The organism is Pseudoalteromonas phenolica (genome assembly GCF_005886345.1).
Lineage (GTDB): Bacteria > Pseudomonadota > Gammaproteobacteria > Enterobacterales > Alteromonadaceae > Pseudoalteromonas > Pseudoalteromonas phenolica_A.
The window spans coordinates 1-46,760 of record NZ_PNEC01000018.1; the positions used below are offsets into that span (position 1 = coordinate 1).

The 46,760-nt window shown below is 41.0% G+C and carries 33 protein-coding genes, 3 tRNA genes, 1 rRNA gene and 1 pseudogene; 25 read left to right on the forward strand and 13 right to left on the reverse strand.

The annotated features are described in order from the left end of the window. From rrf to CWB72_RS09505, 14 genes are all read left to right on the forward strand, one after another. Positions 1-84, forward strand: a 5S ribosomal RNA gene (gene rrf / locus CWB72_RS21210); the annotation flags it as partial. A 413-nt stretch (positions 85-497) separates the two neighbouring features. After that, complete coding sequence (locus tag CWB72_RS09445; RefSeq protein ID WP_138630899.1) at positions 498-1,196, forward strand: DNA-3-methyladenine glycosylase I; 699 nt, start codon at positions 498-500, stop codon at positions 1,194-1,196. Then, positions 1,196-2,617 carry a protein adenylyltransferase SelO gene (locus CWB72_RS09450; protein WP_138630901.1) on the forward strand — a complete coding sequence of 474 codons (1,422 nt, stop codon included), beginning with the start codon at positions 1,196-1,198 and terminating at the stop codon, positions 2,615-2,617. Before CWB72_RS09445 ends, CWB72_RS09450 begins: the two co-directional genes overlap by 1 nt. Then, positions 2,617-4,407, forward strand: a complete 1,791-nt coding sequence (locus tag CWB72_RS09455; protein ID WP_138630903.1) for an ABC transporter ATP-binding protein — start codon at positions 2,617-2,619, stop codon at positions 4,405-4,407. Before CWB72_RS09450 ends, CWB72_RS09455 begins: the two co-directional genes overlap by 1 nt. A gap of 125 nt (positions 4,408-4,532) precedes the next feature. Then, positions 4,533-5,603, forward strand: coding sequence for an OmpA family protein (locus CWB72_RS09460; RefSeq protein WP_138630905.1), 1,071 nt, complete (start codon positions 4,533-4,535; stop codon positions 5,601-5,603). Positions 5,604-5,788: 185 nt separating this feature from the next. Further along, positions 5,789-6,718, forward strand: a complete 930-nt coding sequence (locus tag CWB72_RS09465; protein WP_138630907.1) for an autotransporter outer membrane beta-barrel domain-containing protein — start codon at positions 5,789-5,791, stop codon at positions 6,716-6,718. A 2-nt stretch (positions 6,719-6,720) separates the two neighbouring features. Continuing rightward, positions 6,721-7,710, forward strand: coding sequence for a hypothetical protein (locus CWB72_RS09470; RefSeq protein ID WP_138630909.1), 990 nt, complete (start codon positions 6,721-6,723; stop codon positions 7,708-7,710). A gap of 229 nt (positions 7,711-7,939) precedes the next feature. Continuing rightward, the gene (locus CWB72_RS09475) at positions 7,940-11,785 is read left to right on the forward strand and encodes a PKD domain-containing protein (protein ID WP_138630911.1); all 3,846 of its coding nucleotides are present in this window, start codon (positions 7,940-7,942) and stop codon (positions 11,783-11,785) included. Between the two features lie 217 nt (positions 11,786-12,002). Beyond that, positions 12,003-17,675: a PKD domain-containing protein gene (locus CWB72_RS09480; protein WP_138630913.1), complete on the forward strand. Its 5,673-nt coding sequence runs from the start codon at positions 12,003-12,005 to the stop codon at positions 17,673-17,675. Positions 17,676-17,795: 120 nt separating this feature from the next. Continuing rightward, positions 17,796-18,599 carry a VOC family protein gene (locus CWB72_RS09485; RefSeq protein WP_138630915.1) on the forward strand — a complete coding sequence of 268 codons (804 nt, stop codon included), beginning with the start codon at positions 17,796-17,798 and terminating at the stop codon, positions 18,597-18,599. 55 nt (positions 18,600-18,654) lie between these two features. Continuing rightward, a complete protein-coding gene (locus CWB72_RS09490; RefSeq protein ID WP_138630917.1) occupies positions 18,655-19,320 on the forward strand; it encodes an SDR family oxidoreductase in 666 nt (221 codons plus the stop codon). 111 nt (positions 19,321-19,431) lie between these two features. Further along, positions 19,432-19,797 (forward strand): hypothetical protein, encoded by a 366-nt coding sequence (locus CWB72_RS09495; protein ID WP_138630919.1) that lies wholly within the window; start codon positions 19,432-19,434, stop codon positions 19,795-19,797. Further along, on the forward strand, positions 19,797-22,139 hold the full coding sequence (locus CWB72_RS09500) for a fatty acid cis/trans isomerase (protein ID WP_138630921.1): 2,343 nt from the start codon (positions 19,797-19,799) through the stop codon (positions 22,137-22,139). Before CWB72_RS09495 ends, CWB72_RS09500 begins: the two co-directional genes overlap by 1 nt. 83 nt (positions 22,140-22,222) lie before the next feature. Further along, positions 22,223-22,843, forward strand: a complete 621-nt coding sequence (locus tag CWB72_RS09505; protein WP_138569167.1) for a dUTP diphosphatase — start codon at positions 22,223-22,225, stop codon at positions 22,841-22,843. A gap of 8 nt (positions 22,844-22,851) precedes the next feature. On the opposite strand, the gene yrfG is transcribed toward CWB72_RS09505, so the two are convergent. Continuing rightward, positions 22,852-23,508 (reverse strand): GMP/IMP nucleotidase, encoded by a 657-nt coding sequence (gene yrfG, locus CWB72_RS09510; RefSeq protein WP_138630923.1) that lies wholly within the window; start codon positions 23,506-23,508, stop codon positions 22,852-22,854. A gap of 61 nt (positions 23,509-23,569) precedes the next feature. Between yrfG and nudE the strand changes: the two genes are divergently transcribed. From nudE to CWB72_RS09545, 8 genes are all read left to right on the forward strand, one after another. Next, positions 23,570-24,133: an ADP compounds hydrolase NudE gene (gene nudE, locus CWB72_RS09515; protein ID WP_138569165.1), complete on the forward strand. Its 564-nt coding sequence runs from the start codon at positions 23,570-23,572 to the stop codon at positions 24,131-24,133. A 3-nt stretch (positions 24,134-24,136) separates the two neighbouring features. Continuing rightward, on the forward strand, positions 24,137-24,937 hold the full coding sequence (gene cysQ, locus CWB72_RS09520; protein ID WP_138569164.1) for a 3'(2'),5'-bisphosphate nucleotidase CysQ: 801 nt from the start codon (positions 24,137-24,139) through the stop codon (positions 24,935-24,937). Positions 24,938-24,994: 57 nt separating this feature from the next. Then, positions 24,995-25,132 (forward strand): hypothetical protein, encoded by a 138-nt coding sequence (locus CWB72_RS20540; protein ID WP_171037260.1) that lies wholly within the window; start codon positions 24,995-24,997, stop codon positions 25,130-25,132. A 193-nt stretch (positions 25,133-25,325) separates the two neighbouring features. Further along, positions 25,326-25,402, forward strand: a tRNA-Met gene (locus CWB72_RS09525). Positions 25,403-25,460: 58 nt separating this feature from the next. Further along, positions 25,461-25,537 (forward strand) — tRNA-Met (locus CWB72_RS09530). Positions 25,538-25,595: 58 nt separating this feature from the next. Continuing rightward, positions 25,596-25,672 (forward strand) — tRNA-Met (locus CWB72_RS09535). A 713-nt stretch (positions 25,673-26,385) separates the two neighbouring features. Further along, on the forward strand, positions 26,386-27,018 hold the full coding sequence (locus tag CWB72_RS09540; RefSeq protein ID WP_138630925.1) for a 2OG-Fe dioxygenase family protein: 633 nt from the start codon (positions 26,386-26,388) through the stop codon (positions 27,016-27,018). A gap of 8 nt (positions 27,019-27,026) precedes the next feature. Continuing rightward, positions 27,027-28,265 carry a cysteine desulfurase-like protein gene (locus CWB72_RS09545; protein ID WP_138630927.1) on the forward strand — a complete coding sequence of 413 codons (1,239 nt, stop codon included), beginning with the start codon at positions 27,027-27,029 and terminating at the stop codon, positions 28,263-28,265. 56 nt (positions 28,266-28,321) lie between these two features. Here CWB72_RS09545 and CWB72_RS20545 read toward each other — a convergent pair whose 3' ends face one another. From CWB72_RS20545 to glnA, 6 genes are all read right to left on the reverse strand, one after another. Then, positions 28,322-28,492, reverse strand: coding sequence for a hypothetical protein (locus CWB72_RS20545; RefSeq protein ID WP_171037261.1), 171 nt, complete (start codon positions 28,490-28,492; stop codon positions 28,322-28,324). A 98-nt stretch (positions 28,493-28,590) separates the two neighbouring features. After that, on the reverse strand, positions 28,591-29,049 hold the full coding sequence (locus CWB72_RS09550) for a cyclic nucleotide-binding domain-containing protein (RefSeq protein WP_138630929.1): 459 nt from the start codon (positions 29,047-29,049) through the stop codon (positions 28,591-28,593). A gap of 20 nt (positions 29,050-29,069) precedes the next feature. After that, positions 29,070-30,470, reverse strand: a complete 1,401-nt coding sequence (gene ntrC / locus CWB72_RS09555; RefSeq protein WP_138630931.1) for a nitrogen regulation protein NR(I) — start codon at positions 30,468-30,470, stop codon at positions 29,070-29,072. Positions 30,471-30,487: 17 nt separating this feature from the next. Continuing rightward, the gene (glnL, locus tag CWB72_RS09560; RefSeq protein ID WP_138569078.1) at positions 30,488-31,549 is read right to left on the reverse strand and encodes a nitrogen regulation protein NR(II); all 1,062 of its coding nucleotides are present in this window, start codon (positions 31,547-31,549) and stop codon (positions 30,488-30,490) included. A gap of 68 nt (positions 31,550-31,617) precedes the next feature. After that, the gene (locus CWB72_RS09565; protein ID WP_130256170.1) at positions 31,618-32,127 is read right to left on the reverse strand and encodes a DUF4124 domain-containing protein; all 510 of its coding nucleotides are present in this window, start codon (positions 32,125-32,127) and stop codon (positions 31,618-31,620) included. A 350-nt stretch (positions 32,128-32,477) separates the two neighbouring features. Beyond that, a complete protein-coding gene (gene glnA, locus CWB72_RS09570; protein ID WP_130257334.1) occupies positions 32,478-33,884 on the reverse strand; it encodes a glutamate--ammonia ligase in 1,407 nt (468 codons plus the stop codon). A gap of 557 nt (positions 33,885-34,441) precedes the next feature. Between glnA and typA the strand changes: the two genes are divergently transcribed. After that, the gene (gene typA, locus CWB72_RS09575; protein WP_138630933.1) at positions 34,442-36,265 is read left to right on the forward strand and encodes a translational GTPase TypA; all 1,824 of its coding nucleotides are present in this window, start codon (positions 34,442-34,444) and stop codon (positions 36,263-36,265) included. 102 nt (positions 36,266-36,367) lie between these two features. Here typA and CWB72_RS09580 read toward each other — a convergent pair whose 3' ends face one another. The 5 genes and pseudogenes from CWB72_RS09580 to CWB72_RS09605 all read right to left on the reverse strand — a co-directional run bounded on the left by CWB72_RS09580 (position 36,368) and on the right by CWB72_RS09605 (position 43,645). Beyond that, positions 36,368-37,216, reverse strand: a complete 849-nt coding sequence (locus tag CWB72_RS09580; RefSeq protein WP_138630935.1) for a chemotaxis protein — start codon at positions 37,214-37,216, stop codon at positions 36,368-36,370. Between the two features lie 44 nt (positions 37,217-37,260). Continuing rightward, positions 37,261-38,361: pseudogene (locus CWB72_RS09585) on the reverse strand (ABC transporter substrate-binding protein). After that, the gene (locus tag CWB72_RS09595; protein WP_171037263.1) at positions 38,348-40,408 is read right to left on the reverse strand and encodes a GNAT family N-acetyltransferase; all 2,061 of its coding nucleotides are present in this window, start codon (positions 40,406-40,408) and stop codon (positions 38,348-38,350) included. Before CWB72_RS09595 ends, CWB72_RS09585 begins: the two are co-directional and overlap by 14 nt. After that, entirely contained in the window at positions 40,386-42,551 is a 2,166-nt protein-coding gene (gene uvrD, locus CWB72_RS09600) for a DNA helicase II (protein WP_138630943.1), read from the reverse strand. Before uvrD ends, CWB72_RS09595 begins: the two co-directional genes overlap by 23 nt. A gap of 149 nt (positions 42,552-42,700) precedes the next feature. Continuing rightward, positions 42,701-43,645 (reverse strand): chemotaxis protein CheV, encoded by a 945-nt coding sequence (locus CWB72_RS09605; protein WP_138630945.1) that lies wholly within the window; start codon positions 43,643-43,645, stop codon positions 42,701-42,703. A 174-nt stretch (positions 43,646-43,819) separates the two neighbouring features. Between CWB72_RS09605 and CWB72_RS09610 the strand changes: the two genes are divergently transcribed. Continuing rightward, complete coding sequence (locus CWB72_RS09610) at positions 43,820-44,884, forward strand: potassium channel family protein (RefSeq protein WP_138630947.1); 1,065 nt, start codon at positions 43,820-43,822, stop codon at positions 44,882-44,884. 57 nt (positions 44,885-44,941) lie between these two features. Here CWB72_RS09610 and CWB72_RS09615 read toward each other — a convergent pair whose 3' ends face one another. Beyond that, complete coding sequence (locus CWB72_RS09615; protein WP_138630949.1) at positions 44,942-45,406, reverse strand: EVE domain-containing protein; 465 nt, start codon at positions 45,404-45,406, stop codon at positions 44,942-44,944. A 124-nt stretch (positions 45,407-45,530) separates the two neighbouring features. Here CWB72_RS09615 and tesB point away from each other — a divergent pair, with 124 nt between their 5' ends. Beyond that, the gene (gene tesB, locus CWB72_RS09620; protein WP_138630951.1) at positions 45,531-46,394 is read left to right on the forward strand and encodes an acyl-CoA thioesterase II; all 864 of its coding nucleotides are present in this window, start codon (positions 45,531-45,533) and stop codon (positions 46,392-46,394) included. Positions 46,395-46,760: the final 366 nt, after the last annotated feature.

Here is a 46,760-nt window from a genome sequence, read left to right on the forward strand (position 1 = left end):
GACCCCATGCCGAACTCAGAAGTGAAACGAAACAGCGTCGATGATAGTGTGGGTTTCCCATGTGAAAGTAGAACATCGCCAGGGCCTAATTAAAGAAAGCCCGATTCGAAAGAGTCGGGCTTTTTTGCGTTTAAGGTGCTAAATCGTCCTGCACAGTGATGAGGTGATGCACTGTGATAAAAAGACGAATTAGAGCAAGGTGAAGAGAGTAGCCTTCACATTAGCCAGTCTGTTTATTTTGAAACTCTTTTCACGCTTGTTAGTAAACACACTCAAATTTACTTACCTAACGAACATTTATTTCTTCCTTCCTTTACTGAAAAGAGCATTACCTTAGCTACGGTTATAACTAGCTCACTTCACCTTGCGCAAAAGAAGCGTACTCACTGCGTTCGCAGTCGCTAATTTTGCACCTATTTGTACTTAATTCCTTTATCATTAAACACATTAGAGATCTTCAGCGTATTAAGCGTTTTAATTAATTGAAAGGTATTGGTTTGGAGTCCTTCAAAGAGATTTATCAAAGAGCATGTGAAAGAAAGTCAGGTGAGCAAAACTTGAGGTTGTTGATATCCTTACCTCTAACAAAACAAGCGTTGTTGGCACACTCAGATTCGCTTTGGCTCGAAGCGTTTACTAAGAAAGTATTTCAAAGTGGTTTTTATTGGTCAGTTATCAATGCAAAGTGGCCTGGCTTTAAAGAGGTGTTTTGGCAATTCGATATTGATGCGCTATTGATGATGTCGCCTGAGCAACTTGAAGAAAAGTCACAAGATGAGCGTATCATCCGTAACTTTAAAAAAGTACAGACGATCCCGCATAATTGCTACATGATCTATGAAATTGCACAAAAGCATAGCTCATTTGCTAAGTTTATCGCTGAATGGCCTGAAGATAACATCATTGGTCTTTGGGCTGAATTAAAGAAACAGGGGGCGCGATTAGGCGGTAACACAGGGCCTTACGCATTACGCGCTATGGGCAAAGATACTTTCATTTTGTCACGAGATGTAGAGTCTTATCTTAGAGCGCATAAAATTATCGATGGTGGTTTGCAAACAAAGAAATCTCTTACTGCAATTCAATCTTTTTTTAATAAGCTAGTAGAAGAAAGTGGGTGGTCTTTAACTTCGCTAAGTCAGCTTATTGCTTATAGTGTTGGTGATAACTACGTTAATGTAGAAGGGGGTGAGTAATGCAAAATGATTACACGGAAATTACAGAAGGCTTTGCTGTTGATTATCCAATGGCTCAACCAAGTTCAGCCAAACTCGTTTTATTTAACGAAGAGCTGTTTGAAAGATTAGAGTTAAATTGGACAGAAGAAGAAATACTTTCCTACCTTTCTGGTTCAAGTAGCGTTGAGGGGAACCCAGCATCTGCCTTAGCTTACTCAGGTCATCAATTCGGTCATTTCAATCCAACACTTGGAGATGGTAGAGCACATTACTTAGGCACTACTCAAGGCCATAATACCTCTGATTTACAGTTAAAAGGCTCTGGGGCTACACCATTTTCTCGGGGCGGTGATGGGCTTTGTGCACTTGGTCCAGCAGTACGAGAATTTGTCATGAGCCAAGCTATTCAGTCACTTGGGGTCAATACGACAGAATGTTTGTCTGTGATCACAACAGGTAACGATGTTTATAGGCAAGGTTATGTACCAGGTGCGGTAGTTTGCCGAGTGGCATCTAGCCATATACGGGTTGGTTCTTTTCAGTATTTAGCGTTTCAGGAAGATAAAACTGGTATGGAACGTTTATTAGACCTTGCGATTAAACGGCATTACCCACAGATCCAATCTGAAGGTGATGATAGAGTATGTGATTTCTTAAAGCATGTTTGTAACAACCAAATCTCATTGATTATTGATTGGTTAAGAGTGGGTTTTATCCACGGTGTTATGAATACCGATAATTGTTTGGTGTCTGGCGAGACCATCGATTTTGGGCCATGCGCTATACTTGAGGCTTTCGATTTCAATGCTGTATTCAGCTCTATAGATAAACAAGGTCGTTATGCATTTGGTCAGCAACCAAATATCGCCCATTGGAATTGCGCACGTTTAGCTGAATCTCTAATGTTAATTATGGAAGATGATGAAGAGCAAGCACTTGCCAAACTGACTGATGTGCTGAATGATTTTTCTAAGTCTTTTAACGAAGCTTATCATATTATGTGGTCCCAGAAATTGGGATTACCAGAGTGGCAAGATTCAGACAACACATTACTCTCGGAGTTGTTGGTGTTAATGAAGAATCACCAACTAGACTACACCAATACTTTTGCTGCCTTGACTTCACTGGCTATCAACAAAAAAGTGCTATTCACGGTTCCTGTAGAATTGAATGAATGGCTAGCTAAGTGGCAAACACGCATCTCAGAGTTTGATGCTGCTGAGGTGGCTACTTTGATGTCCAATGCAAACCCAGCAATTGTGCCACGTAATGAATTAGTTGAAAAAGTCATTGAGGAATTTTATGAAACAGGACACAGCCCTATACTTGAAAAGTGGCTACCCTTGTTAAGTAACCCATATGAATATAAAGAATATGACAAAGTATTTACTTCGCGTCATTCGAAACCTGACACCTATCAAACTTTTTGTGGTACATAATGCAAATACGTTCTGGCGAGCCACTAACTTGGCAAACAATTAAACAGAGTGTGCTTGCACATCGTAAGTCGCTTATTTATGCCCATATCATTGCACTGTTGGCTGCACTAGTTAGTGTACCTATTCCTTTAATGATGCCTTTATTAGTGGATGAGGTGCTACTTGAAAAGCCAGGAGCAGCTATTGAGTTTATGAATACGCTTCTTCCTGATTCTGCGCACAATGCAGTTAGCTATATTCTCTTTGTGTTATTGAGTGTTGTGCTGATGCGTTTATTTGCATTAGTGTTGGGTGTTTTGCAATCTCGACAATTTACGATTATTGGAAAAGACATCAGCTTTCAAGTTCGCAGCTTGTTGTTAAATCATTTGCCACTTGTGCAACTCAAGGAATATGAAACCCAAGGTGGTGGTGCGATCAGTTCTCGCTGTATTACTGACGTCGAAACTCTCGATAATTTTATTAGTCAAACCTTGTCACGGTTTCTAATTAGCTTATTAACTATCATTGGCACCGCGGTTATTCTGCTCTGGATAGACTTAACATTAGGGGCCATTATTCTACTGTTAAACCCTGCTGTTATTTATTTTTCTAGACAGTTTGGCAAACGCGTTAAAGATCTCAAGAAAAAAGAAAATGGTGCATTTGAGGCGTTTCAATCTTCACTAGTAGAGACTTTAGATGCGATTGCGCAGTTAAAAGCAATTCGCCGTGAAGGAAAATATTTCGAGCAAGTGAAAGCGACAGCAAAAGATCTAAAGCATTACTCAGTTCAATCTCAATGGAAGACCGATGCCGTTAGTCGTCTCAGTTTTACTATTTTTTTGCTAGGTTTTGAGGTGTTTAGAGCCATTGCGATGATCATGGTCGTGTTCGCTGATTTGACTGTTGGGCAAATCTTCGCGGTGTTTGGTTACCTTTGGTTTATGATGGGGCCAGTGCAAGAGCTATTAGGCATGCAATATGCCTACTATGGTGCATCCGCTGCATTACAGCGTTTGAATCAAGTATTTGCGTTTGAGACGGAGAAGCCTGCAACTACTCCAATTGTTCAAGCATTTGAAAATCCGCAAGTGGATATTCGTTTTGAAGAGGTTAACTTTGGTTATCATAGCGAGCAGCCGGTACTAAAAAATGTTTCTATGCATATTCCTGCTGGTAAAAAAGTGGCGGTTGTAGCTGTTTCTGGCGGTGGAAAATCAACGTTAGTGCAGCTGTTACTTGGCTTGTATGAAAAGCAATCAGGCAGTATTCTGGTTGATGATAACCATATTGAGCAGATTGGTTACCCGCAAGTGAGAGAGCATGTAGCAACAGTCTTACAACAGCCCGTTATGCTTAATGCGTCCGTAAGAGAAAACTTATCAATGGGCGGACAGTTTACTGATGAGCAACTATGGCAAGCTTTAGCTATTGCTGAGCTAACTGAAGCCATAGAAAAATTAGATGAGCAACTAGATGCTTTAATTGGTCGTAACGGAGTGCGTCTATCTGGTGGACAGAAACAGCGACTAGCAATAGCAAGAATGGTACTTGCAGATCCTAAAGTGGTTATTCTGGATGAAGCAACCTCAGCATTAGACATAGAAACTGAAGCTAAAATTCATCGTAATTTATCTCACTTTTTGGAAAATCGAACAACTCTAATTATTGCCCATAGGCTGAGTGCAATTTCTCAGGCTGACTTGATCTACGTATTAGATGATGGAGAAGTATCTGCTTTCGGTGAGCACAACTCACTGATAAGGCAAGAAGGTTTATATCAAACTCTATTTTCTCATCAGTTGTAATCTGAATATCTTATGAACAAATTAGTATTTAAGTATTAAGTAGAGATTAAGCTTAACACTTTTACTATAATGTCATGCAAGTGACGGATTACGTTACTAATCATAATGATAAACGGGGAAATACGATGAAATTTAAAATGCTAAGCCTAGCAGTTGCTGTTCTTGCTTCTACTACAGTTAATGCACATGAGCACAAGAATGAAGGTGTATACCTAGGTGTATTCGGTGATTATTACAAAGCTAAGTGGGAAGAAATCCGTGATGCTGCTGGTGTGAATGTTGATGACTCAACATCATGGGGTGCAGAGCTAGGTTATCGCTTTAGTGATTACTGGAGTGCGCGTTTAGAATATGCTGATATGGACTTTGACTTATCTGGCTCACAAACCGGTTCTTTAAGTGGTCATCGTGTGGGTGTTGATGGTCTTTACCACTTTAATGGTGGTCCTTTTTATGCATTATTTGGTCTTAAATCAATCGATGCTTATACATCAAATACATTTGCAAATGTTGGTGCAGGTTATCGTCATCACCTAACTGATAATTTATTTGTTAATGCGGAAACTGCTTTATATCAAGGTATTGACCGAGGTTATACTGATGTAGGTGCAAAGCTTGGTATTAACTATGCGTTTGGTGCTAGTACCTCTTCAAAGCCTGTTAAAGCTGCACCGGCTCCAGCGCCAATTGCAAAACCAGCTTCTAAACCTGCTGTGGTAGCAGTCCCACAAGATGCAGACAAAGACGGTATTGTTGATAATGAAGACAAGTGTGCAAACACACCAATGGTAGATGCTGTGGATGCTATGGGTTGCACACTTTACCGTGATGAAGAAGTGACGGTGAGCCTATTAGTGCGTTTCCCCAATAATAACTCTGCAGTTTCTCAACAGTATTTAAATGATATTGAGGCTGTTGTTAATTTCTTAAATGAATATCCTGATACTAAAGTGCGCTTAGAAGGCCATACTTCATCAGTAGGTAAAGCAGAATATAACAAATGGTTATCTCAGAAACGAGCAGATGCAGTGGCCAAGCAGTTAATTGCAGAAGGTATCGCAGCGAGTCGTGTAAGTGCCATCGGTTATGGTGAGGAACGCTTAAAAAATACAGCAAATACTGAAGCTGCGCATGCACAAAATAGACGTGTAGAAGCGAAGATAATTTCAGTAAAACGCGTAAAAGTTAAGCGTTAATACATAGTTCTACCTTTATAAAAACCAGCGACATGCTGGTTTTTTACTTTATTAAGCTTAAGTTAATAATCAACCTTGACTCCCTATGGGTGTGTATTAAAATTGTTCGAAAATGTAATAAGTTGTAATCAAGGAATGAGCTACAATTAACCTTGATTTACTCACTCTTTGTTCAAGGTCATATTATGAAAAAGGTTTTTCTTCTAACCAGTGCTTTTTTATCCACCACTGCACTGGCTGCGCCAAATCCATCTTTTAGTGAAATCAGACTTGGTTTCGAAACTATCGAGTATCAAGAAACTTTAGGCAATCTCGCTGGGATCACTAACTTAAAACAAGATGCTTCAGTGACTAACCCAACAATTCGCCAGCTGTCTTATACTGGAATTGATGATAATTGGGGCTTTTATATTGATAGTGCTGCGACAGTAGCAACAGAAATAGATACAGAAGTTTGGTCAACTAGTGATTTTGGCGCAATTCAGCAAAATGACTTCAAAACAAAAGCAAATGAAATAGGGTTTACTGCTGCATATAACTTTACCAAAGCATTGCAATTCACCTTTGGTGCGCAGATCAAAACAACGAGTTTTACGCGTTCAAACTTTAAAATTGTAAAGCCTGGTGCTGATGCCTTCGACAAAGCGTTAATTGATTTAGAGGCCAGATTTAATTTACCAGGACAAACAAAAGATTTAGATGATCCTCTTATCAACAACCCGCAAGAGTTATCTCTTGTAGTATCAGTAACTGAAGATCAAATGAACTTAAACGCTGCCCTAGGCGTTCGTTATGATAGCCGATTAGCAGATGCGTTTAATGACTTAAGTTGGTATGCCGAAGCAAAAATAAATACGCCGCTTTACTCTCGTACTCAAAGTACAAGTATTGAAGAGCTTACATTAACAGATAGTTTCAATGGTTGGGGGGTCATGGCAAGAGCTGGGATCAGGTATCAATTAAAAGAGCATATTGCTGTGATGATTGGTGTTGATGCTGATAAGCATGAACGAGATAAGATTGCATTTGAGCAAGTAGATGGTCGCCGTCGTACAGTACCAGATATTTCATATTCAAATGTATCTGTTTCAGCTGGATTACAATGGAGTTACTAAGCATGAAAAAGACGTTAATCGCTTTAGCGCTTGGGACGCTCTCTTTAACTGGCTGTAAAACACTAGATGCTGTTCCAGGTGGTTTAGGGGATTTAGTTGGCACAAAAGAAGTCGATCAAGCGCAAGTTCAGGCGGTTTATAATAAAGCACAAGAGGCTTATTTATCCGCAAAATCAGCAATGCGGAGCATTGCTACTGAGTCACTGGCAGACTTTGATCCTTCAAGGGTAAAAGATGCAAATAAAATCTGGAATGACCTACAAGAAGAGTTTGCGGAATTAGAGGCCAAGCCAGAGAGAGCTTTAGAAAAAGCCTCTTTATTTTCTTCGAATACCGTTGCTGATGAAGTAATGGAGCAATCTCAAGAAATCACCACACTTATTGCTTCGGCGCAAGCTGCAAAAGATGCCATTGTTGCAGTGCTTGAGCCTGTGAGGGCACACTTTGCAGTTCTTGATAAGATTGAAGCTCAAAAGAACTTTCCTAAGCAGTATGAGCAACTTGTTGAACGTCACGAAGAGCTAAAAGGCATGTTAATTGACGGAGAACAAGCTAAAGTCGAAGGTTATTTACCTGAGTTAAGTAATCGTTTGCATAAACTTGAACAAGATGCAGTTGAAAAGTTTTATTTAGGGGAAGTGCTGTCTGACCTTAAGGTATTAGCTAATTCTGATAAGTCTGAGGTTTTACCAGCAGTGTTTGTTGATGCGAAAAACAGTGCAGAGCTAGCTCAGGCTTTTGCTAGAAATAATGTGCGTCAATATCAGGATATTGAAGCAAAAACGTTACTTGCACAGCTACAAGTAAAACGCATTAATCGTTTATTTGAAGAGCATATTCGCCGCAAAGAGGCGCTTAAGAATGATAGTGTAGAGAGTCAACTCTTGGCATTAGAAAAGCAAATCTTTCAGTTAACACAAAAAGCCGGTTTAGGTGATCTGAGGCATTTAAGTTTTTCAGAGCAGTTAGCTGAGTTAAATAAAGTTAACTAATACAAACAAACGTTCAAATGACCATAGAAAAATGCGCTTTTTGGCGCATTTTTTGTCTCAAAAATGACCCCTTTTATAACAAAAAGTAATTGCCCTTTCTTTTTTAGAATTTTTTATTAATTAAGGTGAGATAATTTAGTTTTGCTGGAAAATTAACCTACGCTTATTTTGCCGTAATTTCTAATAAAGCGCTTTTATAGCACTTTTACAAAACAGCACAGGATGAGCCATGAAAATAGGAAAGCAAAAACTTTGGCGGATGATCGTCGCGCCAATGGTATTCAGTATAGCATTAACAGCTTGCGGTGGAGGGTCCGATGATCCTGCGCCTAGCCCTAGCCCTAGCCCAGATCCCACCCCTGAGAACCAAGCCCCCACAGTCAGTATTGCTGAGTTAGAGGAAGCCAAAGAGCAAGAGGCGTTCACGTTGACTGCGACTGCAACTGATAGTGATGGTGATATCGCAAAATATGAATGGTCAACGGATTCTTCTTTAGACTTCACACTAGCAGGTGTAGACACAAATGAATTAACGGTTACTAGCCCTGATATTTCTGCAGATACCCCTGTAACTTTTAAGCTGACGGTGACCGATAATGGTACGGCGGCTAAAACTGCCAGTGCAGAACAAACTGTGCTTATTAAGCGGAAAGTGTCATCAGTCACAATTACAGGGATTGTAACGGATGAACCTATTGCCAATGCCAATGTCACGGTGTCCGCGGGTGAATCATCCGTTCAGACGCAGTCAGGCTCTGATGGCAAATACACCGCAGAGTTAATTGTTGATGAATCTGAAGTAACAGATCTAGTTCAGATTAAAGCTCAAGGTACTGGTGAGCAAAACCAAGTGGAGTTTTGGTCATTACTTAACTCAGTTGAAACGGTGATAGAGCAAGCAGGTGATGATGGCATATTACAAAGAGAAGAGAATTTCTCAGTGAATGTCACAAATGTCACAACTGCGGAGTATGCACTTATTTCACGAGATGGTGAGATCCCAAATGATGATGAAGCATTAAAAACGGCATTATTAAATGTTGATGCAGATGAAAAACTTCAACTGGCAACACTCATTAAAGTTGTTGTTGATAACCCTGAGTTTTCTTTACCTGAAGGGGTTAACAATACCTTAGAGTTAGTCTCATCAGTTGAAACAGCGGAAGCTTTTGAAGCTGAGGTGAATGAAAAAGACCCAACCATTATTGAAGAAACTAAAAAAGAAATAAAAGAAGATACTGACTTAGTAACTGGCCCTTCAGGCTCATTAGTTGGTGAGTATATTCTTCAATCACCTCGTTACTACAATAACCTGGCTTATCATTTGAGTCTTAAAGAAGACAGCACAGGTGTAATTCATGGTATTGACCAGCAAGTTATCAGTAATTGGACGTTAGATGGTAACAAGTTATCGCTTGAATTTGCTAATGCCCTGAAAAAGTCTGTTTCAGAAACTACACTAGAAGACCAATCTACACAGCGTGTTGAGACATTCGTCAGCGGTATGAGTATGGTGGTCCTCGGTGAAAATGAAGTATTTAGATCCGTTGAAGTGACAGAAACGACCTATCAAATGATTGGAGAGGTTGAGCAAACACCTGAAACCGTCACTTACATTAGTAATTTAACAAGTAAGATGCAAACAGCAGAACCGACAGCAGAAATGCTTACTGCTGGTGATGCGACTTGGTATATAGATTTAGACGACAGAGATTTTACCCTTAACGATAAACCAGAAGATGAAGTCTCTAAACTTATATTTAACCTTGATGGCACAATTACTTCAGACAAAGCCAATGAAGAAATAACTTGGATTATTGAAGATCGAGCGCTTGTTATCAGTTACAAAGGTTTTGTTGATGAGACTAAGCAAGAGGTTGAGTTCCAAGGAGCAGTGTCTATTTGGCTAACCAAAGTCCTAGATGCAGGTTATCAGGTTGTTACTTTAGATCCGAGTGATGAAGAATGGCCGAATACTGAATATGGTCTATTTATCAAGTCAGCAGATGTTACTGTTAACGAGACAACTATGTCAGGTCGTTGGCATGGTTTCTATGGCTTAAATCAAAGTTACTATATGGACTTGTACCCTGACGGCTCTCTATATTTTGGTTTAGAGCGCAGTGACTACGTTTGGGATATTGACGGTACGACTATGGTGCGCAAGGTATACATGCAAAATGGCCATCGCGTTGAGAGTTGTTTTGAAGAGAGAGATGACTGCTCGCTTGTTGGCCTAACGAATCATGAAATATTAGCTATGGTCAATGATCGCTATTATATCAAGCGAACTTTCCTTTGGATGAACCAAGAAGGCATCATGGAAGTTTCACAAGTAGGGCTCTTTATTTTTGAGTATAACAGTGATCTGAGTATTACCTCATTTGATCAAGTGTTACCAAATTACGGAGACACTTATGTGTGGATGCAAGATGCATCAGGGAATTTGGTTTTAGTCCAAATTAACCGTGACAGTGAAGAATCTGATGGGGTGATCACCATAGCTAATCAAGAATATGCCTTTAACTTTGCTGATGGCACCATTGTGTACGAAGTAGAAGGGGTTAAGTATGTTCTTGAAATCACAGCAAGCTCTCAGGAATACCTTTCAGTATGCTTGTATGTTGAAAGTGTAGGGTGTACGGATGAAGGTAAAGCCAAGCTTTGGAAGCAAATGCCATTAATGGGTAATTCCATCATTAATAATTCAGATTTATATGTTGGAGAGGCAGTAGGCTTAAGTCTAGATCGTTGGGGTAATGGTAAGTTGAAAACAGCTATGACGGAGCACGATGTATATTGGTACGTTGCACCTGAAGGCATGATTGAAATTAACCTACAGTCTCCATCGACGATTTATAGTAATAATAATAATGGTGTGATGACAGAGCATAAACTCACAGGTTATCACGTTAAACTAGATGCCAGCGATGCCATGAAGGTCTCTGTTACAAAGCGGGTCGATGTTTACACCGATGGTAGTATGACCGGTGATATGCATCATGACTTTATGGCTAAACTCTATTATGAAAGAGATTTCTTAGACTTATCAGGAGTTGATTTCGTAGGAAAATGGGTTGCTTACGACCAAGCCGATGGAAACCAAATTAGTCGTGTAGAATTCAAGGCTGATGGTACTGGTACCGTGAAATCTACTTTTGATGAACCAGATGAAAACGGTGATTTTACTTGGTCTGTAATGGGCAATGCATTGCAATTACAGTTTGGTGATACAGAGTACGACAACCTCCACATGACCAAAGACTTAGCGGTTGGTTATCAATTTGTTGATAACTTTACTGACGTTGGCGATGTATACTCAAGCCAAATTGTGGCAGGTATCTTAATCAAAGATACCGCTCCTGCATTGAGCAAAGCAGATTACCAAGGTCGTTGGCTGTACTTTGATGGCACAGAGCAAACTAGTGGTCAAAATGGCACAGAGATCTACCCTGAAGCAGAAAATGACAGCTACCTGACTTTTGTGTTTGGTACAGTTATTAGTTCATATCAGGGCCGTTATGAAGATGGACAAGTGATAAGAGCTCGCTATGTGAACCCAAGTAATAACGAGCGGATGAGATATTGTGAGCCATCAGATACTTGTGTATTACAAGGTGAAATGCGCTATCAAATGGTTGCCGAGCATGAAGGTCGTTACTTCTGGGCGAGAGAGTTTAGTAGCTTTGACACTGATGGTAATGAATACCCTAATTCGGGTGTGATGTTTGTCGGGGAACGTAGCGAGTCTACAGATATTGCAACGCTTGAAGACTATCATGTTGACTTCTTCTACCTTCACCAAGCAGGCGATAACGGTTCGATAGCTTGGTATTCAACGAATAGCACAAATGAGATGGGTGAATCTATACATACATTGCAGATAGGTGATGCCGAAGCTGTACCATTTACTTTTGAAAATGGTCAGATGCATCTAATACTCGATGGTCAAGATACCATTATTGAGCTGGTACCAGGCAGTAATAACAAAGATGGACTAACATTGTGTAAATATCTCAAGGACAATGAGTGTACTGCACAAGACCATGTGCCTTTGTTTTTTAACGCTCCATGAATTAATAATATATCTGATGAAGGGCTCTTAGGAGCCCTTTTTATTGAGCATTAAATTGTGTGCTTAATAAAAGTTGGCCTAATAGTTTGTTGAGCGATTAGCAATAAAGACATATAATACACGCCTTTTTTTAACGTGATTACTTATTTTTTAACATTGTGGAGGAAATACTTTGTTAAATCACCGTCTCAGAAAGGGGCCAATCGCAGCGTTGTTAATGTCATTAATGTTAACAGCATGTGGTGGCGGAGAGGACTCTCCTTCGGAACAACCTAGCCCAACCCCTCAGCCAGCTGAAAATAAAGCACCTACTGTAAACATACAAGGTGTGGCAGAAGCCAAAGAACAAAAAGCATTTGAACTGATTGCCAATGCGTCTGATAGCGATGGCTCAATTGCCAGTTATACTTGGTCACATGATTCAGATTTAGAGATTGCATTTAGTAATAAAACAGCTGCAACGACTGAAATCACAGTCCCGGATATCTCTGAAGATAAAAGTATTACGTTCACTATGACAGTTGAAGATGACAAAGGGGCCAGTGCTTCTGAGTCTGTTACTGTTACAGTTAAAAGAAAAGTATCAAGTGTCACAATTACCGGTATTGTGACCGATAAACCAATCGCCAATGCCATTGTTGATGTATCAGCCGCACAGGCGTCTGAGCAAGTAACCGCAGATGCAAACGGTGGCTACTCAGCGACTTTAGTCGTAGATGAAAGCGAAGTTGATGCGCTTGTAAGAATCTCTGCAAAAGGGGTGGGCGCACAAGAAAAAGTGACATTTGTCTCTCAGCTTAACTCAGTAGCTAAACTGGTTGAGCAAGCGGGTGATGATGGTATTTTAAGTAAAGAAGAAAACTTTGCAGTTAACGTTACCAACGTGACGACCGCTGAATACGCGCTTTTAACTCGAAACAACACCAGTTTCACCAATGATGAAGAGCTTTCAGCTGCACTACTTAATGTCGATGCGAATGAAAAGATTGAGTTAGCGACGCTAATTAAAATCGTGGTCGACAATGATGACTTTGAGCTGCCAGAAGGCGTAGAGTCAACCTTAGACCTGATTGATGACGAGCAGACGGCGAATGAATTTACCGAGCAGGTCAATGAGACCAACCCAACGCTTTTAGAAGAAACCAAAGAAGAAATTAAAAAAGACACTGACCTTGTTGATGGCGCCAAAGGTGAACTGACAGGCAGTTATATTCTTCAATCAGTCAAATACTATGATGCCCCAGCGTATCACATTGACATCAATGACAATGGCGCAGCACAAATTACGGCGTATGATACCCAAGCAGCACAGTGGCAATATGAAGGTAATGTATTAACCATTACACCGACTGAGCCTTTAACCTTATTTAAAGGAAATTCAGCCGATAAAGGGGCAGTGACAATCACAGCCACAAGCCTAGCCCTTAACGTGTTAGGTGAAAATGACGTATTCAGAACAGTTGATATTGTTGAAGCAAGAACATCAACGTATGAAGACGGCACGGTAGAAAATACTGAGTACAAAGCCACATCAAACCTATTAGATAAAGCAAAAACCATCACGTTATCAGAAGCAGATTTACTCGGTGATTGGGTGTTAGAGCTCATTGACCGTGATAACAGCAATGGAGATGAGCCAGCTGAAAAGTTACGTTTCTCTGCAGGCGGTAAACTTGAATCACTAGAAGAAGGTGATAACAACGAAGAGCTATCATGGCGTCTTGCTGACAATGTACTAGTCGTAAACTACAAAGATACCAAAGAAGATGGCTCTATCGAAGAAGGTGAAGCATCATTTTGGTTCACTAAGTCACTGGCAAGTGGCTATCAGTTTGTTCTAAAAGACACCTCTGACCCGCGTTGGTCAGACACAGAATACGGTGTACTACTTAAAATTGATACTAACCTGCAAGTATCAGAAAGCGATTTAATTGGTCGCTGGACAGGCTTTATCGGCCTGCAACAAGACCTATACACCATGGACTTATTTGAGTCAGGTGAGCTATACCTTGACGCATATGACCTAGAGCATGCTTGGTTCTTAGATGGCAATGTGATGCACCGCCAACGCTTCATCCAGAATGACTACACCGTTGTGAGCAAGTGTGATGTGACTGAATCAAACTGCTACCTTTATGAAGATGTGAGACATGAAGTTCTCGCCATTGAAAACGGCTACATTGCACTAGAAAGAGAATATATTCGTTTCAATAACCTAGGTGAAATCACTTTTTCAGACAGCAGTGCGTTCGTTTATCAATACAGCGCTGAGATTGCACAAACAAAACTGCAAGCATCAATGCTGAGAACAAACATGGAGTTCTTCATTGAAGAGAGCGAAAAAGGAAATTGGACCCCAGTTCGAATTGAATACTTCAGACCAAATTGGTATCCAAGCTTCATTTACTTCGGTGACGAAAGCTACGAGGTGACATTAGTTGACGGCATGCTGAAATACAGCACAGCTGAAGGTAATAAAGTCCTAGAGCTAATTGAGTATGGTGTTTCTGGGTGGGTTGTTTGTATGCGTGATGAAAACGCACAATGTGATGAGTCAAACAAGCTAACACTGCACTTTGATGTGCCACAAGTCACTATTACAGTCGAATCAAATGAAGGTGGTAATTTGACACCTGAGAGCACTACAGTGCCCTTTGGTAGCTATGTGGAGTTATTTGCGAATCCAGCACCAAATTATGGCATTGCAAATGTTGAAGGGTGTAACGGTTACTTAAACGGCGATATCTTCGTAATCCCATCAGCAACAGAAAGCTGTAAGGTTACGGCCACGTTTGAGCCTTACTTAAACTTTACTGCAACAGCGTCAATAGGTGGCTCTGTAACGCCTTCTGATATTTGGGCACCAGCGGGTAGCTATGTAGAGTTTATGATTACTCTTGAATTGGGTTATATGATTGATTCAATTTCAGGTTGTGAAGAAGGTGAGCTATTAGAAGGTGGCATTTTCGCCATTAATAACCCGACGATGGCGTGTGAGCTAAACGTTCAGTTTAAAAATGTACTGAATAGTAGTTTTGTAGTTTACTCAGATGAGTTCGCTACTCGCCCAGCCTATCATTTTGAATTAAATGAAGCGGGTGATACGGGCTTTGTAAGCATGGTGAATCGTGTTGCTATCGCATCGGTAAACCCATTAAATGAGTTTGAAACCGAGTATGTTTTATCTGAGCCATTGATTATTTCTCAATCTCAGCGCCACAAGAGCGATGAAAATGGCGATTATGTCTACGACGACATGGGTAATCCTGTTTACGAGTCTTTAGAAACCTCTACAGAGGTTGTGTATGTATCCATCATATCTGATACGAGTGATTTAATTGATGCGAGCCTAAACTATTCTGCACGCGTATATGTTGATGGTGTAGAAGATTCTTCGTTGGCTTATCAAAATACCTTAGCGCAAAACCTAGTTCATAAGCAGACTGTTTCATTACCGAGTGAGTCTGAACTTATTGGTACTTGGGTGTTTGATTTCAATGACAATGCGCTAGCCCAAGATATTGACTTAGTGGAAACTTTCAGCCTGTCTGCGAGCGGTGTGATGACGCGAGAAGAAGATGAATATAACCAAGGTCAAAATATTACTTTTAGCTGGTCTTTCGATACTGAGCGCAATGCTTTAGCAATTAAGCGTGAGGGTGATATCAATGACACCACCTATCTGTGGCCTGTTAAAAATCTAGAGGCAGGCTATCAGTTTGTAGCGCAGGTCGAGAGTGTTGAGCCATCAACAGCCAAAGCAAAATGGGGCCGCATGTTCAAACAGCAAGCAGGTTTGAATGTAACTGAAGATCAAGTAATTGGTCGTTGGCTTGGCTTCATCGGTAATGAGCAAGATTTATATGATCTATGGGTCATTCCGAGCGAACAATGGGGGTTAGATGTTCGTTTTGGTTTAAGTGGTGACTCTAGTTATGATGGCCGTGTTGAAGACGGCGTGTTTTACAGAGAACGTTATTTCTCTGAGGGATACGGAAAAGTAAAATGGTGTGATGTTAGCCTTGATACTTGCTGGAAAGGTCTTCGCATGACTCATAAGTTTGTTGCTATTGTTGGTAATAAGTATTTCATTCATCGTCGAATAGAAGATGGAGATTGGAAAAATAACGAGTTAGCTGTCAGCTATGATTCTTTATTTATTTATGAGTATTATCCAGAGACAAGTTACAGTAGTTTTTCTGTTGGTATGTTCCACTCGGGTTTAGAGGAGTTCTTTATCAAGGACGAATATGGCAACCTATCTACTATTGCAATCCAGTATGAGACTGATTATGAACAAGAGGGCAACCCTTTTGTAAACCAAATCACCATTGATGGTTTGAGTTATGATTTAACTATCGCTGATGGTAAGTTATTCTATAATGACGGCAACCAAGATATGGTTGTTGAAATGTTAGATAACACAGGTGCTGAGTTTGTCGTGTGTATTTATGAGGCTAGTTTAAGCTGTGCCGAAGGAACACAAGTAACCTGGCATTTTGAACAACCAGCAATCGACAGCTTTTATCTAACTGATACTAGTTTATATACTTCAGATGTGTATCACTTTGAATTTAATGCAGGTGGTACTGCCAATGTTTTGATGACGCCGTATGAACAGGGTTCTCAAGCGATTGCTGCAACTTGGACAAGTAGCGATGTGCTAACACTGACTCCTCAGACACGTACGGTGACGAACTCATGGATGACAAGCGATGAGTCAGGTAACTCTGTTCAACGAGAAACAATTTTAGCTGGGTGGGAAGTTGCATCTGAAGGTGACTTTGCCACTGTAAAAGTAACCTATCATACAGAAGATGATGGTGTGTTTGTTTCTGAAGAGGTTTTTGAATCTCGTTTGAACAAACTAAAACTCGGTGAAATGTTGGTTGATACGAGTACACAGGATTGGACTGGCGATTGGGTTCTATCAAACTTTGACGGTGAAGATGGCAACAATTATGCCGGCCATTTGACTTTGAATGATAACTTCACCGGTACGGCTGAGGTGGCAGGCTCAAGCGAAGTAGAGCAGTTTAATTGGGCGGTTAGCAATGGTAGTTTGGAGCTAGATTTTGGCAGTGATATCAAAGTAGCTGTTGAGTTAAATCGCGATATCAACACAGGTTACCAATATACTCAGTTTGTTACTGAGGGCACAAATACTGTGAGTGTCAATGGCGGGTTGATGATCAAGAAGCAGTCTATCACTATGACTGAACAAGATTATTATGGTCGCTGGGGTTATTTTGATGGCGCAGAACACACTGATTACTCGTTCGCCATGGAAATTTATGATGATCTTAGTGTACGTTTTGGTCTAGTCGCGTCTACACTTCAAGGCCGCTTTGTCGATGGGCAATTTGTCCGTTCTGTGTATTACGATACAAGTACTCAAGAATACTTTAGATTTTGTACACCAGAACAAGTTGATTGTCAGCTTTATTACGAATTACGCTACACGCCAGTTACCACTGATGGCAGTAAAGTATTTTTCTTAAGAGATTCTTATAAAGGCGACGGTGCTCAAGGTGCAATTTATACATCAAGCTATATTCTTGTAAAAGAAAAAATGCCAAGCATGGAGATTGCTAAAATTGAAGACTTCCACTTAAACAGTTTTTCAATGAAAGATGAGAATGATATAAGCTGGTATTCATGGAGTACCGATGCTGATGGTAATCGTTTATTGACAATAAATGGACAACAATACCCGTTTATTTTCAATGATGGTGTAATTGAAGTGACGCTTGATGATGGTTTCATGTATTTCATTGAGCTAGTTGCTGGTTCAAATACGAAAGAGGGCGTGACCTTGTGTAAGTATTTACAAGGTGATACCTGCTTAGAAGAAAACCATGTTCGCCTAAGCTATACAGTGACTTATTAAAGATCATATAAATCTTTGTTAGAGCAAATGCCACTCAATCGAGTGGCATTTTTGTTTTAAGTTTGCTCATTTACATAAACTAAGCTAGTTAATAGGGAACTATAATTAAAAGGAATACTAATGGCCAAAGTCACTTCATCGTCAATTTCAGCTTTTTGCTGGGCAGAATTATGTTCATCAGATTGGGCGGGCGGAAAACAGTTCTATACACAACTCTTTGACTGGCAGTTTGACGATCAACCCATAGGTGAAGGTTGTTATTACACTATGCTAAAGAAGCAAGCTGATGATGTCGCGGCCATGTATCAAATGATGCCTGAGCAAAAAGAGGCGAATATCCCCAGTCATTGGTTAGGCTATATTGCAGTCGAAAATATCGATGAAACCGCCGATAAAGCAAAGCAGCTAGGTGCAACGGTAATTCATGGCCCTTGTGATGTGATGAGTGCCGGCCGTATGGTGATGATAAGCGATCCAGGCGGTGCGTTTGTGGCATTTTGGCAAGCTAACGAGCATATTGGCACACAGAGAGTATTAGAGAAGAATACGCCTTATTGGCATGAGCTAGCTTGTCGAGGCAGTGAAAAAATCGGGCAGTTTTATAGCGAACTATTAGGTTGGCAGATCCAAATCGAAAAAATGGAGCACATGGATTACACCTTGTTTTGTAATGAGCAAGGGCCTGTTGCAGGTATGCTCGAAATGACCGAAGAGTGGGAGGGTATTCCTCCTCATTGGATGATTTATTTTGCTGTGGCAGATTGTGATGTGATGTCTGAAAAAGCCACGTCTCTAGGCGGGCAAGTTTGTGTGCCACCCACCGATATTCCAAATATAGGGCGTTTTGCTGTTATCACAGATCCGCAAGGTGCAGTATTCTCAATTATGCAATCTTGCAATGACGATATTGATTTGGATGCTTGATATTAAAGGTATTTGCCCCAAGTTCAGTAGGCATTAAAAATACTAGGAGAATACAATGACAAAACATGTGGTTATCACTGGGGCAAACCGCGGTATCGGCCTTGAGTTTGCAAAACAGTATTTAGCCCAAGGTTATGAAGTAACCGCTGTAGTGCGAAAACCATCTGTTGAGTTACAAGATTTGTCGCTAAACATCATCGAAGATATTGATGTGAGCCAAAGTGATGATGTTGCTCGATTAGCATCAGCGCTTAGCGGTAAGTCTATTGATGTGCTTATTAACAACGCAGGTATTTTTGAAAACGAAAGCCTTGCCAATATGGACTTTGAGGCCATCAATGCACAACTTCAGATCAATGCGGTTGCGCCAGTGCGAGTCACACATGCTTTGCAAACTAACTTAAGCAATGGCAGTAAAGTGGCGATGATCACCAGCCGTATGGGCTCAATCGCTGATAATGGCTCAGGTGCTTATATAGGTTACAGAATGTCAAAGGCGGCACTCAATGCAGCTGGTGTCAGTTTATCGCATGAACTAAAACCTAAAGGTGTAGCCGTTGCCCTATTGCATCCGGGTTTTGTGCAAACTCAGATGGTAAATTTTGCCGGTGACATCTCACCTCAAGTTGCTGCAGAGCGATTAATGCAACGCATCGAAGAACTGAACTTAGACAATACAGGTAGTTTCTGGCACTCAAACGGTGACATTTTATCTTGGTAAAACGAAGCATATAAAAGATGAACAGATGGCAGGCAATGCTTTCTGTTCGTCGCGTGTTCAGGTTAGGTTTGCTAAACTTGTGGCAATGATCACTTATCCTGAACAATTATCATGGAATTAGAACAAAACACACCACTCACACTGCCGCTTTTTTTACTTGATGAGCATATCGAACAGCGCGACCTTGAAGCCTCTGATTTAACACTCAGTGTGATCTTAGACGAAACCTTACTGGCTAACCTGTGCCAAAACCCGGCAGAAAATCAAAGTATCAGTATAAATTTAGAAACTTACCAGTTATTTGCAGATAACTCTCAATTCAAACCTGTGATCAGTGAAGCACATCAAGCGCAGCTATTACTGAACCGAGGTCCAGTACTAAGTGCCGTGGTAAGTAGTGGTGAGCAAGTTTTTATTTCTCCCCCCGTAGAAATGATGCCAACATTTGATCTAGGCGACGAAGAAGAGGAGGCATAATGCCTTTTAAAAAAGGCGCTGTGCTTACTTGCTTACTATTTCTAAGTGGTTGTGTTGCACTGGCTGCCAATCACTATGAAACCCTGTTTGGGCCAGCACAACCACAACAACGTGAGGTCGTTGCAAATACACCTCATGCGACGCAATACCTCAATGACGTAAAGCCGATTATTGAGCAGCGCTGTGTGGTGTGCCACGGTTGTTACGATGCACCCTGCCAGCTAAAGCTCTCTTCTCCTGAAGGCATAGACCGCGGCTTGAGTAAGGAGCCCGTGTATGATGGTACTCGTTTATTGGCGCAAACACCGTCACGCTTATTGATAGATGCCACATCTACACAACAATGGCGCGATAAAGGCTTTACTGCGGTGCTTAACGAACATCAGCAAAGTGCTGATGCAAACTTAGCAGCCTCTGTGATGTATCGTTCATTATTATTAAAACAAAATACTGAATTACCCGCACAGCAAGTGCTAGGTGATGAATTTGATTTTAGTCTAGACAGAACGGCCTCTTGCCCGAGCATTGAAGAGTTTGACAATTATGCGCAAAACCAGCCTCATGCAGGTATGCCCTATGGTTTGCCAGCGTTAGAGCAAAGTGAATTTGCTGTATTACACGATTGGTTAAAGAGCGGTGCTAAAATGGCCCAGATTGCGCCGCCGACCTTAACTGAGCTTGCACAAGTCGAAATCTGGGAAGCTTTTCTAAACCAAGATAACCTCAAAGCGCGTTTGTCAGCGCGTTATATATACGAGCATTGGTATCTGGCGAATATTTACTTTAATGAAGCTAATAAATCAGATTCACCTAGTTTCTTTAAGTTAGTACGCTCTAAAACTCCTCCGGGAGAGGCGATAGATATTATTGCTACGCGCCGACCTTTTGATGATCCAAAAGTTGAACGTGTGTTTTATCGTCTTCAACATCAAAGAGGTACTTTGCTTTCTAAAACCCACATGCCTTTGGCACTCAATCAAAACAAGCTTGAGCGTGTCACGGCTCAGTTTATAGAAGAAAATTACCAAGTTACTCAGTTGCCTAGTTACGAGCCTGAAGTGGCTTCAAATCCATTTAAGAGCTTTGCCGAACTGCCAGTTAAGTCTAAATATCAATTTATGTTAGACGAAGCGCATTTGATCATCAGTGGCTTTATTAAAGGGCCGGTTTGTCGGGGTCAAATTGCATTAAATGTCATTAATGATCACTTTTGGGTCGCCTTTGTCGATCCTGATAAAAACAGCTCACCTCAGATCAGCGAATTGTTGTTAAACCATGAAGATGATTTGGCACTCCCTGCTGCAGAGCAAAGCAATGCTTTACCACTCTCTAGTTGGGCAAAATATGCCAAACGCCAACATGAATATTTAAATGCTAAAACTCAGCTGGCGAATAAAGTGTTTGCCGACGGTAATAAATTAAAGACAGATTTAATATGGCAAGGTGAGGGGCATAACCGTAATGCGGCACTCACTGTGTTTCGCCATTTCGACAGTGCAACAGTGGTGAAAGGGTTTGTCGGACAGTCGCCGAAAACCATGTGGTTATTAGATTATGCTTTATTCGAGCGGATCCATTACTTGCTGGTGGCGGGATTTGATGTCTATGGCAATATTGGTCACCAGTTAATAACTCGTTTGTATATGGATTTTTTACGTCTTGAGGGGGAGCAGAACTTCATCAATTTATTGCCGCAACCTAAAAGACAGGCTGTAAAAAACTATTGGTATCGTCAGTCACATTTAAGCTTGAGCGAATTTATTAATCGAAAGACAATTCTGGCAGCCCCTACGGGGATCCAATTCAAAACAGACGATCCGCAAGCAGAGTTGTATAGCAAGTTTAAACAGCATTTGCAGCCAGTATTAAGTGAGAGGCATGCGTACCAACTTGTACCAAAGCCGTTATTGTCATTAAGCTCTTTACCAAGCAAAGCGGTTAATGTGTTGCCTCAAGTTTCATTTATTTTGGTCAAACACGGCGAGCAGCATAAAGCGTATACGCTTATTCGTCATAACGCTCACTACAATATTTCAAGTTTATTGAATGAGCAAGGTCAGCGAGCATATGATGAAGACACGGTTACCATAGTGCCTGGGTTTATTGGCGATTATCCTGCAGCTATATGGTATTTGCCGAATGAGGAGCATGTGCACAGCTTTGTCGAAAATATGCATAATATGAAAAATGAAGAAGACTATCGAGCTTTAAAGCTGCAATTTGCGATACGTCGAAGTCATCCGCAATTTTGGCACTATAGTGACCTGTTGCATGAGGTGGCTAAGCAATATAAAGGAATCGAATACGGTTTGTTTGATTACAATCGACTTGAGAATCGATGACCTTATTCACCTTGTAATATAGATAAAAGCCCAAGAAATTGGGTATCATAACCGACAATAAAAACGAAATTAGGAAGTGCACCATGTCTGCGAACACAACAAAGCTAGTCGTTATGCTAGAAATGCAAAACGCCATGAACACTAAGGTTCATGAGCAATGGTTTAACCAAGGGTTTGAATGGTATCGCGCTATTTGGGTTGAGTGTGCTGAAATGTTAGACCACTACGGTTGGAAGTGGTGGAAAAAGCAAACTCCAGATACTGAGCAAGTGATTTTAGAGCTCGTGGATATTTTCCACTTTGGCCTATCGCTTCGTATTGATGGCGTTAAAAGCTATGAGCAGTTAGCAACTGAACTGGAAAAAGAATTAAGCGAGCCGCAACTTTCTGAAGACTTTAAACAAACACTTGAACAGCTAGCTGCAAGTGCGGTGGCTGATAAGTCTTTTAACGCGCAAGCATTTGCTGGCTGCATGCAGCAAATCGGTATGAGTATTGATGATTTATATCGTGGTTATGTGGGCAAGAATACCCTGAACTTCTTCCGCCAAGATCACGGTTATAAAGACGGCTCTTATATCAAGGTGTGGAATGGTCAAGAAGACAATGAGCATCTAGTTGAAGTTGTGAAGAGTCTAGACACTGAGCATGCCGATTTTGCTAAGCAAGTTTATGCAGGGTTAGAAGCGCGTTACCCTGCATAATATTTGTTCTAAGTTATCGGTAATAAAGTGCCATAGTCAGTAATTGATAAATAGCCAGTGATGTCTTTCACTGGCTGTTTGCTATCTGGGTTAGCAATCGCCAATAAATGTTCAATGCCAAATTGTTTAGCTGAAGCTAGTACGCTTAAACTGTCATCGACAAATAAGGTTCTACTTTTATCAAACCCCAAATCAACTTGAACTTGTTGCCATAAGCTTTGACTTTCTTTACTTACACCATACTCATGGGTTGAAATCAGCTTATCTAGGTATTGGTCAAACTGCGTGCGTTCGACCTTTAAGCTCAAGCTATCAGGGTGTGCATTGGTGAGTAGAATTAACTCTTTTCCTGCAGCTTTTAACGCCTTTAAAAACTCAGGTACATCGTCACGCACAGTGATCAGGTGCTGTATCTCTCGTTTCAGCTCCATAATGGGGAGGTCGAGTTCTTTTTGCCAATAATCTAAGCAGTACCACTGTATTTTTCCTTCTACAGCTTGGTAGCGTTTTTCTATATCAGCAAAAGCTTCTGCGACACTGATATTGTGTTTTCTTGCGAGCTGTTCGGGGATCACATTTAACCAAAAATGGTTATCAAAATGCAGATCGAGCAGAGTACCGTCCATATCTAACAAAACGGTATCGATTTTTGACCAATTTAACATAGGCATTTGTCGTTAAAGGCTTTATGATTAAGTTAACTGCCATATTAGCAAATAAACGCCTATGTCACAGAAAAAGCATCCAAACCCACCCGAAATTATCCACTGCGATGTAGTGGCCAAAAGTAAACTTTTTACAGTTGAAGCCTTAGATTTGACCTTTTCGAACGGCGAGCAGCGTCAATATGAACGAATTCGAGGCGGTGGCCGAGGTGCTGTGATGGTGGTGCCAATCACTGCTGACAATGAGCTTCTATTAGTCAGAGAATATTGTGCGGGTACGCATAACTATCAACTCGGTTTTCCTAAAGGCTTAATTGACCCTGGTGAAACCGCGAAGCAAGCTGGCAACCGCGAGCTAAAAGAAGAAGTGGGTATGGGCGCAGAGCAGTTTGATGAGTTAAAAACACTATCACTGGCACCGAGCTATTTTAATGCGCGTATGCACATTTTGGTTGCGCAAAACCTTTACTCAGAAAGCTTAGAGGGTGATGAGCCTGAACCGCTGGTGGTTGTAAAATGGCCATTAGAGGAATGGCAGTCGTTGCTTGAGCAAGAAGACTTCACTGAAGCGCGTAGTGTGGCAGCACTTATGTTGTTACAAACCTTCCTAGCAGCAAAGGAGTAGCATATGCAGTCATTATTAGAGCCTTGTATTGAGCTTGCCCAAAAAGCAGGGCAAGCCATTATGGATATCTACAAACAAGATGATATAGGTCAACAAGAAAAATCTGACCATACACCAGTCACCAAAGCGGACTTGGCCTCCAACGAAGTGTTGATGGCTGGCTTACAAGCCATAGCGCCCGATATTCCAATTATATCTGAAGAGACCCCCATTCCAACTTTAGCGGAGCGACGTCAATGGAAAAGATATTGGTTGTTAGATCCTATGGATGGCACGGGTGAGTTTATTTTGCAAAGTGGTGATTTTGCGGTAAATATTGCACTGATAGAAAACAATAAGCCTGTGCTGGGAGTCATATTTTGGCCGGCTAAAAATACCACATATTTTGCTTATGCAGGCTTTGGAGCATTTAAAAGAGTAGGTGAAGAGCAACAGCAAATTAGCGTTGCTTCGCCTGAACACTTAACCTTAGCGGTGAGTCGTAGACAAAAACTCGAAGCGGTCAGCCAATACTTAAATAGCCAATTTGATACCGTTGCGCTTGGCTCATGTTCACTTAAAGCGTGTATCATCGCTGAAGGCAAAGCCGATTGTTTTTTACGAATTGGCCCAACAGGCGAGTGGGATACAGGGGCTTCACAAGTAATTGTAGAAGAAGCCGGTGGCTGTATCACTGATTCTGAGTTTAACCCTTTAACTTATAATCAGCGTGAAACCACAGAAAATCCTGACTTTATCGTGATGGGTCATCCTGATTGGCAGTTCCAGAAGTTGATCACACCGCATCAAAGAGTAATAAATTGATTTGTATGTTTTTTGTTTCATTGTTATCTTGAAAGTGTTTCAAACAAGGAGAAGATGATGAAACTAAAACTTAATTGTAAGAAGTTAAAGAAATTAAACAAAGACAGCAAAAGCTTAGATAAAGCTCAAACACAGCAAATTGCAGGTGGCTGGGTAACTTGGGAGTGTTTATCAGGTCTTTGGGATTGTCGTTAACTGTTCAAAAGCTAGCAGGTAATGCTAGCTTTTTCGGTACTTTGCTAGACTTTTGTTTTATTTTTATCCATTTGAATGCGATTTCGTGTTTTATGCCTTGCAATAAAAATTTAATCCATTATTATAGCGACCTCTTGAAAGGGAGACCTTTCAAAACTCATTAAAATAATTCAATTTATTTTAATGTTACAGGCGCGGGATGGAGCAGCCTGGTAGCTCGTCGGGCTCATAACCCGAAGGTCGTCGGTTCAAATCCGGCTCCCGCAACCAATTCTTTTAGAGAGAATTAAAACCTCTAAGGCTCGTTTGCTTATGCAAACCATTCGGACGCGGGATGGAGCAGCCTGGTAGCTCGTCGGGCTCATAACCCGAAGGTCGTCGGTTCAAATCCGGCTCCCGCAACCAATTCTTCTAGAGTGAATTCAAGACTCTAGGGCTCGTTTGCTTTATGCAAACCATCTGACGCGGGATGGAGCAGCCTGGTAGCTCGTCGGGCTCATAACCCGAAGGTCGTCGGTTCAAATCCGGCTCCCGCAACCAACTTTCTTATCTTAAAAATCTATTTATCAAATCCCCTTTATTAGATTAGTTTTTTGCTTCAAATATAATTTTTAACTTTCGTCTGTTTTGTTGGGCTCTCTTATTATTCACAAAGGTCATCGGTTCAAACCCTGTTCCCGCAACCAACTTTCTTACCTTAAAAATCTTTTTATCAAATCCCCTTATCAGATTAGTTTTTGGTTCAAGTATAATTGTTAACTTTCGTCAGTTTTGTCGGGCTCTCTCTTATAATTCACGAAGGTCGTCGGTTCAAATCCGGCTCCCGCAACCAACTTTCTTACCTTAAAAATCTTTTTATCAAATCCCCTTATCTGATTAGTTTTTTGGTTCAAGTATAATTTTTAACTTTCGTCAGTTTTGTCGTGTTCCTTTATATTAATTCTTATTTGACTTCCAAAGTGATTAATAATTAATTTCGCTTATCGCTTATCGCTTATCGCTTATCGCTTATCGCTTATCGCTTATCGCTTATCGCTTATCGCTTATCGCTTAAACTGAACTATTTTTACTCTGGACTGACCAGTTTGGTTGAAAAATTTTTAGTCTTTTCAAAATTAGAAAATTTAGCCTTATAAATTTATAAAATGCATTATCAATGTAATTATTGATGTTTGTGTGTGTAATTTAAATCAATTAACTGCTCGAAATAGATTAAGATCTGCGCCAATTCTATAATCATAAACGAGAGCAACATGACCGCAGTAAACAACCAGAATTTGCTTCAATTACGTTTTATTCAACAGCCTCATATTGATGGTGTAAAACCATTCTTTGATCATCTACCTGATAACCCATATGCAGACGGTGCTTTCCGTAAACGTCGTTATTCAGTATTGAAGTTTGTTGATAATGAAGTAAGCCTTCAACCAACTAAAGCGTTTGTTCAAGACGACTCAATTAACAACTTTCAGGGTAACATTGAGCGCGTTTATGAGAATTTAGAAACCGATTTAATTAATAGCGATGCATTTAAGCACTTACTGACTGAATTCAGAGCGATGACAGGCATTGAAGAGAGCCGTGACATTGAAGTTCATCAGTTCAGAATGTTAGCGATTGAAAGTGACACCCCACCGGCACCTGAAGGTGTTCACCAAGATGGTTTTGATCATGTGTGTGTATGTGGCGTATCGCATGAAAATATTGCAGGCGGTGAGCTGCTAGTATATGAACACAAAGAAGCTGAGCCTTGCTTCAAGATGGAAATTAAAGACGGTTTGTTTGCACTTGTAAATGACCGCGAAGTTTGGCACAACGCAACACCGATGAATAAGCTAAATGCCGATGAAGTAGGCTATTTAGACTGTTTCGTATTCACAGCATAGAGGCCGAAATGGAACTACAAAAATTGCGTCGTCAGTTCCCTGCACTTATGCAGCAGGTGAATGGTCAATCCCCTATCTTCTTAGATGGTCCGGGTGGCTCTCAAGTACCTCAATCGGTACTCAGTGCTATGTCGGCTTATTTGGGTTACTACAACTCAAACTTAGGTGGAGCATTTTTCTCAAGCGATAAAACGGTCGACTTGATGAATGATGCGCGTCAGGCTGTAGCAGATTTATTAAACGCACCGAGCAAAGAGCAAATTGTGTTCGGCGCGAATATGACTAGCCTAACATTTAGCTTTAGCCGTGCAGTATCACGTAATTGGCAAGCAGGTGATGAAGTGATAGTGACCAATGCTGATCACTTCTCAAATGTGTCTTCTTGGCGTCAGGCTGCCGAAGATAAAGGCGCACGTGTAAAGGCTGTAAAAATCAACGAAGCAGATTGCACACTTGATTTAGCACACTACAAGTCACTGTTGAATGAGAAGACTAAGCTAGTTGCTGTGACATACGCATCGAACACCACGGGTTCTATTAACGACATTAAACAGATCGTAGAGCTTGCGCACCAAGTTGGTGCGTTAGTGTATGTGGATGCGGTTCACTATGCGCCTCATGAGCTTATCGATGTACAAGCGCTTAATTGTGACTTCTTAGCTTGCTCGGCTTACAAGTTCTTTGGCCCGCACGTAGGGATTGTTTATGGTAAGCGTGAACATTTAGAAGGTTTTACGCCATACAAAGTGGAACCTGCAAAAGATGTGATCCCAGGTCGTTGGGAAACTGGCACGCAAAGCTTTGAAGGTTTAGCGGGTGTTATTGCTGCCATTGATTACATAGCTAGTCTAAGTGATTTACCAGAAAGCACACCACGTCGTGAGCGTCTAGCTCAGGCATTTGCAAACACCAAAGAACATGAAATGGCACTGAGTGCCTATTTCTTAAAGCGACTAGCTGATTTTCCTCAGATCCGTTTATACGGTATTACAGATGAATCTCGCCTTGCTGAACGTACGCCAACTTTTGCCTTAACATTTGAAGGCTTAGCACCGCGTGAGGTGTCTGAATTCTTAGGCAAGCAACATATGTGTGTGTGGGATGGTAACTTCTATGCGCAAGGCTTATGTGAGCAGCTTGGTGTAATGGATAAAGGGGGTGTTGTTCGTATTGGTTGTATGCACTACAACACCATTGAAGAGCTAGAAAAATTATTCAGTGCGTTTGAAGCGTTACTGAATCGCTAATTTTGCTTGAATAAAAAAGGCGCTAATAAGTGCCTTTTTTATTTCTAACGGTAGTCTTAGCAGTAATCTTTATTGCTAACGCAACCTAAGTAGCTCATACAACGCCAAGCAGGCTGTGTCCAATTAGGATCCCAACCTCCGGCTACTTTTGGGGTAACAGCTTGTGGTAAATCGCTGCTGTTTTTTGACAGGCTTTTCATTTTCTTTTTGTTTAATTGCAACTTCATATTATTTTCCTTAATTAAAGTCAGCTTGTTTGAGTGAAAAATAATCGCTGCAATTACACTAGAAGTAAAATGAAATATATTAATGTATGAAAAATAGGCTAAATATTTTCTTCAATATAATTATTTAGCTTTGCGATTCGCTGGCCCATACCTTCAATAATTCTATCTTTAATTTTTTCTCTGATCACACTTGGTAGGCGAGTTAATGCTTCTGGTGTAATGGTCAGTAAAATACTGTCGCTGAATGCTTTGGCATTGGTACTGTGTTCACGTTTACAAATAAATGCGCCTTCACCTATGAATTCACCCGGACCGACCTTGCCGAGCTGACTGAGTTCTTCTTTTTTAAATATAGCGAGCTCACCGCTTAGAATAATAAATAAACGGTTATCTTTATCGAAGTGCTTGAAGGCATGCTTGTCTTTTTGGACGAGATATAAATGGCTGAAAGACTCAAGCAATACTTGTCTTTCAGCTAAAGTGAAGTCACTAAAAAAAGGCAGGCGATTGATTATTTCTAGCTGTTTAATCAGCGGTACATGTTCTAGTAACTTCATAGATAATATTCAGAATAGTTTTAACTATCCTGAATATTGCGCTCTTTTAATTTTCGGGTCAATGTATTACGTCCCCAACCAATCCGTAGCGCAGCATCTTGTTTATGTCCGTGGCAAGCATTTAAGGCGGTTTTTATTAAGCGTGTTTCGAGCTGGGCTTGAACAGCTGGCCAGATATTTTCTTTGCCGTTCTTAAGCTCTTGATTTAGCCAAACTTGAAAGGCATCAAGCCAATCACCTTGGGCTTCAGTAGTGACTTCTGAGTGTTGAAGTTCCTCGGGCAAGTCAATTTCACCGACCATCTCACCTGGCGCCATCACGGTCAGCCATCGACAGGTATTTTCAAGTTGACGCACATTCCCTGGCCAGTGATAGAGTTGCATAACTTTAATGGCTCCAGCGGAAAGGGTTTTACTTTCAACTTGAAGATCTTTTGCACTTTTGGCTAGGAAGTGAACGGCTAAGCGCTCAATGTCTTCTGGGCGATCTCGCAATGCCGGAATCTTTAAACGGACGACATTCAAGCGGTGAAATAAGTCTTCTCTAAATTGACCTTTCTGTACTAAGGTTTCGAGGTCTTGGTGCGTTGCAGCAATGATCCTTACATCGACTTTAATACTTTGATGACCACCCACTCGATAAAACTCTCCATCGGCTAAAACGCGAAGTAAACGGGTTTGTACATCGAGCGGCATATCTCCAATTTCATCTAGAAATAGCGTGCCGCCATCTGCTTGTTCGAAACGGCCACGACGTATACTATCAGCACCGGTGAATGCGCCTTTTTCATGACCAAATAACTCTGATTCAACGAGATCTTTTGGAATAGCCGCCATGTTTAGCGCAATAAATGTATTGTTTTTACGAGGGCTATGGTTATGCAGTGCGCCTGCGACTAATTCTTTACCTGTGCCTGACTCTCCATTTATAAGCACACTCATACTCGATGCTGACAGCTTACCTATGGCTCGAAACACTTCCTGCATTGCTGGTGCTTCACCAATAATATCAGGGCTATTTTGTGGCGCTGTAGGGGGCGTTTTGGTTTTGCGGTTCTGCTGTTGTGTTTCGTAAGCCCGCTCTACTAATTTTGTCGCTTCGTTTAAATCAAATGGTTTTGCAAGGTATTCAAATGCGCCTTTTTGAAATGCATTAACTGCCGAGTCTAAATCTGAATGCGCGGTCATAATGATCACTGGCAGATTAGGGTGATCAGTGTGAATTTGTTCGAGTAGCGCCATACCATCCATTCCCGGCATTCGCACATCAGAAACTAATACTGCAGGTTGATTATATTCTAGCGCGGTAAGTACATCTTGGCCGTTGGTAAAACTTTCTGTGGTAAAGCCAGCTCTTGAAAGCGCTTTATCTAAAACGAACCTGATTGATGCATCGTCGTCTACTAGCCAAACTGATTTCATTCGTTAATCCCCGATGGTTATGCTGTAAATGGCAAATATATATTGAACTCGGTATGACCCGGCCAGCTGTCACATTCAATACTGCCACCATGTTGTTCTATTAAGGTTTGCGCGATAGAGAGCCCTAGGCCTGAACCACCATCTTTGTTCGTTACCATAGGATAAAATAAAGTATCTTTGAGTTTTTCGTCGATACCTGGACCATTGTCACTGATCTGGATTAACAGTGCCTTCTTGACGACATGATCACCCTGTCGAACACGATGTTTAAATCGGGTTTTTAATTTTATTTCTCCACCTTGCTTGAGCGCCTGTTGTGCATTACGAACAATGTTTAATATCACCTGCTGAATTTTAGCTTGATCAATCACAACATCAGGAATGCTAGGATCATAGTCCTTTCTTAAACTGATATGATCACCAAGCTCAAAACTACTGAGTTTGATCACAGATTCTAACAATTGGTGGATATTGCACGAGGTTTTATTTGGGAGTTGATTAGGCCCTAATAATTTATCTACCAATTCAGTTAATCTGTCAGCTTGCTCGATGATGAGTTGCGCACATTGCTCTCGCTCTTGCTGGCATGTTTCGTACTGCAATAATTGCGCCGCACCACGTATGCCCCCCAAAGGATTTTTTATTTCGTGAGCTAAACCACGGATGAGCGTTCTTGCTGCATGATGTTGGTGCATTTGTTTGGAGGCTTGATCAAACTTAACCTCGTCATCAATTTTTCGACATTCCAGTAAGATATAGGCTTGGTGTTGATGCACTATTTTACGGCTATAAATATTTAATGTGGCAGAGCGATTATCTATGAAAACCACGTCTACTCTGTGCTGCTGGCAATCAACGCCTTCATCTAAGACATATTGAGAGAGCTTTTCTAGGTCAATATGATGATGATTAAAAATACTCAGTAAAGGCTGCTTTAAAAGACGCTTTAGTCCTAAACCAAATAACTCACTACATGAATTATTGGCAAATTGAATCGTGTAAGTATCATCAATGACTAAGATACAGGTTGATAAGTTTTGCCAGACATTTTCAGCAAAAGAAGTAAGTGATTGTGCCATTGTGGGTCAGTTTTCTCTGTTGTGCACCAAGTTGGTGCGATTTATCATACGTCTACTTGGCGCTGGCATCAACGATTAGCGACACTGGCTTTATGAAGGAAGAAGGTACTCTCAGGGCTTGTTGCTATGGCTTTACCCTGAGGGTTATATACTGCCATTTTAAGTTTATGTTCTCCGCGAGATAAAGACTTCAGCACAAAAGAAGTTGTAGATTGCTTAGGACCCACAGCATTTCCGTTATGAAAAAGTTGCACCATAAAACCTTTATGAAAACTAGGTGTGACTTGCCCAGTTACATACACAGTACCTGTGTTCTCTCTAATAGTTTGCTCATGGCTAGGTGAAGAAATGCTGGCTTGATAAGCAATAGGTTTAGTGTTTTGATTCGATTGAAGAATATCTGTATTGGTGCTGGGCATGACCATAGGGGCGTTGAGTTTTACTTTTTGTGACCCTTTTTTAGGTTTGTCAGAATACACCCAGTTTCCATTTTTATCTTTCCAACGATAAATCTTTGCTTCAGCAAATGTGTTAAATAGCATTGCTGCAATGCATATCCCAGTTAATGTCCAATTCATTATTTAGCTCTAACCCATGCCACATATCTCAACAAATACTTTAGTTGCTTATCAGTTGCTTTACCACAAAAAAGCCCGCTTTCGCGGGCTTGAGAACACATATGATTTAGGTGCGTGCCAGTTACACGCTATAGACCATTTCTAAATTATTTCTCAGTGAGTAACTTAGCCATGGTCTTTAAAATTTAACTACTTAAGTTAGCAATTAAACGTTGTAGTACATTTCGAACTCGTCACATGTAGTGTGAGTTGTCATGCACTTTAGAATTTAACCACTTAAGTTAGCAATTAAACGCTGTAGTACATTTCAAACTCGTCATGTGTGGTGTGAGTTGTCATGTTCTTATCAATTAAACACTGTAGTACATTTCAAACTCAACTGGGTGAGTTGTCATGTTCAGTTTTTCCACTTCTTGTGACTTAAGCTTGATGTAAGCATCGATTAAATCATTAGTGAATACGCCACCTTGGATAAGGAATTCACGATCAGCGTCTAATGCTGAAAGTGCTTCTTCTAGTGAAGCTGCAACAGTTGGGATTTCTGCTGCTTCTTCTGCAGGTAGGTCGTATAAATCTTTGTCCATTGCATCGCCAGGGTGGATCTTGTTCTTGATACCGTCAAGACCAGCCATAAGCATTGCAGAGAATGCAAGGTATGGGTTAGCTGTTGGATCTGGGAAACGTACTTCGATACGACGTGCTTTCTCAGAAGGAACAACTGGAATACGGATAGATGCAGAACGGTTACGTGCAGAGTATGCAAGCATAACTGGCGCTTCGAAACCAGGTACTAAGCGTTTGTAAGAGTTAGTAGACGCGTTAGCGAATGCGTTGATTGCTTTAGCGTGCTTGATGATACCACCGATGTAGTATAGCGCTTCTTCAGAAAGGCCACCGTACTTGTCACCAGCAAAGATGTTCTGGCCATCTTTACCTAGTGATTGGTGACAGTGCATGCCTGAACCGTTATCGCCTACGATTGGCTTTGGCATGAAGGTTGCCGTTTTACCATATAGGTGCGCCATGTTGTGGATAACGTATTTCATTTCTTGAATTTCGTCTGCTTTCAATACCATTGTATTGAAGCGAGTTGCGATTTCGTTTTGACCCGCTGTAGCTACTTCGTGGTGGTGCGCTTCAACAACTTGACCTAATTCTTCTAGAACTAAACAAGTTGCAGAACGCCAATCCTGTGAAGAATCAACTGGTGCTACTGGGAAGTAACCACCTTTTACGCCTGGACGGTGACCTGAGTTACCGCCTTCGTAATCTTTGTCAGAGTTCCAACATGCTTCTTCAGCATCAATTTTATACATAGAACCAGACATGTCAGTTTTGTACTTAACATCGTCAAATAGAAAGAACTCTGGCTCAGGACCGAATAGAACAGTATCTGCAATACCTGTTGAACGCATATATTCTTCGGCGCGCTTAGCAACTGAACGTGGGTCACGCTCGTAACCTTGAAGTGTAGCTGGCTCAACTACGTCACAACGTACGATAAGCGTTGTTTCTTCTGCGAATGGGTCAAGCTTTGCAGAATCTGCGTCAGGCATAAGCACCATGTCAGATTCGTTAATGCCTTTCCAACCAGCGATTGAAGAACCATCAAACATTTTACCATCTTCAAAGAAGTCTTCGTCAGCTTGGTGATGAGGGATAGAAACGTGTTGTTCTTTACCCTTAGTGTCAGTGAAACGTAGGTCAACAAACTTAACGTCGTTTTCCTTGATAAATTGTAAAACTGTATGAGACATGTGTGTCCTCCAAAACTCGTTGGGTTAGTTATTTTGCTATAACTTTCGTTATTACTGCGCAGCTATAAGCGGGTATTGTGCCAGTTTTTTATCTAAATGAATTTAAAGGTTTTTTGGCTTTTTAAATTTATTTTGCACCTTTGTTGTGCACCAAAATGATCCGTAAATGCACGTTGGTGGTGCAGCTCTAGTATAGTGCATGATGCTTTTTTGCCCAGTTTTTAGTTGCTTTAAGTTGGTTTATTTAAGACTGAGACATAGAAAATGAAAATGTCATCTATCTAACATCATCATGATGTAACTTTAGGATAAAGAAATAGGTGTTGGCGCTGTTATTACATGGCGTATTGAAGCTTAGCTTCTATAATAAATTGACCCTTTAATAAGCGATTAGTCGTGCGAGCTGAAAAAATAATGCTGCATAAACTTTCATCTATGAGCTTATTAGGGGATAATACGCCACTTTAAAATTCTAGCAGGCTAAAATTTAGTCTGTTTTGCACAATTAGGTGTATAGGATTAACCCACTCTTTCGAGTAATTATCTGAGTTATAAACATGAGCATTGAAAAATTACGTAATATCGCGATTATCGCGCACGTTGACCACGGTAAAACGACCCTAGTAGATAAGCTACTAGAGCAATCGGGCACGTTAGAAACACGTGGCGGTAATGAAGAACGCGTGATGGATTCCAACGACATCGAAAAAGAGCGTGGTATTACCATCCTAGCTAAAAACACCGCGATTGAGTGGAACGATTACCACATCAACATCGTAGACACTCCGGGACACGCTGACTTCGGTGGTGAAGTAGAACGTGTTCTTTCAATGGTTGACTCAGTATTACTACTAGTTGATGCGCAAGAAGGTCCAATGCCGCAAACGCGTTTCGTAACGCAAAAAGCATTCGCACTAGGTCTTAAGCCAATCGTTGTTATCAACAAAATCGACAAGCCAGGCGCACGCCCTGATTGGGTAATGGACCAAGTATTCGATCTATTCGATAATTTAGGTGCAACTGACGAGCAGCTTGATTTCCAAGTTATCTACGCTTCAGCAATTAACGGTTGGGCAACGCTTGATCTAGACGAGCCTTCAGACAACATGCAACCAATGTTTGAAGCGATCGTTGAGCAAGTAGAAAAGCCAGATGCAGATCCTGCAGGCGCATTCCAAATGCAGATTTCACAGCTAGACTACAACTCATACATCGGTGTAATCGGTGTAGGTCGTATTAAGCGTGGTACAGTTAAAGTAAACCAGCAAGTAACAATTGTTGGCGCTGATGGCAAAACTCGTAACGGTAAAGTTGGCCAAGTACTTACTTACTTAGGTCTTGACCGTCACGAAGCGCAAGAAGCGCAAGCGGGCGATATCATTGCAATTACAGGTCTAGGTGAACTTAAGATCTCTGATACTGTATGTGATGTAAACGCAGTTGAAGCACTTCCAGCGCTTTCTGTTGATGAGCCGACAGTAACAATGACGTTCTCTGTAAATACGTCTCCGTTCTCTGGCCAAGAAGGTAAATTCGTAACTTCACGTAATATCCTTGAGCGTCTTCAAGCTGAACTTGTTCACAACGTAGCATTACGTGTTGAAGAGACTGATAACCCAGATAGCTTCCGTGTTTCAGGTCGTGGTGAACTTCACTTAGGTATCTTAATTGAAAACATGCGTCGTGAAGGTTACGAGCTTGCAGTATCTCGTCCAGAAGTAATCCTTCGTGAAGTAGATGGTCAATTAGAAGAACCATATGAAACAGTAACCGTTGACGTTGAAGAAGAGCACCAAGGTGCGATCATGGAGCAACTAGGTCTTCGTAAAGCTGAAATGACTGACATGGCACCAGATGGTAAAGGCCGTATTCGTATGGACTTCATGATGCCTTCACGTGGTCTAATCGGTTTCCAAACTGACTTCATGACACTAACATCTGGCTCTGGTCTAATGTACCACACGTTCGATCACTACGGCCCACACAAAGGCGGTAACATTGGTCAGCGTAAGAACGGTGTACTTATCGCAAACGCGGCAGGTAAAGCACTAACTAACGCACTATTCAACCTACAAGACCGTGGTAAGCTATTCATCGGTCACGGTGTTGAAGTTTACGAAGGTATGATCATCGGTATTCATGCTCGTGATAACGACCTAACGGTAAACGCACTGAAAGGTAAGCAACTTACTAACGTACGTGCATCTGGTACTGATGAAGCGCAAAATCTTGTGCCACCAATCGTTATGACACTAGAGCAAGCGCTTGAGTTCATCGATGATGACGAGCTAGTAGAAGTAACACCTGAAAGCATTCGTATCCGTAAGAAACTACTTACTGAAAGCGAGCGTAAGCGCGCGAGCCGTGAAGCTAAGAAGTAATCTTTTACGAGATGTAAAAAAACCGCTCAATTGAGCGGTTTTTTTGTAGCTATAAAAAGCAAAAGCTGTTGATTTAGTTTTAAAGCTTTACCTTTAAAGCAGTTAAAACAAGCCGTAGTTTTCAGTCTCTTCAGGCTCATAATCTTGTAAGTGTTCTGGTCTGAAAATTGAACTTGGGTCTATCAATACACTATGTGTTTCACCACGTTTAATTAACCCTTTCATCATTTTCTTCGTTTGTGAATCAATCTCGAAGCCTACATTAGTGATTTCATTTAATGATTTAATCTCACTCTCATCACAATGGATATTGTCTTGCACCTGGTCAACTAACAAACCAATATGTGGCTTTTGTCCATCTAAAGTTGTAAAAACAATAATAGGTTTATGATCAAGCGTGATCTGATCTCTGGCTGATTCAAACAAGCGGATCAGTTTCTGGTAAGTCGTAGTCCGCTCTTTTTCGAGTATTTGGATCGCTTTTTCTTTTTCACCTTTTGTACATAAGTCGAGCAACTCCCCAGACAAGTTAAGCAGTTTGGTATGCGGCTCTTCGAATCGGGCCAATAACGCCTTTAAATCTTCATTCTCAGTTTTAAAGCTATAAAACCATTTACCAAACTCACTTTGATGAGGGTCACGCGCTTTTGTGAAAGCGGCACCATCACGAATGCTGTGCTCCAAAGCTATTAACCAAGTTTTTTGATCTTGCTCACGATCATGGAGCAACTTAACTAATTCCTGATTTACTTCTGAAGATGATTGGTTGTTTAAAATCAAACCTAAATCAAAGATCGGTGTTGGCGTGCCCATGTAATCTTTAACCCCTAAAAAGCTAGGGTTACCATTTGGCAATGAGGTTAGATTTCCTTCATAGCGCTCGGTAAGCAATATATCCAAAATTTTTAAAGAAATTGTTTTTTGCCCAACACGAAAGTTAATTAAATCCATGTATGCCTCACCATGATTAGTAATATGATCTAATGATAGATCAATTATGTGTGATATGAACGGAAAATTGGTAAATTCTTTTGCATCGCTTTGATCTTAAATAAATGACGTAATTCAGGATCTTGTTTAATGACATTATTCAGTGCTTTTAAAACACACGCGTTATTGTAGGGTAGTGGGCACATCTTTGCGGCACGGTTGAATACAAGTGCATTCAAGTAGCCTTCAAAAATGGCATGGGTTTCGGGCAATCCATGCTCTTGTATCGCAGCTCTAAATTGCTCACAAATTTTGCCTGTACACTTAGTGGGACTAGGCACTACTTCAGTAATCATTAATTTACTTGGCAACTTTAATTCGTTAAATAGGTCTTCACCTGACGCAAAAGAGACACAGGTAAAGACAAACTGTTTGTTTTGTTTTTGTGATAAATGAATAAAGTGTGCGAGCGGTTTAAAAGTACCAACCATTGCAACGGCGGTTGCATTCGCTTTATTTATGAGCTTAAGCGCCTTTTCGACTTCATAGGTATTTCTGCGAAAACGACCAATAGCCTGAGGTGTTGAACCTTTAATTTTTAAAGCTGTGGTTAAACTTTTTTGAAGTGTAATGCCAAATTCGTCAGCTTGGATCAGCAAAGCTATTTGGTAGTGTCCTAATTCATCGACTAGATAATTAATTTGCTCTATTGCTTCGTCTAAGTAGCTTGCCCTTAGATTAAAAACGTTGAAGCTTGGCTGCTTTCTTAAGAAGGCTGTGCCCGTGTAAGGCATCAATAATAGTGTTTGCGCATGTTTAAGAATAGACTTTATAGCTCAGGTAGTAGGCGTACCCATATAACCAAACAATGCATGGACTTTTTTATCGTAAATAAAGTAGCGAGTGTTGTTTACTGTGTGATTGGGCTCATAGCCATCATCTTTTACTTCCAATTCTAACTGAGCGCCATGAATACCACCTTCTTTATTAAGTTGATTAAAGTAGATTTGCGAATCTTTGGCGAGCTGCTGGCCAATTTTGCTTGCTGGTCCGTTCATTGCCACCGACATACCCAGCTTTATATCGAGTTGTGATCCAGATGCAATAAGCTGTCCTGCCCATAAAAGACAAAAGGTAAGCAAGATTGAAAGCTTAAATTTGGACATAAAGTTCAGTAACTAAGTTGTGCAGTTGTTGGTTTAATTGTTTTTTAGAGTGAAGCTCAAAGTCACTCAAAATTACTTCTTTTGTATTATTTTGTAATACTAGCTTAATTATTAGCCGTTGTGAAATAGCCGAAAGGTTGCATAGTAAATCGGGTCTCTGTAATGCTAGGTGCCAAATTTGTGGCAACCCTTGCTCTACATTAGCTGGTTGAGTTGTCAGGCTTTGTAAATAATGCTTTTGAATTTCAGAAGCTTCAATTTTTGGCCTTGATAATAATATACATAAAACTAGTTCGTAGGGTAGTTGCTTATAATGACTGAGAAGCTGATAGGGAAACTGTGAGTCAAAGAGCGCTTTTAATGTCGCTAATTGGGTTTTTAGGGTTTTCGTTTTAACAACAAGTGCAGCATATTCGCCACTGGCTTTGTCTTGTTTAAAGCCTAATTTTACAATTTGATACTTGTTCTCTTGCCAGAACTTTAATAACTGTGCGGTGCAGCCAAAGCTACTGCCAAAGTAATCGACCTCATCTTGTAGTTGCTGCTCGGTGTAATTCAATAATTGCTGACCCAGCTTTTGGCTTTGAAAATCAGGTGCGATAGCGATTCTGACAACTCTAGCGGCTTTATGATTCAAAAATGCATCTTGTTGTAGCAAGTGGTAAAGCTGTTGAGGTAGTAAGTGCCCTTTAGGTCGCCTATTCTGTTGCGCAATCATTGCGATACTATCAGCATTTAAGACGCCTTCAATGCTGACCAGGCAAATACCAAGTAAATGGTTTTGCTGTTTGATTGCAAAGAGTTTGTTTTCAGGTTGGTCGAGTAATTGTCTTAGGTCATTAACGCTGGTTTGGTAATGAGCGAGCACCAATAATGAAAATGCTTGTCTGAGTAGATGCTCATCGTGAAGTAAATCTTCAGATGTAATATGAGTGAACTCGAACTGTTCAAGCTGCTTAGGCGCATTAAACTCCGCGTCGAGCGCGAATAGTTTGTTTATGCTGCTTTCTAACGGATCACACTGCTCATATCTAATCGGCGCATTGAGGGTCAATTGCTGATAGGTGGGATAGTGTTTTGCTAAAAAACGTTTGAACCTTAGCGTATAGCCTCGACCATTACCTTCATAGCCCACTAAAGTCGATGCAAATACACTTCGCTTAAATTTTTCCGCTATTTTGATGAGGGTAGGCACGGGTAAAGCTGCGGCTTCGTCAATAAGAATGATGTCATCGCTGATATTTTCTTGAAGTAACTTATCTGGTGGACAAAAGCGAAGATTAGCGAGTGTTTTCTCATTGCCTGAATACTCAACCCCTAGTGCTTTTGCCAAATGGGTAAAACTACTTTTTACTGCTTGATATTGACGTGCACATATCACAAATGATTGCTCAGGCATTTTGCTCGCTAATAAACCTAAAGCTGATGATTTACCGCGGCCTCTATCGGCTGTAAGCAAAATATGTTGCTGCGATTTGGTGAGTAATCCAATGAGCGTTTCAATAACCTTATCTTGCTCACCTAATCTATGGTTAAGCTCTGAAGCAGGTTTTAAATCTGGCAAAGACAGCCTTGTGTCATTAGTTTCAGAAATAATAGAGATAGGTAGCTGAGCAAATAAGCGCTGCCAACGCGCTAAAAATGGACTTGTTGTTAGCGATTGCTGATGATTTTGCCAAGTTGTGATCCCTTCGTCACACCAAGAATTTAATTGCGCAAGCTCAGGTAATACGAGCGCAAGTATGCCGCCTGCTTTTACTGTGCCACTGAGTGCTGCCAGTTTATTGGGGATAACCCCTGAATAGCCATCGTATATTGCGACGTCGAACTCTTGACCGAGAATTTGATGAAGATGCTCAGGCCATTGCGCTTGATTAAAAGCGGCTTCTTTTGACAGCGTTAAGAAAGAAGTAGCCTTGCTTGTGAGTTTATTCAACTCGGTGGCAGCCCACTTCTGTGGGCCGCAAAACAACACTAATTGGCGATGCTGATTAAAAGTAAGGCGCTCAAATAGCGCCTCTAAATTATATTTTTTCGAGTCTTGCATAAGCAGTGACAAGCCATTTCGTACCCACATCGTCAAAGTTGACTTGAATACGCGATTGCGCGCCATTCCCTTCGTAGTTTAAAACAGTGCCAGTACCAAACTTGGCATGTAAAACACGTTGACCAAGGTTGTAACCGCTATCTTCAAAGGTTGCCAAAGTAATGGTGTTACTAAAGCGGCCTGTACTTGCTGGGCGTGAAACTTGCGTTTTAATGCGAATTTCTTCTACACAGTCTTCAGGGATTTCACGTAAGAAGCGCGAAGGACTATGATGTTTTTCTTGTCCATACAAACGACGGCTTTCGGCATGGCTAATATAGAGTTTATCCATTGCGCGGGTCATACCGACATAACATAGTCGGCGCTCTTCTTCTAAGCGACCCGACTCTTCATGGCTTTGTTGTGAAGGGAACATGCCTTCTTCTACGCCAACCATAAATACAAGCGGGAATTCTAGGCCTTTTGCCGAGTGCAAAGTCATCATTTGCACCGCATCTTCGTGCTCATCGGCTTGCCCTTCACCGGCTTCGAGTGATGTATAAGCTAAAAAGCCTTGCAGTGGCGAACTAAAGTCTTCATCAATAGGCGGTTCATATTGACCACAGGCACTGATTAACTCTTCTAAGTTTTCTACTCGAGCGCGACCTTTTTCGCCTTTTTCGGCTTGGTACATTGCCATAAGGCCTGAGACTTCAATGGTTTGCTTGGCTTGTTCACTTAATTCTAGCTCATCGATTTTATCGCTGAGATGCTCGATAAGTTCAACGAATTTAGTGACGGCAGTTGCAGCTCTGCCTGCTAAATGCTTTTGCTCTAGAATCGCTTTTGCGGCGTACCATAATGGCATTGATTCATTGCGTGCACAGTCACGGATATGGCTCAAAGTTTTGTCACCAATACCACGTGCCGGGGTGTTGATTACACGTTCAAATGCGGCATCATCTTGGCGATTACAGATCAGGCGTAGGTAACATAAAGCATCTTTGATCTCTTGGCGTTCGAAGAAGCGCGTACCGCCGTAAATACGGTATTTCAAGCCTTCTTGTAACATGGCCTCTTCAAGAATACGTGACTGGGCGTTGTTACGATAAAGAATGGCACAATCTTGTAAAGCATTACCCCCATTCAGCCAAGTTTTGATTTTACCTACCACAAAACGGGCTTCATCTAACTCATTAAAGGCGGCATAAATCGAAATAGGCTCGCCTTGGTTGCCATCGGTCCAAAGGCTTTTGCCCATACGTTCGGCGTTGTTTTCAATCAGCGCGTTTGATGCTTTTAGAATGGTTGCCGTAGAACGATAGTTTTGTTCAAGGCGAATAGTCTCTGCATCGAAGTCATCTAAAAAGCGTTTGATGTTTTCAATTTTAGCGCCACGCCAGCCGTAAATGCTTTGGTCATCGTCGCCTACGATCATGATATTGCTGTCACCGCCAGCAAGTAGTTTTAACCAGCGATATTGAATGTTGTTGGTATCTTGGAATTCGTCTACCAGCATATGACGGAACCGCTGCTGATAATGGCGTAGTAATGTTGGCTGTTGTTGTAACAGCTCAAAGCAGCGTAATAAGATTTCAGCAAAGTCGACTAAACCCGCTCTGTCACAAGCTTCTTGATAAGCCGTATAAACGCGTAACATGAGTTGTTCGTTCACATCATAAGCTTGAATATCTTTTGGACGTTGACCTTCATCTTTACGAGCACTGATATACCAGGCGATTTGTTTTGGCGGCCATTTCTTTTCATCAATATTCATTGCTTTCAACAGACGGCGGATCATACGTACTTGGTCGTCAGTGTCTAAGATTTGAAACGCTTCTGGTAAGTTAGCTTCACGGTGATGAGCGCGAAGGATCCGGTGAGATAGACCATGGAAAGTACCGATCCACATGCCGCCGACAGGTGATTTGAGCGTTTCTTCAACACGGGTACGCATTTCTTTGGCGGCTTTATTGGTAAAGGTCACAGCAAAAATACTATAAGGAGAGGCGTGCTCTACCTGCATTAACCATGCAATACGATGAACAAGTACTCGCGTTTTACCTGAGCCTGCGCCAGCAAGCACCAGCATATTCTGCAAAGGAGCAGCTACAGCTTCGCGTTGTTTATCGTTTAAGCCGTCAATTAAATCAGAAACGTCCATTAGGTTACCTTGCCAAATCAGAATGCAGCAAAGTATACCTAGGCTAGCGTCTATTTCCCAGCAAGACACACATTTTTACTATGCGTAAAAACTTAACTTTTTGAAATATATAAAGAATGAAAATAAATTAAACTGTATAAATAACCAGTCTACTGACCGATGTATTCTTTTAAACGGTTTTGAACTTCTTCTACTAATAAGTCTGGCTGGAATTTAGATAGAAACGCATTACAACCTACTTTTTCAACCATGGCTTGGTTAAAGCTACCACTCAAAGACGTATTCAAAATAACGTAAAGATCTTTAAGGCGAGGATCATTCCTAATTTCATAAGTTAAGCGGTATCCGTCCATCACAGGCATTTCGGCATCGGTGATCACCGCAAGTATTTCTTGATTAATGTCTTTGCCTTCATCAGCCCACTTTTTCAAAATGTCCAAAGCGGCTTGCCCGTCAGTTGCCGGAATAATTTCAATCCCCAATTGTGCAAGCGTGTCTGACACTTGGCGACGTGCAGTTGGTGAATCATCCGCATGAAGAATTTTCTTACCTTGAAATTCAGGCAGGATTGATTCATCTAGTACATCGTCTGATATTTGTATGTCGTAGCTAATAATCTCAGCCAATACCTTCTCTACGTCGATAATTTCAACGAGGTGCTCTTGGCCGTCACGCTTTAGTTTTGTGAAGGCAGTAAGATAATGGTTTTTACCCACAGAACTTGGTGGAGGCATAATATCCGACCAAGTGGTATTGACGATTTGGTCAACTTTACCGACTAGAAAAGCTTGAACAGTACGGTTGTATTCAGTGATAACGAGATTGCAGTCTTCATCACGCTGACATTCTGGCAAATTGATTGCTCTACGAAGGTCGATCACTGGGATGGACTCTCCACGAATGCTAGTTACACCACATACTTTCGGGTGCGCGTTTGGCATGATGTTTAGGTGTGGCAGCTTTACAACTTCTTTTACTTTGAAGACATTTAAAGCAAACAGATGGCGGCTATGTAAATGAAATAACAACAACTCAAGTCGGTTTTCACCCACCAGTTGCGTTCTTTGATCTACAGAAGCTAAAACACCAGCCATGTCGTTATCCTTTAGAAGAAGATAAATTCAGTATACCTAACACGAGGCATAAATCTAATAAACCTAAAATGAGGTCATCTATAAGTCTATCCTAGATTTATTTAAAGTGGTATTTGCAAGCAAATAGATATCGCGTATTGTGAACAAAAATCATTAAATTCAATTATTTTAGCTATGCCTCTGTATTTAAAAAAACTAGCCATGCTCTTAAGAGCACATATAGACAAAGCTAGTTGGCAGCTATTAATGGCAGTAACAGTGTTGCACATAGCTGCGACTTGGTTATTGCTTCTTGCTGCAAACGAAACCGAGCTATTAGGGCTCAACACCTATTTTTATTATTATGTTGTTACCACTTCAACGGTAGGATATGGCGATATGAGTGCCGTAACCCCTATGGGTCGTTGGGTCGTGGCACTATTTCAAATTCCATTTGGCTTAGCGTTATTTGGTGTTTTGCTTGGCAAAGTCGGGCAGTTAGTTACATTTTGGGTAAAAAGAGCAATGACGGGAAACAAAAACTTAGCACACTTAACTGATCACATTGTTATTTTTGGCTGGCATGAGCAGAGAACAAAAAAGATTGTTGATTACATACTTGCCGATAATAAAAGAAAAGACCGACAAATCATTCTTGCCGTTAATGATCTCGAAGAGCACCCTCTAGCTAACTATTCTGAAGTTGAATTTGCCCATTTAACGAGTTTTACAGATGAAAAAGAATTGGATCGTATTGCGATTTCTCAAGCTGATAAAATTATCATAGATGGTAAAGATGACGATCAGACCTTCACCACTGCACTAATGATAAGTCCGTTAATAAAAGAAGCAGCACATATTAGTGCGCATTTTATTGATGAGAGTAAAGTCAGTCTGCTTCGCACTCACTGCAAGAATGTAGAGTGCTCTAGTACAAAGTCAGCTGAGATCTTAGTGCGTGCGATGCAAGATCCTGGTTCGAGTCGAGTGCAAGAGGAATTACTTTCAACTTTACATGGTGACACTCAGTTTAGTGTACGGTTACCTGAGCATATTGCAGCACTTCCTTTCTCGGCTTTCTTTCATTACTTCAAAGAAAAGCACGATGCAATTATTTTGGGAGTTGCCCACGACTTGAATGCATTTAATATGGACTTAAATCCGCCTCTGCATTATCAAATTAAAGGCGGTGATATTCTTCACTATATTTCACCTGAGCGTATTTTACCGTCAGAAGTAAAGTGGTCAGAAATCAAATAGTCTTGTTGAGGTCGTCAAAATTGTAATTGTTTTACGGTAGATAACAGCGAGCAACTATCATTGCTCGCTATGATGGTAATGTTTTAATAATAAAAATTCTTCCTCTTTAACAGGCATGATAGACAATCGGCCAGCTTTTTTGAGTGGTAAGTCGATAATTCTAGGATCTGCCTTAATCTGTTTCAGAGAGATAGGCCTTAACTTTTCTCTAAACTGAACAGTGACACCAAACCATTTTGGGGAGTCTGGCTTAGATTTTTCATCAAAGTAATCACTGCTTGGATCGAATTGGTGGGGATCAGGGTGTGCTTCTTCTATCACCTCTGCGATCCCGACAATTGCAGGAACTTTACAGCTGGAGTGATAAATAAAGATCTGATCACCTAATTTGACATCATCTCTTAGAAAGTTTCGTGCCTGATAGTTTCTTACACCTTCCCAAAAAGTGCTTTGCTCTTGTGCATTCTTCAAATCATCAATAGAAAATGTATCGGGTTCTGTTTTGAATAACCAATAAGCCATAAAAATCTTCAGATAGTGTTTTTTAATATTGTTGATGAAATGACAAAGCTGAGCAAGGTAAATACACTATAAACAGATACGTGTAGTATGATTAAAGCGTTATGTTGTTTGAGGGTAATGAGTTATGAGTCAGGTATTAGAGAATTTACTGTCACTTCTTTCATTAGAAGAAATTGAACAAGGGATCTATCGAGGGCAAAGCCAAGATCTCGGCTTTCCACAAGTCTTCGGTGGTCAGGTGATGGGACAGGCTTTATCTGCGGCCAAGTATACCTTGCCAGCAGATCGCTATGTTAATTCTTTACATTCATACTTTTTACGACCAGGCGATGCCAGCAAACCAATTGTTTATGATGTTGAAACTATCAGAGATGGGAGAAGCTTCAGTACACGCCGTGTTTGCGCGATCCAATATGGTAAACCCATCTTTTATATGACAGCTTCTTTTCAAGGGGATGAAGAGGGATTATCTCATCAAACAGAGATGCCTGATGTGCCAGCACCAGAAACCCTTAAGTCTTCGCTTGAGTTTTACCAAGAGCACGCGGATCTAATTCCTGAGCAACTGAGAAATAAATTTACCTGCGAAATGCCTATCGAAATGCGCCCGGTAAACTTTCAGAACCCGTTTAAACCAAAAAGCACTGAAGCTAAAAGGCATGTTTGGTTTAGAGCAAATGGCACAATGCCCGATGACAGGCGCATACATAACTACTTATTAGCATATGCGTCAGATTTTGAGTTTTTGCCAACGGCATTGCAGTCGCACGGACTTTCTTTCTTGCAACCTAATATGCAAGTTGCAACGATAGATCATGCTATGTGGTTCCACCGTCCATTTAGAATGGATGAATGGTTGCTATATAGTGTCGATAGTCCAAGTGCGAGTGGTGGCCGTGGTCTAGTAAGGGGGCAATTCTTTAATAGACAAGGTGAATTAGTTGCTTCCACCATACAAGAAGGCGTGATGAGACTAAGATCTAACTAGATCTTAGGCTTCAAATGCAAATAACCTGTATTAAATGTTAGCAAAAAGCGACTAAAAACAGGGTTTTGATTTCTTTTTGAGCGGTTGAACACATTTCTTAAAATTAATTTCAAAAAGGGGTTGATCAAAAAAATGATCTCCCTATAATGCGACCCCACTGACACGGGGCGAGGCGCTGAAAAGCAAATCAAAACGATGTCGAGTCAAATAAAACTTAGCTTTAAACTTTCTCTTAAGAAAAAGATTAAAATTAAGTGTTGACATAAAAATTGAAGTCGTTATTATAGCGCTCCACTTCGCAGCAACGCTGCGGTAACTCATCGAGTTACACCCGGGTAACCGGAATGTTCTTTAAAAATATGAAGC

Bases quoted from the DNA above. Each gene is read 5' to 3' on its own strand.
- CWB72_RS09465 (WP_138630907.1), top strand. From the start codon at position 5,789: ATGAAAAAGGTTTTTCTTCTAACCAGTGCTTTTTTATCCACCACTGCA.
- CWB72_RS09455 (WP_138630903.1), top strand. From the start codon at position 2,617: ATGCAAATACGTTCTGGCGAGCCACTAACTTGGCAAACAATTAAACAG.
- CWB72_RS09610 (WP_138630947.1), top strand. From the start codon at position 43,820: ATGCCTCTGTATTTAAAAAAACTAGCCATGCTCTTAAGAGCACATATA.
- CWB72_RS09500 (WP_138630921.1), top strand. From the start codon at position 19,797: ATGCCTTTTAAAAAAGGCGCTGTGCTTACTTGCTTACTATTTCTAAGT.
- CWB72_RS09545 (WP_138630927.1), top strand. From the start codon at position 27,027: ATGGAACTACAAAAATTGCGTCGTCAGTTCCCTGCACTTATGCAGCAG.
- CWB72_RS09470 (WP_138630909.1), top strand. From the start codon at position 6,721: ATGAAAAAGACGTTAATCGCTTTAGCGCTTGGGACGCTCTCTTTAACT.
- CWB72_RS09485 (WP_138630915.1), top strand. From the start codon at position 17,796: ATGGCCAAAGTCACTTCATCGTCAATTTCAGCTTTTTGCTGGGCAGAA.
- CWB72_RS09495 (WP_138630919.1), top strand. From the start codon at position 19,432: ATGGAATTAGAACAAAACACACCACTCACACTGCCGCTTTTTTTACTT.
- CWB72_RS09565 (WP_130256170.1), bottom strand. From the start codon at position 32,127: ATGAATTGGACATTAACTGGGATATGCATTGCAGCAATGCTATTTAAC.
- CWB72_RS09615 (WP_138630949.1), bottom strand. From the start codon at position 45,406: ATGGCTTATTGGTTATTCAAAACAGAACCCGATACATTTTCTATTGAT.
- CWB72_RS09605 (WP_138630945.1), bottom strand. From the start codon at position 43,645: ATGGCTGGTGTTTTAGCTTCTGTAGATCAAAGAACGCAACTGGTGGGT.
- CWB72_RS09580 (WP_138630935.1), bottom strand. From the start codon at position 37,216: ATGGATTTAATTAACTTTCGTGTTGGGCAAAAAACAATTTCTTTAAAA.
- CWB72_RS09450 (WP_138630901.1), top strand. From the start codon at position 1,196: ATGCAAAATGATTACACGGAAATTACAGAAGGCTTTGCTGTTGATTAT.
- yrfG (WP_138630923.1), bottom strand. From the start codon at position 23,508: ATGTTAAATTGGTCAAAAATCGATACCGTTTTGTTAGATATGGACGGT.
- CWB72_RS09540 (WP_138630925.1), top strand. From the start codon at position 26,386: ATGACCGCAGTAAACAACCAGAATTTGCTTCAATTACGTTTTATTCAA.
- ntrC (WP_138630931.1), bottom strand. From the start codon at position 30,470: ATGAAATCAGTTTGGCTAGTAGACGACGATGCATCAATCAGGTTCGTT.
- uvrD (WP_138630943.1), bottom strand. From the start codon at position 42,551: ATGGACGTTTCTGATTTAATTGACGGCTTAAACGATAAACAACGCGAA.
- CWB72_RS20545 (WP_171037261.1), bottom strand. From the start codon at position 28,492: ATGAAGTTGCAATTAAACAAAAAGAAAATGAAAAGCCTGTCAAAAAAC.
- CWB72_RS09460 (WP_138630905.1), top strand. From the start codon at position 4,533: ATGAAATTTAAAATGCTAAGCCTAGCAGTTGCTGTTCTTGCTTCTACT.
- glnA (WP_130257334.1), bottom strand. From the start codon at position 33,884: ATGTCTCATACAGTTTTACAATTTATCAAGGAAAACGACGTTAAGTTT.
- CWB72_RS20540 (WP_171037260.1), top strand. From the start codon at position 24,995: ATGAAACTAAAACTTAATTGTAAGAAGTTAAAGAAATTAAACAAAGAC.
- typA (WP_138630933.1), top strand. From the start codon at position 34,442: ATGAGCATTGAAAAATTACGTAATATCGCGATTATCGCGCACGTTGAC.
- cysQ (WP_138569164.1), top strand. From the start codon at position 24,137: ATGCAGTCATTATTAGAGCCTTGTATTGAGCTTGCCCAAAAAGCAGGG.
- CWB72_RS09480 (WP_138630913.1), top strand. From the start codon at position 12,003: ATGTCATTAATGTTAACAGCATGTGGTGGCGGAGAGGACTCTCCTTCG.
- nudE (WP_138569165.1), top strand. From the start codon at position 23,570: ATGTCACAGAAAAAGCATCCAAACCCACCCGAAATTATCCACTGCGAT.
- CWB72_RS09595 (WP_171037263.1), bottom strand. From the start codon at position 40,408: ATGCAAGACTCGAAAAAATATAATTTAGAGGCGCTATTTGAGCGCCTT.
- CWB72_RS09490 (WP_138630917.1), top strand. From the start codon at position 18,655: ATGACAAAACATGTGGTTATCACTGGGGCAAACCGCGGTATCGGCCTT.
- CWB72_RS09475 (WP_138630911.1), top strand. From the start codon at position 7,940: ATGAAAATAGGAAAGCAAAAACTTTGGCGGATGATCGTCGCGCCAATG.
- tesB (WP_138630951.1), top strand. From the start codon at position 45,531: ATGAGTCAGGTATTAGAGAATTTACTGTCACTTCTTTCATTAGAAGAA.
- CWB72_RS09505 (WP_138569167.1), top strand. From the start codon at position 22,223: ATGTCTGCGAACACAACAAAGCTAGTCGTTATGCTAGAAATGCAAAAC.
- glnL (WP_138569078.1), bottom strand. From the start codon at position 31,549: ATGGCACAATCACTTACTTCTTTTGCTGAAAATGTCTGGCAAAACTTA.
- CWB72_RS09550 (WP_138630929.1), bottom strand. From the start codon at position 29,049: ATGAAGTTACTAGAACATGTACCGCTGATTAAACAGCTAGAAATAATC.